This window comes from Bacteroidota bacterium (assembly GCA_016715425.1).
In the GTDB taxonomy this organism is placed as follows: domain Bacteria; phylum Bacteroidota; class Bacteroidia; order Chitinophagales; family BACL12; genus JADKAC01.
In genome coordinates, this window is record JADKAC010000003.1 from 173,015 (window position 1) to 230,685 (window position 57,671).

At 36.3% G+C, this 57,671-nt stretch carries 58 protein-coding genes and 10 pseudogenes (2 of these 68 running past the window's edge); 25 read left to right on the top strand and 43 right to left on the bottom strand.

All coding sequences use genetic code 11. From position 1 onward, the window contains the following. Positions 1 to 141: pseudogene (locus IPN31_05320) on the top strand (SPASM domain-containing protein) (it extends 882 nt beyond the left edge of the window). 17 nt (positions 142 to 158) lie between these two features. On the opposite strand, the gene IPN31_05325 reads toward IPN31_05320, so the two are convergent. Further along, positions 159 to 587, bottom strand: coding sequence for a hypothetical protein (locus IPN31_05325; protein MBK8681323.1), 429 nt, complete (start codon positions 585 to 587; stop codon positions 159 to 161). Positions 588 to 654: 67 nt separating this feature from the next. On the opposite strand from IPN31_05325, the gene IPN31_05330 reads away from it, so the two are divergent. Continuing rightward, positions 655 to 1,569, top strand: a complete 915-nt coding sequence (locus IPN31_05330) for a hypothetical protein (GenBank protein ID MBK8681324.1) — start codon at positions 655 to 657, stop codon at positions 1,567 to 1,569. A 179-nt stretch (positions 1,570 to 1,748) separates the two neighbouring features. Here the strand turns inward: IPN31_05330 and IPN31_05335 are convergent, their stop codons facing one another. Next, a complete protein-coding gene (locus IPN31_05335; GenBank protein ID MBK8681325.1) occupies positions 1,749 to 3,173 on the bottom strand; it encodes a hypothetical protein in 1,425 nt (474 codons plus the stop codon). A gap of 228 nt (positions 3,174 to 3,401) precedes the next feature. Between IPN31_05335 and IPN31_05340 the strand changes: the two genes are divergently transcribed. The 3 genes from IPN31_05340 to IPN31_05350 are packed head-to-tail and all read left to right on the top strand — an operon-like array spanning position 3,402 to position 8,335. Next, positions 3,402 to 4,787 carry a T9SS type A sorting domain-containing protein gene (locus tag IPN31_05340; protein MBK8681326.1) on the top strand — a complete coding sequence of 462 codons (1,386 nt, stop codon included), beginning with the start codon at positions 3,402 to 3,404 and terminating at the stop codon, positions 4,785 to 4,787. Between the two features lies 1 nt (position 4,788). After that, positions 4,789 to 6,057 carry a PKD domain-containing protein gene (locus IPN31_05345; GenBank protein ID MBK8681327.1) on the top strand — a complete coding sequence of 423 codons (1,269 nt, stop codon included), beginning with the start codon at positions 4,789 to 4,791 and terminating at the stop codon, positions 6,055 to 6,057. A gap of 10 nt (positions 6,058 to 6,067) precedes the next feature. Then, the gene (locus tag IPN31_05350; protein ID MBK8681328.1) at positions 6,068 to 8,335 is read left to right on the top strand and encodes a PKD domain-containing protein; all 2,268 of its coding nucleotides are present in this window, start codon (positions 6,068 to 6,070) and stop codon (positions 8,333 to 8,335) included. Between the two features lie 176 nt (positions 8,336 to 8,511). Here the strand turns inward: IPN31_05350 and IPN31_05355 are convergent, their stop codons facing one another. The 3 genes from IPN31_05355 to htpG form a co-directional block, all read right to left on the bottom strand. Beyond that, positions 8,512 to 9,489: a S1/P1 Nuclease gene (locus tag IPN31_05355; GenBank protein ID MBK8681329.1), complete on the bottom strand. Its 978-nt coding sequence runs from the start codon at positions 9,487 to 9,489 to the stop codon at positions 8,512 to 8,514. Continuing rightward, the gene (locus tag IPN31_05360) at positions 9,486 to 10,670 is read right to left on the bottom strand and encodes an aspartate aminotransferase family protein (protein MBK8681330.1); all 1,185 of its coding nucleotides are present in this window, start codon (positions 10,668 to 10,670) and stop codon (positions 9,486 to 9,488) included. Before IPN31_05360 ends, IPN31_05355 begins: the two co-directional genes overlap by 4 nt. Before the next feature lie 206 nt (positions 10,671 to 10,876). Further along, entirely contained in the window at positions 10,877 to 12,745 is a 1,869-nt protein-coding gene (htpG, locus tag IPN31_05365; protein ID MBK8681331.1) for a molecular chaperone HtpG, read from the bottom strand. A gap of 126 nt (positions 12,746 to 12,871) precedes the next feature. Here htpG and IPN31_05370 point away from each other — a divergent pair, with 126 nt between their 5' ends. Together IPN31_05370 and IPN31_05375 are read left to right on the top strand one after the other, a co-directional pair. Continuing rightward, positions 12,872 to 14,686: a hypothetical protein gene (locus IPN31_05370; protein MBK8681332.1), complete on the top strand. Its 1,815-nt coding sequence runs from the start codon at positions 12,872 to 12,874 to the stop codon at positions 14,684 to 14,686. A gap of 71 nt (positions 14,687 to 14,757) precedes the next feature. Further along, the gene (locus IPN31_05375) at positions 14,758 to 15,189 is read left to right on the top strand and encodes an LEA type 2 family protein (GenBank protein ID MBK8681333.1); all 432 of its coding nucleotides are present in this window, start codon (positions 14,758 to 14,760) and stop codon (positions 15,187 to 15,189) included. A 291-nt stretch (positions 15,190 to 15,480) separates the two neighbouring features. On the opposite strand, the gene IPN31_05380 is transcribed toward IPN31_05375, so the two are convergent. Continuing rightward, positions 15,481 to 16,038 (bottom strand): UpxY family transcription antiterminator, encoded by a 558-nt coding sequence (locus tag IPN31_05380; protein MBK8681334.1) that lies wholly within the window; start codon positions 16,036 to 16,038, stop codon positions 15,481 to 15,483. A gap of 7 nt (positions 16,039 to 16,045) precedes the next feature. Then, complete coding sequence (locus tag IPN31_05385; GenBank protein MBK8681335.1) at positions 16,046 to 16,627, bottom strand: N-acetyltransferase; 582 nt, start codon at positions 16,625 to 16,627, stop codon at positions 16,046 to 16,048. A 113-nt stretch (positions 16,628 to 16,740) separates the two neighbouring features. Between IPN31_05385 and IPN31_05390 the strand changes: the two genes are divergently transcribed. From IPN31_05390 to IPN31_05420, 7 genes and pseudogenes are all read left to right on the top strand, one after another. Further along, entirely contained in the window at positions 16,741 to 17,304 is a 564-nt protein-coding gene (locus tag IPN31_05390; protein ID MBK8681336.1) for a phosphoribosylglycinamide formyltransferase, read from the top strand. Between the two features lie 226 nt (positions 17,305 to 17,530). Beyond that, a pseudogene (moaA, locus tag IPN31_05395) lies at positions 17,531 to 18,510 on the top strand (GTP 3',8-cyclase MoaA). A gap of 15 nt (positions 18,511 to 18,525) precedes the next feature. Next, complete coding sequence (locus IPN31_05400; protein ID MBK8681337.1) at positions 18,526 to 19,134, top strand: hypothetical protein; 609 nt, start codon at positions 18,526 to 18,528, stop codon at positions 19,132 to 19,134. After that, positions 19,125 to 19,715, top strand: coding sequence for a hypothetical protein (locus IPN31_05405; GenBank protein ID MBK8681338.1), 591 nt, complete (start codon positions 19,125 to 19,127; stop codon positions 19,713 to 19,715). Before IPN31_05400 ends, IPN31_05405 begins: the two co-directional genes overlap by 10 nt. A gap of 1 nt (position 19,716) precedes the next feature. Beyond that, positions 19,717 to 20,448 (top strand): sulfite exporter TauE/SafE family protein, encoded by a 732-nt coding sequence (locus IPN31_05410; GenBank protein MBK8681339.1) that lies wholly within the window; start codon positions 19,717 to 19,719, stop codon positions 20,446 to 20,448. A 309-nt stretch (positions 20,449 to 20,757) separates the two neighbouring features. Continuing rightward, the gene (locus tag IPN31_05415) at positions 20,758 to 21,462 is read left to right on the top strand and encodes a sulfotransferase family protein (GenBank protein MBK8681340.1); all 705 of its coding nucleotides are present in this window, start codon (positions 20,758 to 20,760) and stop codon (positions 21,460 to 21,462) included. Between the two features lie 6 nt (positions 21,463 to 21,468). Beyond that, positions 21,469 to 22,359: an aminotransferase class IV gene (locus IPN31_05420; GenBank protein ID MBK8681341.1), complete on the top strand. Its 891-nt coding sequence runs from the start codon at positions 21,469 to 21,471 to the stop codon at positions 22,357 to 22,359. A 185-nt stretch (positions 22,360 to 22,544) separates the two neighbouring features. Here IPN31_05420 and truA read toward each other — a convergent pair. Beyond that, a pseudogene (gene truA, locus IPN31_05425) lies at positions 22,545 to 23,283 on the bottom strand (tRNA pseudouridine(38-40) synthase TruA). 78 nt (positions 23,284 to 23,361) lie between these two features. On the opposite strand from truA, the gene IPN31_05430 reads away from it, so the two are divergent. From IPN31_05430 to IPN31_05455, 6 genes are all read left to right on the top strand, one after another. Next, positions 23,362 to 23,757: a DUF4293 family protein gene (locus IPN31_05430; protein MBK8681342.1), complete on the top strand. Its 396-nt coding sequence runs from the start codon at positions 23,362 to 23,364 to the stop codon at positions 23,755 to 23,757. Between the two features lie 443 nt (positions 23,758 to 24,200). Next, positions 24,201 to 24,446, top strand: a complete 246-nt coding sequence (locus IPN31_05435) for a hypothetical protein (GenBank protein MBK8681343.1) — start codon at positions 24,201 to 24,203, stop codon at positions 24,444 to 24,446. Positions 24,447 to 24,475: 29 nt separating this feature from the next. Next, a complete protein-coding gene (locus tag IPN31_05440) occupies positions 24,476 to 26,914 on the top strand; it encodes a T9SS type A sorting domain-containing protein (protein MBK8681344.1) in 2,439 nt (812 codons plus the stop codon). A gap of 327 nt (positions 26,915 to 27,241) precedes the next feature. Further along, positions 27,242 to 27,757 carry a hypothetical protein gene (locus IPN31_05445; protein ID MBK8681345.1) on the top strand — a complete coding sequence of 172 codons (516 nt, stop codon included), beginning with the start codon at positions 27,242 to 27,244 and terminating at the stop codon, positions 27,755 to 27,757. Continuing rightward, positions 27,711 to 29,522, top strand: coding sequence for a T9SS type A sorting domain-containing protein (locus IPN31_05450; GenBank protein MBK8681346.1), 1,812 nt, complete (start codon positions 27,711 to 27,713; stop codon positions 29,520 to 29,522). Before IPN31_05445 ends, IPN31_05450 begins: the two co-directional genes overlap by 47 nt. A 465-nt stretch (positions 29,523 to 29,987) precedes the next feature. Then, entirely contained in the window at positions 29,988 to 30,389 is a 402-nt protein-coding gene (locus IPN31_05455; protein MBK8681347.1) for a T9SS type A sorting domain-containing protein, read from the top strand. Between the two features lie 289 nt (positions 30,390 to 30,678). On the opposite strand, the gene IPN31_05460 is transcribed toward IPN31_05455, so the two are convergent. Together IPN31_05460 and lysS are read right to left on the bottom strand one after the other, a co-directional pair. Further along, entirely contained in the window at positions 30,679 to 32,328 is a 1,650-nt protein-coding gene (locus IPN31_05460) for an IS1182 family transposase (GenBank protein MBK8681348.1), read from the bottom strand. A gap of 281 nt (positions 32,329 to 32,609) precedes the next feature. Further along, positions 32,610 to 34,115, bottom strand: a complete 1,506-nt coding sequence (gene lysS / locus IPN31_05465; protein MBK8681349.1) for a lysine--tRNA ligase — start codon at positions 34,113 to 34,115, stop codon at positions 32,610 to 32,612. A gap of 111 nt (positions 34,116 to 34,226) precedes the next feature. Here lysS and IPN31_05470 point away from each other — a divergent pair, with 111 nt between their 5' ends. The 4 genes from IPN31_05470 to IPN31_05485 all read left to right on the top strand — a co-directional run bounded on the left by IPN31_05470 (position 34,227) and on the right by IPN31_05485 (position 38,908). Continuing rightward, positions 34,227 to 34,457: a hypothetical protein gene (locus IPN31_05470; protein ID MBK8681350.1), complete on the top strand. Its 231-nt coding sequence runs from the start codon at positions 34,227 to 34,229 to the stop codon at positions 34,455 to 34,457. Between the two features lie 11 nt (positions 34,458 to 34,468). After that, the gene (locus IPN31_05475) at positions 34,469 to 37,015 is read left to right on the top strand and encodes an alkaline phosphatase family protein (protein MBK8681351.1); all 2,547 of its coding nucleotides are present in this window, start codon (positions 34,469 to 34,471) and stop codon (positions 37,013 to 37,015) included. A 39-nt stretch (positions 37,016 to 37,054) separates the two neighbouring features. Next, entirely contained in the window at positions 37,055 to 37,840 is a 786-nt protein-coding gene (locus IPN31_05480) for a hypothetical protein (protein ID MBK8681352.1), read from the top strand. Positions 37,841 to 38,023: 183 nt separating this feature from the next. Continuing rightward, complete coding sequence (locus IPN31_05485) at positions 38,024 to 38,908, top strand: T9SS type A sorting domain-containing protein (protein MBK8681353.1); 885 nt, start codon at positions 38,024 to 38,026, stop codon at positions 38,906 to 38,908. A 190-nt stretch (positions 38,909 to 39,098) separates the two neighbouring features. Here IPN31_05485 and rplQ read toward each other — a convergent pair. The 33 genes and pseudogenes from rplQ to IPN31_05650 all read right to left on the bottom strand — a co-directional run bounded on the left by rplQ (position 39,099) and on the right by IPN31_05650 (position 56,819). Continuing rightward, a pseudogene (rplQ, locus tag IPN31_05490) lies at positions 39,099 to 39,667 on the bottom strand (50S ribosomal protein L17). Between the two features lie 36 nt (positions 39,668 to 39,703). Next, a pseudogene (locus IPN31_05495) lies at positions 39,704 to 40,705 on the bottom strand (DNA-directed RNA polymerase subunit alpha). A 29-nt stretch (positions 40,706 to 40,734) separates the two neighbouring features. Further along, positions 40,735 to 41,336 (bottom strand): annotated as a pseudogene (gene rpsD, locus IPN31_05500) (30S ribosomal protein S4). Between the two features lie 23 nt (positions 41,337 to 41,359). After that, a pseudogene (rpsK, locus tag IPN31_05505) lies at positions 41,360 to 41,663 on the bottom strand (30S ribosomal protein S11). 137 nt (positions 41,664 to 41,800) lie between these two features. Next, the gene (rpsM, locus tag IPN31_05510; protein MBK8681354.1) at positions 41,801 to 42,181 is read right to left on the bottom strand and encodes a 30S ribosomal protein S13; all 381 of its coding nucleotides are present in this window, start codon (positions 42,179 to 42,181) and stop codon (positions 41,801 to 41,803) included. A 10-nt stretch (positions 42,182 to 42,191) separates the two neighbouring features. Next, complete coding sequence (rpmJ, locus tag IPN31_05515) at positions 42,192 to 42,308, bottom strand: 50S ribosomal protein L36 (protein MBK8681355.1); 117 nt, start codon at positions 42,306 to 42,308, stop codon at positions 42,192 to 42,194. A 7-nt stretch (positions 42,309 to 42,315) separates the two neighbouring features. Then, a complete protein-coding gene (gene infA, locus IPN31_05520) occupies positions 42,316 to 42,534 on the bottom strand; it encodes a translation initiation factor IF-1 (protein ID MBK8681356.1) in 219 nt (72 codons plus the stop codon). Then, positions 42,534 to 43,348, bottom strand: a pseudogene (map, locus tag IPN31_05525) (type I methionyl aminopeptidase). Before map ends, infA begins: the two are co-directional and overlap by 1 nt. A 2-nt stretch (positions 43,349 to 43,350) precedes the next feature. Beyond that, positions 43,351 to 44,702: pseudogene (secY, locus tag IPN31_05530) on the bottom strand (preprotein translocase subunit SecY). Between the two features lie 6 nt (positions 44,703 to 44,708). After that, positions 44,709 to 45,158, bottom strand: coding sequence for a 50S ribosomal protein L15 (gene rplO, locus IPN31_05535; protein ID MBK8681357.1), 450 nt, complete (start codon positions 45,156 to 45,158; stop codon positions 44,709 to 44,711). 1 nt (position 45,159) lies between these two features. Beyond that, positions 45,160 to 45,342 carry a 50S ribosomal protein L30 gene (rpmD, locus tag IPN31_05540; protein ID MBK8681358.1) on the bottom strand — a complete coding sequence of 61 codons (183 nt, stop codon included), beginning with the start codon at positions 45,340 to 45,342 and terminating at the stop codon, positions 45,160 to 45,162. Positions 45,343 to 45,351: 9 nt separating this feature from the next. Then, complete coding sequence (gene rpsE / locus IPN31_05545; protein MBK8681359.1) at positions 45,352 to 45,867, bottom strand: 30S ribosomal protein S5; 516 nt, start codon at positions 45,865 to 45,867, stop codon at positions 45,352 to 45,354. A gap of 13 nt (positions 45,868 to 45,880) precedes the next feature. After that, positions 45,881 to 46,231, bottom strand: coding sequence for a 50S ribosomal protein L18 (locus IPN31_05550; GenBank protein MBK8681360.1), 351 nt, complete (start codon positions 46,229 to 46,231; stop codon positions 45,881 to 45,883). An 11-nt stretch (positions 46,232 to 46,242) separates the two neighbouring features. Then, positions 46,243 to 46,797, bottom strand: a complete 555-nt coding sequence (rplF, locus tag IPN31_05555) for a 50S ribosomal protein L6 (GenBank protein MBK8681361.1) — start codon at positions 46,795 to 46,797, stop codon at positions 46,243 to 46,245. Between the two features lie 20 nt (positions 46,798 to 46,817). Beyond that, positions 46,818 to 47,219 carry a 30S ribosomal protein S8 gene (rpsH, locus tag IPN31_05560; protein MBK8681362.1) on the bottom strand — a complete coding sequence of 134 codons (402 nt, stop codon included), beginning with the start codon at positions 47,217 to 47,219 and terminating at the stop codon, positions 46,818 to 46,820. 18 nt (positions 47,220 to 47,237) lie between these two features. Next, positions 47,238 to 47,507, bottom strand: coding sequence for a 30S ribosomal protein S14 (gene rpsN / locus IPN31_05565; GenBank protein MBK8681363.1), 270 nt, complete (start codon positions 47,505 to 47,507; stop codon positions 47,238 to 47,240). 9 nt (positions 47,508 to 47,516) lie between these two features. Further along, positions 47,517 to 48,065, bottom strand: a complete 549-nt coding sequence (rplE, locus tag IPN31_05570) for a 50S ribosomal protein L5 (protein MBK8681364.1) — start codon at positions 48,063 to 48,065, stop codon at positions 47,517 to 47,519. After that, positions 48,065 to 48,405 (bottom strand): annotated as a pseudogene (gene rplX / locus IPN31_05575) (50S ribosomal protein L24). Before rplX ends, rplE begins: the two are co-directional and overlap by 1 nt. A gap of 1 nt (position 48,406) precedes the next feature. Beyond that, positions 48,407 to 48,775 (bottom strand): 50S ribosomal protein L14, encoded by a 369-nt coding sequence (gene rplN / locus IPN31_05580; GenBank protein MBK8681365.1) that lies wholly within the window; start codon positions 48,773 to 48,775, stop codon positions 48,407 to 48,409. Position 48,776: 1 nt separating this feature from the next. Beyond that, complete coding sequence (rpsQ, locus tag IPN31_05585) at positions 48,777 to 49,037, bottom strand: 30S ribosomal protein S17 (protein ID MBK8681366.1); 261 nt, start codon at positions 49,035 to 49,037, stop codon at positions 48,777 to 48,779. A 6-nt stretch (positions 49,038 to 49,043) separates the two neighbouring features. Then, the gene (gene rpmC, locus IPN31_05590; GenBank protein ID MBK8681367.1) at positions 49,044 to 49,250 is read right to left on the bottom strand and encodes a 50S ribosomal protein L29; all 207 of its coding nucleotides are present in this window, start codon (positions 49,248 to 49,250) and stop codon (positions 49,044 to 49,046) included. Between the two features lie 15 nt (positions 49,251 to 49,265). Further along, positions 49,266 to 49,685: a 50S ribosomal protein L16 gene (gene rplP / locus IPN31_05595; protein ID MBK8681368.1), complete on the bottom strand. Its 420-nt coding sequence runs from the start codon at positions 49,683 to 49,685 to the stop codon at positions 49,266 to 49,268. After that, positions 49,663 to 50,397 (bottom strand): 30S ribosomal protein S3, encoded by a 735-nt coding sequence (gene rpsC / locus IPN31_05600; protein ID MBK8681369.1) that lies wholly within the window; start codon positions 50,395 to 50,397, stop codon positions 49,663 to 49,665. The genes rplP and rpsC overlap by 23 nt, the downstream gene beginning before the upstream one ends. Before the next feature lie 12 nt (positions 50,398 to 50,409). Next, positions 50,410 to 50,799: a 50S ribosomal protein L22 gene (rplV, locus tag IPN31_05605; protein MBK8681370.1), complete on the bottom strand. Its 390-nt coding sequence runs from the start codon at positions 50,797 to 50,799 to the stop codon at positions 50,410 to 50,412. 11 nt (positions 50,800 to 50,810) lie between these two features. Then, entirely contained in the window at positions 50,811 to 51,074 is a 264-nt protein-coding gene (gene rpsS, locus IPN31_05610; GenBank protein MBK8681371.1) for a 30S ribosomal protein S19, read from the bottom strand. Between the two features lie 22 nt (positions 51,075 to 51,096). Further along, positions 51,097 to 51,921, bottom strand: a complete 825-nt coding sequence (gene rplB, locus IPN31_05615) for a 50S ribosomal protein L2 (protein MBK8681372.1) — start codon at positions 51,919 to 51,921, stop codon at positions 51,097 to 51,099. Between the two features lie 8 nt (positions 51,922 to 51,929). Then, positions 51,930 to 52,226 carry a 50S ribosomal protein L23 gene (gene rplW / locus IPN31_05620; protein MBK8681373.1) on the bottom strand — a complete coding sequence of 99 codons (297 nt, stop codon included), beginning with the start codon at positions 52,224 to 52,226 and terminating at the stop codon, positions 51,930 to 51,932. 11 nt (positions 52,227 to 52,237) lie between these two features. Further along, complete coding sequence (gene rplD / locus IPN31_05625) at positions 52,238 to 52,870, bottom strand: 50S ribosomal protein L4 (protein ID MBK8681374.1); 633 nt, start codon at positions 52,868 to 52,870, stop codon at positions 52,238 to 52,240. A 1-nt stretch (position 52,871) separates the two neighbouring features. Next, positions 52,872 to 53,489 (bottom strand): 50S ribosomal protein L3, encoded by a 618-nt coding sequence (gene rplC, locus IPN31_05630; GenBank protein MBK8681375.1) that lies wholly within the window; start codon positions 53,487 to 53,489, stop codon positions 52,872 to 52,874. 3 nt (positions 53,490 to 53,492) lie between these two features. Further along, the gene (gene rpsJ / locus IPN31_05635; GenBank protein ID MBK8681376.1) at positions 53,493 to 53,798 is read right to left on the bottom strand and encodes a 30S ribosomal protein S10; all 306 of its coding nucleotides are present in this window, start codon (positions 53,796 to 53,798) and stop codon (positions 53,493 to 53,495) included. Between the two features lie 20 nt (positions 53,799 to 53,818). Next, on the bottom strand, positions 53,819 to 55,927 hold the full coding sequence (gene fusA / locus IPN31_05640) for an elongation factor G (protein ID MBK8681377.1): 2,109 nt from the start codon (positions 55,925 to 55,927) through the stop codon (positions 53,819 to 53,821). 24 nt (positions 55,928 to 55,951) lie between these two features. After that, complete coding sequence (gene rpsG, locus IPN31_05645) at positions 55,952 to 56,419, bottom strand: 30S ribosomal protein S7 (GenBank protein MBK8681378.1); 468 nt, start codon at positions 56,417 to 56,419, stop codon at positions 55,952 to 55,954. Positions 56,420 to 56,435: 16 nt separating this feature from the next. Continuing rightward, on the bottom strand, positions 56,436 to 56,819 hold the full coding sequence (locus IPN31_05650; GenBank protein MBK8681379.1) for a 30S ribosomal protein S12: 384 nt from the start codon (positions 56,817 to 56,819) through the stop codon (positions 56,436 to 56,438). Positions 56,820 to 57,249: 430 nt separating this feature from the next. Here IPN31_05650 and IPN31_05655 point away from each other — a divergent pair, with 430 nt between their 5' ends. Beyond that, positions 57,250 to 57,671, top strand: the start of a protein-coding gene (locus tag IPN31_05655; GenBank protein MBK8681380.1) for a hypothetical protein. It continues 547 nt past the right edge of the window; the window shows 422 of its 969 coding nt (coding positions 1-422); the start codon lies at positions 57,250 to 57,252; the stop codon falls past the right edge of the window.

A 57,671-nucleotide genomic window follows, 5' to 3' on the forward strand; every position in this document is an offset into this window, starting at 1 on the left:
CTCGGCGATTTAAAACAAACATCTTTTAAAGAATTATGGACAGGACCTGCTTATCACAATTTCAGAAGTGCTGTTTTAAAAAGCAGAAGTGAAATTGATATCTGTAAAAATTGTACAGAAGGAACAAAGGTGTGGGCTTGATTAATTGAGATATTTTTTTATCCCACCGCACCCACCACTCCCCATTTATTTTTCTTTTTGGTAATATGTAATTGGCATTTTGCAGAACCAAGTTCTTTAGAATTTACAAGCCAACTCATTGTATAATCACTCTCAGAATTTTGAAATACTTCTTGCACAGATAGCGCATCAATGTCCGTTAATTTAAAATTTATAAATGCATCCGATTGGATTTCATATCCGCAAAATAATTCATCAATAAATTGTTTTGTATTTCCTTTTAGAAATGCATCGTGTTGCTCTGTTCTATAATCTGCATCTGTATGCTTTAATACCTTATTATAATTATGTGAAATAACCGCTTTCTCAAACTTTGAAATAAATTTTTCAAGCTCTACTGGTGTTTGACTTGTTGCTATGAATACATTGCAAACCGTCAACAAAATTAAGGCGCATTGTTTTGTCATATTTCCTGTATGTTTTATGTGATTGTTATTTGAAACACTTTAACTTTAGCTTACTAAAATTACGATAATGAAACAGTTTACTCTTCTCTCACTTATCTCCTTATTTATTATTACGGGTTGCAACAGAATAAATCCTGATACAATAATGCAGGAAACATTACCCATGCAATCAGATTATAAATTGATGACGCTTGCATATTATACTGATGCACCGGACAATGATGCGATATGGTTGCGCTTTTATGAAACTCCGAGAATTATTCCATTCAAAAAAAATGCAGAAGGATATGAAGCAATGAAAGCATTGTTGGATGTAAATTCAAAAAATAATATTCCATTACGTGTTACTTTAAATACAGATTTTCAAATGACTGCTGTACAAGCTGCAAGTGATGTAGAAAAAAAAGAATTTGAGAAACGCTATCAACCTGAAGGATCACCAAGAACAGATTTACAACCTGTGCTTCCCGATGTTGAAGACCTGCATATTATTTTCGATTATATGCGTGATCAAGGTTGTGCAACAGGTTTATCTGAATTAGATTATTGTATCCCTTTTCAATATGTGGTTGACGGATGTTATGCAAGAGCGCATAAGATGCGTCAGGTGTTAGCTGATAAATATGGATTTGATTGTCAAAAAGTGTTCAGCTATGAAGATCCATCTGCATTTTTAGCTGTGAATACCGGCGAGTGTTGTGTGTATTGGTGGTATCATGTAGCGCCATTGGTTACAGTTTGGAATGTACAAAAACAACGCATTGAAAAATATGTAATGGATCCAAGTATGTTTGATACATGGGTAACGATTGAGCAGTGGACAGGTGCACAGGAAGACCCCACTTGTTCTGATGCTGCAGAGTTTGGTTATTCTGAAATTACACCTTCTGCTATTTATAGCCCGGGTGGAGGAACTGACCCTTCTTATTATTATACAAACTGGACACTTTCCTATTATGCAGATTTAGAAACATGTGATTGACTTTTTAAATTGACAATTGACAGTTGAAAATTGACAATTGACAATGAAAAAACAAAGACCTGACTTTTGACTATTGACAAGAAAATGTTTTAAGTTTCGTGTTTCAAGTTTGGGGTTAAAAAAATTCATCATTCACCACTCACTTTTCACCACTCACCATTCACCATTCACAAAATCCCTCATCCCTTCATTTTATCTCCCACTTTTGTTTTCAGCCAGCGGATATCTGCAATTTGTTTTGTTTCATCAATTTTATCCATCAGCTTTTCCAGTTTTGCATTTTCACCTTTTTGCATGCGACCTAATTTGTCAATAAATTTTACAAGATTAGAATAAGTGGTTTTCATATTTTCACTCAGCGTTTTATTTCTTCTGAGATACACACGAAATGATTCCAATGCACTTTGCAGCGGCATCAGTTCGTTTAATTCGTAATATATTTTTATTTGTAAGCTTCGGCTATCCAATGCATAAAAAATATCTGTGAATTCTACTTTATTTAATAACTCTAATGCTTCGCCATGTTTCCCTTTATAAAATTGCAAGTAAGCGAGATTATAGTTATGTGCATTGTTTCTAAATTTTGGATTTATCGCATTATTATATTGTTTTATAAATTGTTCTGCATAGGCTGTATCGCCCGCCCGCAATGCCACTACCACAATATTTTTATACGACCATGGAGATAAAAATCCTTCTTCGTATAACACTTCTTTTTCAATTGCTTTTTTATATAAGTTCAATGATTCAGTAAGGAAATTCATATCACCAGCATTAATTTTCCGGATGCAATAATTCTGCGCATACATATACATATCTCTTGCTTCGGGTTGCGGAAATTTATCGGCATGTGCAACTAATAATGTTTTTAATTTTTTAAAATGTTCTGCATTATCAGACTCTAAAAAAGTCATTAAAATTTGATAGTAAATTGAAATGGAAGGATAGGATGTGTAACTATTTTCAGATAAGTGCGATGAAATTTCTTTCAGCAAACGCAACTCATATTCTGCTGCAACAAGTTTCTGCCGGTTAATCAGTTCGCAAGAATATTTTAATTTGATAGAGAGATAAAATAAATCTAAACGGTCTGCTGCTTTTTGTAAACTCTCATCATAGGCTCTTGTTTTCTGGCGATCAAAATACACATTCATTTCCGACTCCACTAAATATTCTTTATAAAAAAATGCAGCGTTGCGATAAGGATAATTTTGAAGTGCAACTTTGCTTTTGCGCATTGTTTGTTCATACAGTTTATCATCATCCCAACTATTATATACCGACATCAAATTACAATACCCTTCAATTTCCTGTTCATTAAATTTATTATAGCGGATAAATTGTTCGGTGAGTTTTACTATATCACTCATCATATAACTCAACTTCTTTTCATCCAGAACTAATCCTGATTTTTTGTTATTAAACAACTCCTTTCTATCGAGCTTAGAAGATGTAAACTCCGGACCGAATTTTTTAATATAATTGAAAAGCAAAATCAAATCTTCGTCTTTATTAAAAAAGGGGGAAGCAATAAATTCTCCGAGTTGAGTAAGTTCCTTTTGGCTGAAATGCCTCAGCAGGCTTATCATTTTACTGTTCTGCATAATTTTGTCAAATACCGATTGAAAATTAAGTTCTTTTTTGGAAAAGTTGTTTCCAAGTCTTAAAAATGCATACTTTTAATTTGCATCTAAGTATTGACTTTCAATTGTTTAGAATAAAACCGGACTAATAATTAGTAGATATCCGGGTAAACCAATTCTGGAAATGACGGAAACACAGCAAATATGTATTTTTTATTCCTTGATTAACCATTCAATTTTACATTGCCAATGAAACCTTTAAAACATATTCTCCTTTTACTGCTTATCACTACGGGACTTTTCCCACTAAATCAGATATATAGTCAAGCTCCCCAGGCAAATCCGGATACAACAGGTGTCTGTCTGGATGGTGTAGTTACAATAAATGTTTTGGCAAATGATGAGGATTCTTCCGGTTTAGGAATTGTGTTGGAAGACATAATTATTGAGCCCCTATATGGAGATGTAACTTATTCCTCTGACGGTACTGTTGAATACACTCCCGATGGTGTTTTTGTAGGAACAGATATTCTTATTTATGAAATTAAGGATGGTGCAGAATTATCGGATATTTCTACACTCACTATTTATGTGCAGGATGCAGCAGCATGTGTATGGCCGGGCGATGCAGATGATAATGGTATTGCAAACAATTTAGATTTATTGTATGTAGGTCTATTCTATGGAAATATAGGGCCTTCAAGATATACTTCTGAGATAGAATGGAACAGTAATTATTGTGATGCATGGGATGAAGAAGTAGGTGTAACTATTCCATTAAATCCAAAATTTGCAGATTGTAATGGAGATGGATTTGTGGATGCAAATGATACTGTTCCCATTTTAGAAAATTATGGTGAGCTGCATTTAAAAACTACAGAAATTTCAGGCGGCGGCGATACACTTCCACCTTTGAGTATTGCATTTTTTACAGATAGTATTGAAGTGGGTTCTACTGTTGTATTACCCATCATTTTAGGAAGTATTGATTATCCTGCCACCAATATTTTAGGAGTTGCTTTTACACTGGAATACAATCCGGATTTTATTGTTGATGGCAGTATTAGCATAAATTTTAATACAGGTTGGTTAAAGTCTGATAGTACTGATATAATTAGTTTAAACAGAGATGATACCACAGGAAATCTTGCTGCAAGTGTGGTGCGCATTAATCATACTTCTGCTACCGGATATGGGCCGATTGGTACAGTAAGTTTTGTGATGGAAGATAACATTGCAGGTAAGATTACCGATATGAATAGCAGTGTGTTTACTATGTGTCCCACCTTTCCCGAACTGATGAATGATGCAGGTGAAATTCGTGGTGCGGAAACAATGCATTTAACATGCGATTCGGTTATTGTGTATCAGATATTTAATGATATACCGGATTTTAATACAACCAATATTCATATTTATCCTAACCCTGTAAGCAACTATTTATTTATTGAACCGGATATGCAAATTGATAAATTAGAGTTGATGGATATGTATGGAAAAACACTTATTTCTTTCAACAATGTTTCAAATGTAATTGAAATAGATATCAGAGAATTTACTTCTGGAGTTTATCTTTTAAAAATTCAAAAAAACCATACGCTGTTAATTGAAAAAATAATTATACAACACAACTGATATGAAAAGTAAAATTTTATTTACCCTGTTTATTTTAATTGCGATATTCAATTTTCAAAATGTAATTGCATCTGATTGCGATGCAGATTTTGAAATTGCATCACAAGAATTAACCATAGATGGTTGGGCTGTAACTTTCGCTAATCTCTGTGAAGCAGATGCTGGAGTTGGTTCTGTTATTTGGGATTTTGGTGATGGTACTTCTTCTACAGAATTTGAGCCGACACATATTTATTCTGTTGCAGGCGAATATGATATTTGTGTTGTAATGCTTTCCTTAGATGCGTCATGTGTTGATGAAAGATGTGATTCATGGGATATTGGCGAAGCAGATGGAGATTGTCAAGCCGATTGGGATTGGGAGGATAGCGGTCTTACTGTTTCTTTTAATGATGACTCCGATGATGGCGGTTCTACAATTATAACTTATCTCTGGAATTTTGGTGATGGTACCACTTCTAGTGAAATAAATCCTGAACATATATATGCAAGTGCAGGTGAATATGAAGTTTGTCTTTCTATTATTACTGCTGATGGTTGTTATAGTACAGAGTGCGATGATGTGGATGTGGAAGGTGGTGGAAGTGGTGGTGCTTGTTCTCCATTTTTTGAAGTGAATGCAATTACCCCATTAGCTACAGGATTTAATGTAGAGTTTTCAAATATGTCAACCGGTGGCGATGCATCCACACCTTATGTATGGAGCTTTGGTGATGGCTCAGAATATTTTACCGGAGAAGATGCAGAACATTTATATACAATTCCCGGAAGTTATTTAGTATGTGTTACTATGGGCAGCAGTGGATCAGATTGCTTTGAACAGTTTTGCGATGAAATAATTTTAGGTGCCAACGATTGTATTGATACTGCATTAATAAATAATTCAGTTGATTGCGGAACTGTAATTGATCCGGTGTGTGGTTGTGATAATAACACTTATGATAATGCATGCATTGCTGAAAATTATTTCGGTGTAATGTTTTATGTGGATGGCGAATGCAGTGCAACAAGTATTGAAGAAGAGCTTATTAACGGATTAAAAGTGTATCCCAATCCTGCAAATAATACCATTGCAATTCACACAAATACTTTAGATAATTATAATGTAAGTCTGCGCAATATGTTGGGAAATATTGTAGCTCATTTATCAAATGTGAACTTACAAGAAACATATAATCTCGATGTGCAGCAAATTCCTGCCGGCACATATTTATTAATCATTGAAAATAACGGAACGATAGAAAATCGCACTGTTATTATTCAACATTAAAACAACAATTATGTATAAAATTTTCGCAACTCTCCTCGTATTATTTTCTTTTACCAATCTCTTTGCAATCTCAGATTGCGATGCAGATTTTGAATGGGAAATCAGTGGTTATAATATTACTGTTCTCGACGACAGTGATTCTGATCTCGGTGCAATTGTCAGTTGGTATTATACAATTGATGGAGAATTTGTTTCAGATGATCCTGATTTTGAATACACATTTTTAGAAGCCGGTTTGCATGTAATATGTTTAGTTATAGAAACTTCCGGTGGATGTGTGGACGACAGATGTAGAGATGTATTAATTGTGGAAGATGGAGTAGATTGTTTTGTTGATTTCGGTTTTGAAGTGGATGGAATGACAGTTGAATTTGGTGCCGAAACTGACCCTGAAGATTTTTTATCTATCTATTGGGATTTCGGTGATGGCACTGGTACTTATGATACAGAACCTGAACACACATATAGTAGTGACGGTACGTATGAAGCTTGCGCAACCGTAGTTTCCCTTGATAGTTGTATTGCAGTTGCTTGTCATGCGGTAGTTATTGAAGGTGTCGGAATTGAGTGTAATGCTTCTCTCGATATCTGGGCACTTGATGGATTAAGCGTACATTTTTATGGCTCTGTTGAACCTGATTTTGAAGAAGTAACATATACATTCGAATATGGTGATGGAACATCAGAAGAATTTTTAGGAAGTAGTGATGGAGAAGACCTATGGCATGAATATGCAGAAGATGGTTTTTATGAAGTGTGTTTAAGTATTGAAACCGGAAGCGGATGTACTGATGAAACTTGTATTGAAATATTTGTAGGTGATTCAATTGGTGTTGATTGTTTTGCTTCATTCGATTATGAAATAGATGGAACAACTGTATATTTTGAAGCCGAAACAGATCCCGGTCCTGGTGATGTAATTGCTTATGATTGGGATTTTGGTGATGGTACTTATACCGGTGGAATGGATACTATTCATGAGTATGAACCGGGTGAATATCTAGCTTGTGTTACAGTAAGTTTTGCTACAGGATGTGTTGCTGAATACTGTGAAGAAATTTTAGTTCTTGGTGCAGGTGATGCTTGCGAAGCATTTTTTAATATCACTTCTATTGTTCCTGATGGTGATGGTTGGGTAGTACATTTTAATAATGAATCTGATGTAATTGGTGGCGATATTGGTTCTGTATTTTGGGATTTTGGTGATGGTACTTATGCCGATAGTTATGATGCAGAACATTATTTTGAATTGGATAGTATGTACGAAGTTTGTGTAACAATTACTTCTTCCGATACTGCATGTACGGATACCTATTGCTTTGTATTAATACTTGGCGATGTGGGAACTGGTGGCGACTGCGAAGCAACTTTTGAATATGAATTATCCGGAGGTAATGGAAGCTTCTTTTCCACTTCGGATGCATCTTCAGATATAATTGCATGGGCTTGGGATTTCGGTGATGGCACTTACGGTTTTAGTGAAGACATAGAACATACTTTCGATGAAGGCGTGTATGAAGTTTGTCTTGCAATTGTAACTGCGGATAGTTGTGTTGATTCCTATTGCGAAACTATAGTTGTTGGAGATTCAACTATGCCTTGCGAAGCATATTTTATTGTAAGCAGTATTACAGAAACAGATGATGGTTGGGTTGCAGAATTTTCCAATATGTCAGGCGATGCATATGAAGGCAATGCATGGGATTTTGGTGATGGCGGAATTTCCGATGGCGAAAATCCCGATCATCTTTATACTACTGAAGGATATTATACTGTGTGTTTAACAATTGGCTCAGCAGGTACTGATTGTTTCGATCAATTTTGTAAAGATATTTTTATCGGTGATTGTTTTGATGCGAGTTTAGTGGATACACTGTTTTCTTGCACAGAAGAATATGATCCCGTTTGCGGATGCGATGGTGTTACCTACTCCAACGAATGTTTTGCTACATACTATGGTGGTGTATTAAGTTGGACTGAAGGCGCATGCGGAGCTACAAGTGTAGAAGAAGAAATGATTATGGGTGCAATTACCATCATGCCTAACCCTGCAAATGGAATTTTCAAAACCGAAATAAATCTTGCAACTACTCAATTCATGCAAATTGATTTAATGAATATAAATGGACAACAGTTGCAAAATATTTATACCGGACAATTACAAAAAGGAATACATACAATTACAACCAATGTGCATGCCCTTCCCTCAGGATTATATTTTCTGCAAATAAATGATGGTGAAAGTTTGCACACAGAAAAATTGATGCTGCTGCAATAAATTAATAATAGAATAGTTGATTTCGTTTTTCACTAAAAGTAACGTTGCGTTTTGTAGCGTTACTTTTTTTTTGGCCGAGTCACTTGAAAAGGACTCGGCGTAAGTCTAAGTTTTTTTAGTTTCCGCAGGGTTCTTGCCTCCATTTAAAAATAAATAATCTGCAAAACCCTGCGTAGTTATTCTTCCGCCCTACCCTTCATTTTCTCTCCAGTATTAAATGCGTTATTTACCGATTCCATTTCTTTTAATTCTGCATCCGTAAATGGCACTGCAACAATACCTGTAAGATCAGGTTTGCCCGCATTAATCCATGCTGTTAACAAAAAACTACCGAGGTCAATTATGGTCTCACGCATGCGACGTTCCACCATATTATTTAATACTCTATTATATTCCAAAGTATAAGAACGACTATAAACTCTCACAGTTGTATTTCCTCTTGCTTCGTAACTATATTTTTGATCGGATGGAAATGTTTTGCTCAATTCTTTTTCTAATAACAACACACTATCGCTCATCTGATGACTCTGCAAAACAATCTCCCAAATGCGTTCATTAACGTCGGGAATATATTCTGCTTTGCCTGCGAGATAATCAAAATTTTCACCTATCATTTCAGGAATTCTCGATTCCCAAAAACCATGAATGCCATGTTGATCTGTAAGCTGCCCGTTATAATTTTCTGTGCAATGCAATGGCACATGTGCATCTGCAATATAGTGTCCGATTTCTGCTGTATTGCGCAAAATATTTTTTACATCTTTCTTTTCAAACGATTCAGTAAGCCAATACATCATACGCTCTACATGCCAGGGAACTATGCCATACGCCTGCAAACTATCTTCTGTATATTTTTCTACCGCATCAAACCAATTGCGTGGTAAATTTTCAAATGGATACACACCGTAATGATCAATATCTAAATAATGTTTTGGTGCTTCATTCGCAACAGCATATCTTCTTTTATCCGGATCAACTGAATGTTCAGCTACATAATCAATATGTGGTTTATAAAATGCAAACAATTCTTCGGGCAAAGTAAATAGTGCCATTTCATTTATGCGTTGATGTCCCCAAAATCCCCAGGGTGGATTTGTACTTTGCACTTGTAACAGACAAGTGATTATAAACAGTGATGTAATAATTTTTTTCAAGATAAGCTGTTTATCGAATCTAAAATTATTGTGCAAGTAAATTTAATTTCTTCTTCACTAATAATAAGTGGCGGTGCAATGCGCATGCAATCATCTGCAAATAAAAACCAATCTGTCATTACACCATTTTCAATACACTTTTGCACCACTTTTAAATTCAATGTGGTGTTTTCAAAATCAATTGCTATCAGCAAACCACTATTGCGCACTTCCTTTATTTTCGGATGTATTAAAAACGATTTAAATAATTGCGCTTTACTTTCTGCTTGTTCAAATAATTTCTCTTCCACTATTACTTTTAAAGAAGCTAATGCAGCAGCACAAGAAACCGGATGTCCACCAAATGTATTGATATGACCTAACACCGGATTATGCGTAAACGTCTGCATCATTTCATGCGATGCGATAAATGCACCCAGCGGCATACCACCACCAAATGCTTTTGCCAAAACCAATACATCGGGAATTACATGCTGTTTTTCAAAAGCAAATAATTTTCCTGTGCGTCCACAACCTGTTTGTATTTCATCAAAAATTAATAGTGTGTTTGTTGCTTTACAACGTTTTCGAATTGCTTGCAAATAATTTTCATGAGGCAATATTACACCTGCTTCTGCCTGCACAGCTTCCATAATTACGCAAGCAGTTTTTTCGGTAATATTTTCAATTTGATCAAACACATTAAAATCTAAAATACGGTTGTCGGGGATTAAAGGACGAAATGTATTTTTTCTTTCTTCAGTATTTCCTAAACTCAATGCACCTGCAGTGGAACCGTGATACGAATTTTTAAAAGAAATAATCTCTGTGCGACCTGTAACTCTTTTTGCAAGTTTTAAAGCGCCTTCAATTGCTTCACTTCCTGAGTTGACATAATATACCGATGATAAATTTTCAGGCAATAGATCTGTTAAATATTTAGCCAACTCCACCTGAGGTGATTGTATTAATTCACCATATACTAATAAGTGTGTGTATTTATCTAATTGTTGAATGATTGCATTTTTAATTGCGGGATGATTATGCCCGAGATTAGAAACTGAAATCCCTGCAATGAGATCCAAATAAATTTTTCCGTCAACATCAAAAAGTTTACACCCTTCCGCTTTCACAATTTCCAATGCTAAAGGACTTGGACTTGTCTGTGCAACATGTTGCAAAAAAAGTGTTCGCAAATTCATTCTGTAAAACTGCAAAAGAAATTTTAAGCCATCTGTGATTTGTGAAAAATAAATAGCCACGAATGCACGAATAGTATTTGAATACATCTATTAAGTAGTAATACCATTCGTATTACTCTTAGTTATCCTCTTTTATGAAATAAAAAAAAGGCTTGCTGTATTAGCAAGCCCTGATATTTATTATAAATTATTACAGTTGATTTTTATTACTGCATAATTCCATAACTGCGTTTTACAAATGCAGTAAGATCATTTCCTTTCAACATACCTTGCGATAATAAAGCAAGATCATGTAATTGTTTTGCAGCAGCTTCCTGTGCATCACCTTCTAATTTTAAAAGTTTGCTTATCAACGGATGATTAGAATTCACAACCAAATTATATTGATCCGGCATTTGCGCTGCGAAATCCATTCCGTTATACATACTCATTTCTTTCATGCGGCGCATCCATTCACTCTTGGTAATTGAAATCGGATTATCTTCCGGTGATTGTGGAGTCATAACAACAGTTGCTGCATTTTGATCTGCAAATTTTCCAAACAAATCTTTCACTGTATTTTGTTCTTCATCCGAAAGTATAGATTCGGTTTTTTCATCCTTATCAATCAGCATATCGGGTGTGTCGGCATCCACACGTTTGAAATGCACATCCTTTAATTTCTCTTCAATGAAACTGATAAAATGATTATCAATAACTGAATCAATTTTCAACACATCATAACCTCTGTTTATCGCTGCATCTATATACACATGATGCTCTGATTCGTTGGCAGTATAAAGTGCAGTAATAGTATTATTCTTATCTGTTTGATTTGGTTTGATATGCTCTTTGTATTCTTCAAAAGTGAAATATTTATTTTCTGTATTTTGCAACAGACAGAATTTTTCAGCCTTCTCAAAAAACTTCTCATCTGTGAGCATTCCGTATTTTACAATCACACTAATATTTTCCCATTGTTTTTCAAATTCAGCTCTGTCTTTTTTAAACAGCGACTCTAATTTCTCCGCAACTTTTTTAGTGATATATGTATTTATCTTTTTTACATACGGATCACTTTGCAAATAACTACGGGAAACATTTAATGGAATATCCGGTGAATCAATTACACCGTGTAATAATGTGAGCCATTCAGGTACAATCTCTTTCACTTCATCAGTTACAAACACCTGATTGCTGTATAACTGTATTTTATTTTTCTGTGCTTCAAAATTCTTTTTAATTTTTGGGAAATATAAAATTCCGGTTAGGTGAAAAGGATAGTCCACATTCAGATGAATCCAGAACAATGGCTTTTCGCTATAGGGATATAATTCATTATAGAAATTTTTATAATCTTCATCATTCAATTCAGCAGGTTTACTTGTCCATGCAGGATGTGTGTTGTTGATGATCTTATCTTTTTTAATTTTTTTCTCCTCATCGCTTCCTTCTTCCTTCAACGTTTCTTCTTTAGTACCAAACTTTATTGGTATGGGAAGAAATTTGCAATATTTATTCAGTAATGTTTCAATACGAGCATCCTCCAAAAACTCTTTTGAATCGGAATTAATATGCAGAATCACATCTGTACCTCTTTCCTTCTTATCTGTTTCTTCTAAAGTAAATTCAGGATTGCCATCACACTCCCATTTTACAGCGGGTTCATCCTTAAATGATTTGGTAATCAATGTTACTTTATCAGCAACCATAAATGCGCTGTAAAACCCAAGACCAAAATGTCCGATTATAGATTTACCATCTTCTAATCCTTTAAATTTTTCTAAAAATTCATTGGCACTGGAGAATGCTACTTGATTGATATAACGCTTCACTTCATCGGCAGTCATCCCAATACCTTTGTCGGAAATGGTAATTGTTTTTTTCTTTTTATCCACTTTCACTTCAATCGTTAAATCTCCGAGTTCGCCATGTACATCACCTAATGATGAAAGTTTTACTAATTTTTGAGTGGCATCTGTTGCATTGGAAATCAGCTCTCTGAGAAATATTTCATGATCGCTGTAAAGAAATTTTTTAATAATAGGAAAAATATTTTCCGCCTGAACGGCTATAGAACCTTTTTCAACTGACATAATTATTTATTTTAAACATTCTGTTCACAAAGCCCTTGCCATGCGGTTTTGTGCTGACAAATTGTCGGCGATATAAGCTTTGACTTATTACCTTTGCAATAATTAATTTTTCTTATTTTTAAGAGCATGACATCTCCCAATACTATAAAAAATCAACCTGAACTCGACCGTATTCATTTACTGCTGAATCAGATAAAAAGTAATTATACCAATAATGTAATCAGCATTGATAAAGATGCAAAGGAAATAGTAAAGCTTGCCAAAGAAATAAAGGATAAAAATTATGAAGGTCTCGCCAGAATTGAGCAAGCATTTTATGTATGTACTTCAGTAAATAATTATCAAAAATCCATTAAGCTTTGTGAAGATGGATTTAAATTAATGCGCAGTGATTTTAAAAATTTTTATCGCCCGTATTATCATTTAAATATTGGTCGCAATTATCAGATGATGGGTAATCAGGTAAAAGCACAAAATGAATATCTGCGTGCAATTGGGTTATTGGATAATAAGGTAAATATTACCGGCGAAGAAAAACGATGGCTAGCTGCTTCATTATACAATGCATTCATTTTATTTAATCAAGGTGGTGTTGAATTTAATCAGGAAGAATTTTTAGAACGAGCTTATACCTTATATAAAGAGATAGATGAAAAATCGGGATTAGCAAATTGTTATAATTCATTTGCAGTAAAACATTTCAAGAATAATAATGTCGAAAAATCACTTGAATATCTTTTAAAATCTTATGCATTGGCAAAAGAAGGAAAAGCCAACACATATTTATGTATTTATAGTTCTAACATAGGATTATTATATGCACAACTTGGTAATAAAATAAAATCAGAAGAATATTTTCAAACCGCCAAAGAATTAAATGAACTATTAAAAAGCAAGTATCATATCGGGCACATGTATAGTCAAATGGGTGCTGCAAATTATTGCTTAAAACATTACTCTATCGCAATTGAATATTTATTAAAAGCTGAAGAAATTTTTATTGGATTGGGGGTTGAACAATCACTGGGAAGTGTGTATCAAAAACTTGCCGATACCTATTTCCTGATGAATAATTTCGAAAAAGCGTATCAATATGAAGTTAAGTATTGTGAAATGGTAAAACTCCATTTTAATGATGAAAAATTAGCTGCTATTGCAAAAGCACGCAACATGTTTGAGATGGAGAAAAAAGAAAGAGAAGCGGAATTGTTGAAACAAAAAAGTGAACAGATAGGAATTTATGCCAAGCAATTAGAAACATCAAATTACGAACTTCAACACTTTGCCTACGTAGTCTCTCACGATTTACGGGAGCCTTTACGCATGGTGGGTTCGTATGTAACTTTACTTGAGCGCAATTTACAAGGGAAACTGGGTGTGGATGAAAGAGAATTTATGGGATTTATTCTTGACGGCACCAAAACTATGAATCAACTTATAAGCGATGTACTCTCTTATTCTAAAATAAATTTTATCAGCGAAAAGAAAGAAGTGGATTTAAATGATGTATTTATTAAAGTAAAAAAATCGCTGCGCACTCAAGTGCATGAAATAAATTCTCTCATCCACTGCATGCGTTTACCTATTGTGCTTGCGGATGAAACACAAATGTTTCAACTGCTGATGAATCTGCTTGGTAATGCTATGAAATATAATAAAAACACGAAGCCTGAAATTTGGATAAGTCATTCATCGGATAAACAATTACATCACATTATTATTGCTGATAACGGCATTGGTATTCCTGCGGAATTTCGTGAGCGCATATTTTTAATATTCCAACGCTTGCATGCAAAAAACGAATATTCAGGAACTGGAATTGGTTTGGCGATTTGCAAAAAAATTATGGAGCAGTTAAATGGTGAAATTTGGGTGGAAGATGGCACGCATGGCGGATCAGATTTTCATTTAACCATTCCTGTTATGCATACTAAGGAATGATAATAGCGTTATTGCTTTTCAAATAATTTACTATGAAATTTTTTCGATTAATAATTTTTACAATTTTTATTATGCTTGTAATAACATCCTGTACAAGCATCAAACCTTTGGAATATCGTGGACATTCTGATTTTACAATTTCCAATTTATCAGGTACTCCAACCATTAAAACAGATATTCAATTATACAATCCCAACAAATCGGGAATTAAATTAAAATCTACAGAGATAACGGTGTTTGTCAATGCAAAAGAATTGGGAAATGTAATACTTACAGAACCGGTAAAAATAAAAGGACAAAGCACTTTTACATTGCCTTTTATATTTACTACCAGCTATCCAAAATTAGCGGCAGTTGCAATTTCTGATCTCGGTGGATTTTTAAAAGGCGATGATGTTCCTTATAGTGTGGATGGATATTTCATCGTTCAGAAATTTCTGTATAAAAAGAAAATTCCTTTTACGTTTGATGATAAAGTGAAGAAAACAAATTTGAAATTTTGAATGAACAATGTGAGAATGTGCAAATGTGCAAATGTGAGAATGGAATTAGCCGATGAGATGATTAGCCGATTAGCAGATGGGTTTAATGTGAAAATGTGAGCATGTGCAAATGGGAAAAAGCGAAGGCTAATGGCTAAGGCAAAAGCTTGTTTATATTAAAATTGAAAATCAATAGCCCTTGTAAAGAGCATACTCATTATTAATTACTCATCACTGATATTTAATTTACCATTTAACATTTATTATTTACAATTGCATTTTGCTTATTGCTAATTATTTATTCACCACTCACTACTCGCCATTCACTACTTTTACTTTTTGCAGATAATTTGCCGGCACCGACACTTTTAATATTTGATTAATTGCATCAATACGCACAATAAAATGTTTTTCATTTTGCACATCCAACAATTCACCTTCACAATCTTTTAATGGTCCAAAAGTGATTTTTACTTTTTCTCCCGGAGCAAAATCTCCGGCAACAGATTCCATGTGATAACCGGTTTCAATAAAAGTGCGAATAGTTTCAATCTGTTCATTGCGGATAGTTGCATATTTGCCTTCTACACTCACAAAATTTACCACACCTTCTATCATGCGAATACCTGTAAAATCATCAGGACTAATATGCGCAAACATATATCCATTAAAAAGAGGAACAAGCACTTGCTTTCGTCGGTCGCTCCATTGCCGCATCGTTTTTATAAGTGGTAAAAAAACTTCATATTGAAACTTCTCCATACGCTCCAATACTTTTTTTTCAGTACGTGATTTCACATAGAGCACATACCATTTTTTTTCTGAACTGTATTTTATCAGTGCGGGATTTACATTTGTTTTTGCAGCCATACTTGGTTCAGGAAATTCTGGTTACACGTCCGTTTTCTAACTTGTATTGTTGTTTGCTTTCTTCACATTCAGCAATATTATTTGCATCAAATTGCAAACGATGTCCGAACTCGCTCATCCATCCAATATGTTTTGCAGGATTACCTACTACTAATGCAAAAGGTAATACCTCTTTTGTAACCACAGCACCCGCACCAATAAATGCAAACGCACCAATATCATTACCACAAACAATAGTTGCGTTGGCACCAATACTTACACCCTGATGTACATGTGTTTTTGCATATTGCTCTCTGCGATTTACCGCACTGCGTGGGTTAATTACATTTGTAAAAACCATACTCGGCCCTAAAAAAACATCATCATCGCAAATTACTCCGGTATAAATAGATACATTGTTTTGCACCTTTACATTATTGCCCAAAACAACACCCGGAGATACCACTACATTCTGCCCGAGATTACAATTGTTTCCGATAATACAATCCTGCATTACATGACTGAAATGCCAGATTTTTGTGCCTGCACCTATTTTACAACCTGCATCAATTACTGCGGTGTCGTGTGCAAAATATTTTTCTTCTTCCATAATTACTATTAAAATGCAATGGCCAAAAATACATAATTGCAACAGGACACTTACCTTCGCAATGCATTATAAAAAAAATTTAAAATATTAAAGTGCAGCAATCAAGAAATAAAATACGGATAGCAATTTTCGCATCGGGCAGCGGAACAAATGCAGAGAATTGTATGCAGTATTTTGCTCAGCATTCCACAATTGAAATTGCATTAATTGTTACAAATAATTCAGAAGCAGGTGTAATTGAACGAGCTGAGAAATATAATGTGCCCATCTGTATTTTTGAGAAAGCAACATGGAAAAATCCTGAAATAATAATTACAGAATTACAATCACAAAACATTCATTGGATAGTATTAGCAGGTTATTTAAAATTAATCCCGGAGAAACTTATAGAAGAATTTCCTCAACGGATAATTAATATTCATCCTGCACTATTACCGAAATATGGAGGGAGAGGAATGTATGGACACAAAGTGCATGAAGCTGTATTTAACAACAAAGAAAAAGAATCGGGAATTACAATTCATTTTGTAGATGAACATTATGATAATGGCGATATTATTTTTCAAAAGTCATTTCCAATTTCCGAAACAGATACACCGGAATCCATAGAAAAAAAAGTGAGAGAATTGGAGTTTGCTTATTTACCGGAAGTTATTGAAAAAGCTGTTTTAAATTGACAGTTGACAGTTGACAATGAAAAAAAAGTTTCGGGTTTCGAGTTTCAACTTTCGTGTTTCAAAATTACTGTTAACCAGCCATCGCCATTAGCCTTAGCTATCGCTTTTTTTAAACAATTCTACAATTCTACAATTCTACAGTTCTACAATTCTCCATCCATCAGCTAATCGGCTAATCAACAAATCAGCTAATCATTTTTGTTTCGTAGCTTTGGAATAACACAAAATGCTTTTAGACAATTTCCATCGCAATCATAATTATTTGCGGATATCATTAACGGATAACTGCAATTTTCGCTGTACGTATTGTATGCCCGACGAAGACATGCAATTTCATCCGGAGGATAAGTTGATGCAGGCAGATGAAATATTTTCTTTTGCAAAAATTTTTACTGATTTAGGTGTAAATAAAATCAGATTAACAGGTGGCGAACCCTTGGTGAGAAAAGATGCAGAACAAATAATTACCCAGTTAGCTACTTTAAAAACTGATCTCTCCATTACCACAAATGCATTTCTAGTTGACAGATACATTAGCACATTTCAGAAAGCAGGAATGCGTTCACTCAATGTGAGTTTAGATACTTTGGATGCAGATAAATTTGCAATGATTACCCGCAGAAATAAATTCAATACCATTTGGAATAATATCGAATTATTATTAGCAGCAAATTTCCATGTGAAATTAAATTGTGTGGTGATGCGTGGCGTAAATGATGCTGAAATTAATGACTTTGTACAGCTCACCAAAAACTTGCCATTGCATATTCGCTTTATTGAATTTATGCCATTCACGGGTAATCATTGGCAACATGAAAAAGTATTTACTTACCATCAAATGCTGGAGACAATTGCCAATGAATTTGAGTTTATAAAATTGCAAGATGGAAAGCATGATACTGCAAAAAAATATAAAGTATTAAATCATGCCGGCACCTTTGCAGTAATCAGTACCATGAGTGCTCCTTTCTGTAGTTCTTGTAACCGCATGCGATTAACTGCAGATGGTAAAATGAAAAATTGTCTATTCTCCAAAACAGAAACCGATTTATTATCTGCATTGCGCAATGGAGAAGATATAGAAAGTTTAATCAGGAAAAATATTCTTGATAAAAAGAAATGTTAGGCGGACAGTTTACTCCGCAATTTCAAGAAATAGATGCAGAAGAAATTAAAAACCGCAGTATGATTTCCATCGGCGGATAAAGAAAATGTTGTAATATGATATCAGTTGAGGAAGCATTGCAGATTATTCGGAATAACACAAGTCCATCACTTATTGAAACTGTGCCTACACATAAAGCAATTTTGCATGTACTTGCCGAAGACATTTTTGCACCCATGGATATTCCACAATTTAATAATTCAGCAATGGATGGTTATGCATTTCGCTTTACTGATTTTTTTAATAATTATCTTATAGTAACGGGTGAAATTGCTGCGGGAGATGCTGCAGATATTGCCTTGCGGACAGGTGAAGCAAAACGTATTTTCACCGGAGCAAAAATGCCGCCGGGTGCAAACACAGTGGTGATGCAAGAGCATGTAAAAACTGATGGCAGTAAACTCACAATTGAAAATAGAGAATTACAACAAGGTAGTAATGTGCGCTTGCGTGGCTCGCAAATACAAATGGGTGAACTTGCAGTTTCAAAAGGATTTTATTTGAATGCAGCAGCAATTGGATTTATTGCTTCTATGGGTTATGATAAAATTTCTGTGTATCGCAAACCGAAAATTCATATCATAGTTACCGGAAATGAATTGATGGCGCCGGGTGAAAAATTAGTGGATGGAAAATTTATGAATCCAATTCCATTATGTTATTAGCAGCATTAAATGCGGTGCATTTTCATAATGTGCAATTGCATTATGTAAAAGATGAAACTGTTGCTCTTTCTCGTTTATTAGAAACACTGCATTCACATTGTGAACTGATATTAATTACTGGTGGAGTTTCTGTTGGCGATCATGATATAGTTACGAAATCAAAAGAAAATCCGCACTTTAATGTGCTATTTCATAGAGTAAAACAAAAGCCGGGCAAACCAATTTTATTCGGAAAATATTATAACACTGCACTATTCGGATTACCTGGTAATCCTGCATCTGTACTTACTTGTTTTTATATGTATGTAATTCCGTGGTTATATCAATTTTGTAATATGCCGCATACATCATTACAAACTGCACAATTGCCATTGAAAAATAATTATTCAAAAAAAGCAGGATTAACACATTTTTTAAAAGGAAAAATTTCTGATAATACTGTTGAAATTTTACAACGACAGGAATCTTATATTTTAAGATCGTTTGCAGATTCTGATTGCTTAATAATTGCAAATGAAGAAAACACGAATTACAACGCCGGCGATTTAATTACTGTGCAGTATTTACCTTTTACTATTTAGCATGGAAATCATTCTATTTTATGTGCTATTATTTGCCGTTGCATTTTTATATGCATCTGTCGGACATGGCGGCGCAAGTGGTTATCTGGCATTGATGGCATTATTTGCATTTGCACCTGAAGTAATGCGACCAACGGCATTGGTATTAAATATTTTTGTTGCATCTGTTGGCGCATATCAATATTATAAACACGGACACTTTAACTGGAAATTATTATGGCCTTTTGCTATTGCATCTGTGCCTGCTTCTTTTATCGGCGGACTGATAAATTTGGATGCAGATTTATATAAAAAAATTCTCGGTGTTTTTTTATTGATTGCAATTATCCGAATGATTTATTCTATTCAAAAAAAAGATGGGGAATTAAAAAAAATTCCAATATTACTTGCACTTATTATCGGTACAGTAATCGGAATATTATCAGGAATGATTGGTATTGGTGGTGGCATTATTTTATCACCAATTATTTTGTTGATGGGATGGGGAAATATGAAACAAACCGCTGCTGTTTCCGCTGTATTTATTTTAGTGAATTCTATCTCCGGACTTTCAGGTCAGTTAATCAGCGGCGTTACGTTTTCAAATAATATGTGGTGGATGGTTGCCATTGCTTTTGCAGGTGGTGCAACAGGCGCATACTTCGGCGCACGACATGCAAAACCGAAAATACTTTCTTATCTGCTTTCATTTGTATTGTTAATTGCAGCAGTGAAGTTGTTGTTTGGAGTTTGAGGAGGTGAATGGTGAAATTGTAGAACAGTGTAGAACTGTAGAACTGTTGAACTGTAGAACTGGAAAAGGCGAAAGCGAAGGCTAAAGCAAAATACAAAGGTAAATGAATGAGCAATGAGCAATGAGCAATAGGCAATAGGCAATAGGCAATAGGCAATTGTAAATTGTAAATTGTAAATTATAAATTGTAAATGAAAAATCCGTAATTATTTTTTTCATTGTCAATTGTCAACTGTCCATTGTCAATTTCCTAAGTCAATAGTCTAAGTTTTTTTTAGCCAATAGCTAACGGCCAAAAGCCAAAAAAATATGCAAATAAATCTTCTCTCCGGTCCTCGAAATATTTCTACTGCAATGATGTACAGTTTTGTCCAGCGCAAGGATACCATTGTGGTGGATGAACCCTTGTATGCGCACTATTTAAAAATCACAGGATTACATCATCCGGGTAGAGAGGAAGTGATGGCTACGCAAGAACAGAATGCAGAAAAAGTTATTCAAAATTTACAAGAACAGAATGCAGAAATTGTATTTGTAAAACACATGACCCACCATCTTGTGCAAACAGATTGGAATTTTTTATTAGCTGCAAAAAACATTATTCTCCTGCGTCATCCTGCTAAAGTATTTCAATCTTATCATAAAGTAATTGCGCATCCTTCAATTGATGATTTGGGAATAAAACAAAGCTTTGCGTTGTATCATTATCTATCTGTACACAATGCGCATTTTATAATTGTTGACTCTGATGATGTTTTAAAAAATCCTGAAATCTTATTGCGAAAAATTTGCAGCAGTTGTGAAATTCCATTTGATAATAATATGCTGGAATGGAAATCCGGACCAATAAAAGAAGATGGTATCTGGGCAAAATACTGGTATGAAAATGTGCATCAATCAACAGGATTTTCTGCTTACTCTCCTGCTATTATTTCTTCTGAAATAGAAAATGAACCGACAGTAATTGAATCAATGAAATATTACAATATACTTTTGCAACACGCAATTAAATAATTACAAATGCAACAACAATACAATCCAAAAAATGAACAGATATATGTTTGGATAGGAGATAAATTATTTCCAAGACATGAAGCTAAAGTTTCTGTATTCGATAGTGTAGTGCAAGGTGGTGATGCTGTTTGGGAAGGACTACGAGTTTACAACGGCAACATATTTTGTTTGAAAGAACATCTCAATCGTTTGCATGATTCTGCACATGCGATGCTATTTCAAAATATTCCTACAAAAGAGTTCATTCAACATGCTATTAATGAAACCTTATTGGCAAATGGAATGCGCAACGATGCACATATCCGATTGACATTAACTCGTGGAGAAAAGATTACTTCAGGAATGGATCCGAGATTAAATCAAAAAGGCTGTACTTTAATTGTGTTGGCAGAATGGAAACGCCCTGTTTATGGCGACAATGGAATTAAACTAATTACATCATCCGTGCGCAGAAATAGTCCGCAGAATTTAGATTCAAAAATCCATCATAATAATTTAATCAATAATATTCTTGCGAAAATAGAAGCCAATATTGCAGGTGCAGATGATGCATTGATGTTAGATAATTTTGGGTTTGTTGCCGAGACAAATGCATGTAATATTTTCATGATGCGCAATGGTAAAATATATACTCCACATGCAGATGCTTGCTTGCCGGGAATCACTAGAAAGATTGTAATTGAAATTGCTAAAGAAGAGAATCTGCATCTCACCGAAAAAAATATTTCACTTACAGAAATGTACACTGCGGATGAAGTATTCACTACCGGCACAATGGGTGAATTAGTTGCCGTAACAGAAATTGACGGCAGAAAAATTATCAATAAAAATGGAACACTGTTGTTGCAACATTTGCAGGAAGCGTATCGGAGAAAAATTAGCAGATTTGATGATTAGCCGAATAGCTGATGGATGGAGAATTGTAGAATTGTAGAATTGTAGAATTGTTTAAAAAAAGCGATAGCTAAGGCTAATGGCGATGGCTGGTTAACAGTAATTTTGAAACACGAAACTTGAAACTCGAAACCCGAAACATGAAACCCGAAACTTTTTTTTCATTGTCAATTGTCAACTGTCCATTGTCAATTGAAAAAAGGATATTCCACCTTCGTTAAAAACAACGCATGTGCGGGAGCTGATAATGCATATTTAAATCTTTTGCCTTCTTGAATTCCTTTTTCAAATTCTTGTAAGGTCATCCGCTCTTCTCCTATTTGTAACATAGCGCCAACAATTAATCGCACCATACCTCTTAAAAATCTATTGGCACTGATATAAAAAATCCAGTCGGTATCATTGGTAAAAATCCATTTTGCTTCAGTGATATTTACTATTGTAGTTTTCGAATCTGTTCTGCTTTTACAAAAACAGGGAAAGTCATTATACTTCACTAAAATTTCCGCAGCTTGTTTCATTAACTCCGGATTCAATTTATAAAATGGTTTGTAGTAATACAGTCCATAATCAAACACATCTTTTCTGCTGCTCAATCTGTATTCATAAATCCGTTGTGTGGCATCATATCTTGCATGTGCATTTTCCGCAACTTCAAAAATTTTCAGCACAGAAATATCCGGTGGAAGAAACGCATTTATCCGCAATAAAAAATTATCAGGGAATTCTGCTTTCGTATCAAAGTGTAAAAAAATTGTGAAGCATGCACTCCGGAATCTGTTCTGCCACAACCCAGACAATGAATAGCATCACGCAAAATAGTTTGCAGTGCATCATCTATTTTTGCTGAATGGTAATTCCGTTTGGTTGAATTTGCCAGCCGTTATAATTTGTTCCTCTGTATTGTATTTCTAAAAAATAGCGCAAGGCTTAAAGATAAAAACATACATGTTTTAAACTCTGATATATTTTTGCATTACATTCGTGAATCTATAATTACATAACATGATACAAAGAATTCAATCTGTTTATTTGCTTGTTACCACCTTGCTTTTAATAATATTTATTATGTCTGCATCGGCTGCAAACGACTTTATGCTGTATTACCCAAAAGAGAACATGCTGCTATTAATCATGACGTTCGTTATTGGCGGCATCACACTGCTGAATATATTTCAGTTTAACAATCGCATGCGTCAAATTACTATTTGCAGATTCTTAATTGTTGCAATACTTCTTCTACTTATAATCACATATCTGCGCATAGAAAAAACAGTCCCGGAATTCACCATACTTTGGGGATTCTATATGTTACCTGCCGCAATGGTATCTCTTTATCTGGCAATGCGATCTATTCAACGTGATGAGAAAGTGGTGCGTGATATGGATAGGTTGCGTTAATAATTACGCATTCAAAACATGTTGCCAATCCTTTTAAATGTTTTACAGAATGGAGTGATAAAAATCATTTCAAAAAATTCTGCTAAACAAGAAGATTTTCGATAGTCACATGATCTTATATTTAAGCCGTATTAAGGTTAATGAAATGTCAATTGGAAACACAAATTATCAATTATCCAATTTATTTACGCTGATTCCTGTTCTTTACTTTCTATTGTAGAAGATAGCCTTTTTCACAATTCTTTTTAGTTATTGATAATCAGCGATTAGCACTGATTCCAACCCCTGTTTTTATGATGTTTTAATGCAAAAGCCAATTAATTTTGGTTTAACAATTTTTGATCTATACCCCTTATTTAATTCGCCGAATCATGTTGATGAATTCTTTACCGGGTGAAATTAAAAATTAGCTATCCTAACACACACACAAAACAGTACCCGTAATGAAAACTCTTTTTTCAACTTTGCTTATTGCATTATTTGTTGCGAACTCCTTTGTTTCTTATAGTCAAGCTGTGGGAGATTATAGAAGTGTAGGATTTCTCTTTGCAATTCAATGGAATAATTTAGCTACTTGGGAACGATATAATGGCACCAATTGGGTTGTTCCTACAGCCGCACAAGGTTATCCCGGGGAAAAGACAGGAACCGGAGTTGTTAGTACACAAGCATTTTCTAATTTAGTCTAAATGTAACCCCTGCCAATCCAATCGGCAGTTTGGTTATTATTGCCCTTAGTAGATTTACGTTTGGTAACGATGCAACAAGCCGAACTTTAACTGTTACCGGAGGAATTACAAATACTGGAGCAGGGGCGGGTGGTATTTATGTTGGAAATTATACTGCTACTCATCAATTAAACGTTGGCGGCAATTTGATTAATAATGGGGATTTTGATTTATACAATATAACTTTCTTTTATACTGCTAAATGCAATATCACTTTTAACGGAAGCAGTAATCAAACAATTTCAGGTATCGGCGGCACAAACGATTTCAATCTTATTACAGTAAATAATACCGGCGCTGCAAACAACAATATTGTAGAAGTTACCTCAACAAATTTCACAGTACCCGCAGGTTTTCTAACTCTTACTGATGGAATATTTAAAGTATCAGGAGCCTTTACTTTAACCAATACATTTTTTAATACAACCAATTATACAATACCTGCCGGAACTGGCTTATGGTTGAATAATGGAAATATAACCGTGAGTGCTCAGGCAAATTCAATTACCATGAATGGTTTAATCCGTGTTACTGCCGGAAAATATAATGTGGGCACTTTAGCAAATCATGATTTGACTTATGGCAATAATTCAGAATTAACAATGGAAGGCGGACTATTAAATATTCAGGGATTTTTTCATGGTGCTGCAACAGGTAATAATAATATTTTCACCATGAGTGGCGGCACAATGACAGTTGGTATTACCTCATCATCCAATGCCACTTATTCCGCATTCGATTTGCGCACAACAGGTTCTACTTTTAATACAAGTGGTGGAACAATTATTTTGCAAAACGCAAATACAAATACAGGTTTAGCTTATAGAAATGCAGCAAGCACTTATACAATTACAGGCGGAACTGTGCAGTTTGGTCTTGCTACTACAGGAACTGGCGCAAGCGATGATTTTGATGTGGTGGATGGTACTCGTTTCCCAAGTATAACTATAGTAAAAAACACCAGTACCCCAACGGTTAAACTACTTAATACCGCCAATGTGTATGGTAATATTTTAATTAATACAGGCACTTCATTATTGGCAAACAATCAAACAATTAACCTCGCAGGAAATTCATCAGCTATTGGCAACTGGACGAACAACGGCACCTTCACTCCCGGAACACAATCCGTGAATTTCATCAGTTCACATGGTGTGCAAACTGTTGGTGGAACATCATCAACTACTTTTTACGATGCACAAATAAATGGCTCAGGTATTTCACTTGCAGTAGCTACTACGGTTTCGCATGCACTTACACTTACTCTCGGTAATGCAACACTTAATACATACAATTTAAGTTTAACCCAAAGTGCAACTACCGCAGTAAGTGGAGGAAGTGCCACTTCGTATGTTATTACAAATAATTCCGGTCGTTTTATCCGCAATATTAATTCCGCTGCAAGTGGCACTTATGATTTTCCGATTGGCAGTGTTGGATATTTCAATCCCGCAAAAATGTACTGGGCTGCTGCTCCCGGTGTTACACAAATCAGTAGTCATTTCAGCATTACTGTTCTTACTAATCCTTCAAGTCTTACTGCCAAATTATATGGTGGTTCAGAAGATACTCCTGTTACTTCTTTTCTGAATAATGGCTATTGGGATTTTACTGCAACCGGCAGTACTTCCAATTATGATCTCACACTTACCAGTGGAGGTGTAACCAATATGGGTACATGGGCAGAAATGCATGCTATCTTCCATAATACATCCACTGCTTCTACCGGCTGGGGATTAGATGGAACACCCGGCACACCAGTGGATGTTTGGGCAGGAGACCCAACTTCAACCACAGGTTATGGTGGTATCATTTCTCCAAAAACAACAAGTCTAAATACGTTTGGATATTTTGGTATTGGTCGTTCTGATAGTGCCTATGTGTTGCCAATTGTTTTGACAGAATTTGATGCGGTAAATATCGGTTTGGCAAACTTGCTTACTTGGACTACCGCCACCGAATTAAACAATGATTATTTTTCAATAGACCGCAGCAACGATGCCCGCACTTTCGAAAGTATTGGTATCGTTAGTGGTGCAGGTAATAGTTCTGCATTATTGCATTATCAGTTTACGGATGAAGCTCCTCTTTCAGGTATAAATTATTACCGGTTGAAACAAGTAGATTTTAATGGCGACATATCTAACAGCATAATTAGAAGTGTGCTCAATACATCCACTATTGCTATAAATATTTATCCCAACCCGGCAACGGATTTTATAACCATTCAATTTGTAGGACAAGAACAAACCAATGTGTCTATTGCATTACTGGATCAAACAGGCCGACAAATACAACTGCATTACATTGGCGATATCGCAGAAAATCAGCTTGTACAATTGCCTGTTTCAGATTTGCCGGCAGGTGTATATTTTATAAAATTGATGCAAAACAATGCGCCTGACATCTACAGATTTATAAAACAATAAAAAAAAATATGGTCTTCCCCGCATCACGATAAATACAATTTGATGCTATAAATTCCGGCTTTTTTACACCCTAAAAAATTCACTTGTCAGGGAAATTGCAGGCTTTTCATCTTGCTATGTACAGCATAATATTTTTGTGCTTTTAAAAAGCAGCTCCCATTCCAGTTACAATACGCTGATTTACAGTGAAAATTTACAATTGTTTTTAGGCAGCTTCCATAAATTCCTGTTAACTTTACACTTGTCACACAACTATGCACTAAAACATCATAGTATATAGTGTTTGAAAATTATATTTGTATCCTTACTCATAAAACTATTTTGAATATGAAACTCTCTACTTCCTTCTTCGCATTTTTAGCTGTTTGTTTATTCGTGCCTTTATTGGGTTTTGGGCAGGTGGCAGGAGATTATCAATCTACAGGCGGTGTAGGAAATTGGAATGATCCCACAAAATGGCAGGTATTTACAACAAGTTGGGTTTCAGCTACAGAATATCCTGGCCAAAGTGCAGGAACAGGTGATGTTACAATTTTAAATACCTCTACAATAACTATTAATATTTCACCTAATTATGCAATTGGAAGTATAACAGTAAAAGGCAGCTTAAGCTTTGATGGCAATGCAAGCAATAATTTGGTTGTTACGGGTTTAGTAAAAGTAACTAGTGGTAAATCTTTTATTGTTGCCTCAGGAACGGGAAGTATTAATACGCTCACTATAGGTGGAAATTTAAGTAATAATGGTACAATGGATATGTATTTATCCCCTACAAATTATTGCGATATTATATGTAATGGATCAAGCAATCAAAATTCAAAACACTGCATCAGACTTACATGATGTAACAATAGCAACTACAAGTGGCGCAACTGTTACATTTACAACAGTACCCACAATTAATGGTGATCTAAGTGTTACTACCGGAACATTAATTACAGGCGACATCACTTTAGCGTCAGGTAAAAACTTAAGTGTTTCTGATAATGCGACTTTAAGTCTGACCGGGACTTCAATGGTTACAGTTTCGGGTACTGGTACTAAAACTTTTGGGACAACAAGTACTGTAGATTATTCCGGTGGTGGTGCACAAGCAGTTACTGCAGAAGATTACGGCAATCTAAATTTTAGTGGGAGTGGTTCAAAAACATTACCTGCGGTTACAATAAATGTGGCGGGTAATTTCACAACTTCAGGAAGTGGCGGTACATCCGCAGCGACAAATCCTATTAATATAACAGGTGATGTTTCCTTGAGTGGGGGTCCTGCTGCATTTAATGCCGGCTCTGCAACTATTACTGTGGGTGGTAGCTGGAATAAGGCTGGAGCAAATTCTTTTACACAAGGTACTAGTACAGTTATATTCAAAGATTCACCTGATATTGAAGTAATCAGTGGCGCTTCTACTACATTTTATAATCTTACAATAGATGGCTCCACTATCAGTCTTGATAAGAAGATAGAAGTGCAGAATACATTCAGTCTATTAAATGAAAATCTAATACTAAATAATTTCAGCTTAACATTAAGTAATGCCACCGGCTTATCCGGAGGAAGTAGTTCATCGTATGTTGTTACCAATGGAACAGGGCGGTTTATAAGGACTATTGGTGGTTCAGGTAATTATCTCTTTCCAATAGGTTCTGATGCTGGCTATAATCCCGCTGCTATGACTTGGAGTAGCTCTCCGGGTGCAACGCAAATTAGCAGCAATTTTAATAGTACTCCATTAATAAATCCAACAGGATTAACTTCCACTATTTATGGAGGAAGCGAACCCACTCCAATAACACAATTTTTGGATAACGGTTATTGGGATTTTACGGCAGATGTCACTCCAAATGTTTTTGATTTAACTCTGGTAGCAGATGCAGTAAATAATATGGGAGCTAATGATAGTTTTCATTCTATTTTCCGTAGCCCTAACACTGGAGCATCGGGTTGGACAGATGCAGGTACTTCACCTGTTCCATCCGCATTTTCTACTTCAACCATAACATTACAAATGTCAGGTGTAACTTTTATGAGATTTTACGGTATCGGCAGATCAGAAGAATATATTTTACCAATCGTATTAGTAGATTTTGATGGCTCAAACGTTGGTAATGCAAATGTGCTGAACTGGACTACTGCTACCGAATTAAACAATGATTATTTTACTATCGAGCGCAGTCTGGATGGCAAGAGTTATGAAGAGATTGGAACAGTGGCAGGTGCAGGACAAAGCAGTACTTTATTGAATTATGAATATACTGATGCGCAACCGTATTTAGGAACAAACTACTATCGCTTAAAGCAAACCGATTACAATGGTGCTTTCGATTACAGCAATGTAATCAGCATTAAAGTAAATGGCAATTTCGAAATGGGTTATCCTTATCCCAACCCGGTTGTGAATAATGTCAGCATGAATATATTAAGTGCTAACAGCGGCATTACTTATCTCCGCATATTTGATATGACAGGTCGTGAAATGTATGCAGAAAAAATTGCTGTCAACGAAGGCTTGCAAACCTTCGCTATCGACATGACCAACTTCGCAAGTGGAATGTATATTTCTGAAATTGAAATTGATGGAGTTTCTTATCGGAATACGATTTTGAAATAGTAAATGGCTTTTGGCCGTTGGCTGTTGGCAATTGACACATGGACAGTTGACAGTTGACAGTGAAAAAGAGTTTCGGGTTTCAGGTTCAAAGTTTCGAGTTTCAAATTTCGAGTTTCGAGTTTCAAAATTACTGTAAACCAGCCATCGCCATCTGCCTTAGCTATCGCTTTTTCCGATTCGGTTCTACGATTCTACAGTTCTACAGTTCTACTGTTCTACAGTTCTACGATTCTACAGTTCTACAATTTTTCAATTATCTGAATCACGCCTGCCTGCCCGGCAGTCCGTCTAAAAACCTCCGTTAAATTTTAAAAATACTAATTCCGGTTTTCTATAACTTATTAAATTTGATGGCTCAAACGTTGGTAATGAAATGTTTTGAACTGACTAATTTCTGAATTAAACAATGATTATTTTACTATCGAGCGCAGTCTGGATGGAAAGAGTTATGAGGAGATTGGAACAGTGGCAGGTGCAGGACAAAGCAGTACTTTATTGAATTATGAATATACAGATGCGCAACCGTATTTAGGAACAAACTACTATCGCTTAAAGCAAACCGATTACAATGGTGCTTTCGATTACAGCAATGTAATCAGCATTAAAGTAAATGGCAATTTCGAAATGGGTTATCCTTATCCCAACCCGGTTGTGAATAATGTCAGCATGAATATATTAAGTGCTAACAGCGGCATTACTTATCTCCGCATATTTGATATGACAGGTCGTGAAATGTATGCAGAAAAAATTGCTGTCAACGAAGGCATGCAAACCTTAGCAATCGACATGACCAACTTCGCAAGTGGAATGTATATTTCTGAAATTGAAATTGATGGAGTTTCTTATCGGAATACGATTTTGAAATAGTAAATGGCTTTTGGCCGTTGGCTGTTGGCAATTGACAATGGACAGTTGACAGTTGACAGTGAAAAGAGTTTCGGGTTTCAGGTTCAAAGTTTCGAGTTTCAAATTTCGAGTTTCGAGTTTCAAAATTACTGTAAACCAGCCATCGCCATCTGCCTTAGCTATCGCTTTTTTCCGATTCGACAGTTCTACGATTCTACAGTTCTACAGTTCTACTGTTCTACAGTTCTACGATTCTACAGTTCTACAATTTTTCAATTATCTGAATCACGCCTGCCTGCCGGCAGTCCGTCTAAAAACCTCCGTTAAATTTTAAAAATACTAATTCCGGTTTTCTATAACTTATTAAATGTGATTTAATCAGTTTATTGAAATGATTTTTTATAAAAATAATTTCTGTGCTGAAAAAAATAATTCGGTATATCGAAGCTAAATTCGTTTGCAGAGGTGCAAATAATAAAATGAGTTTCTTCATTAAGTATCTAAACAATTCTTTCTTATCAATTATATTAAATAACCTGCGTAAATTAAATGCGATGAGCATAAGTCCTACATCAGCACTTGCCCGTTTAATTCCCCGCTTAGTAGTGATGTAATAGAAGCCCCATTGCCTTTTTATTATGCCATATGGGTGCTCTACTATTTCTTGCCGTTTGCGATATAAACCTGCATTGTTCTGGATATTAATTTTATTTTGATCAACATAATTTTGATATTCACTTCTTTCTATTACACGACCTCTACTTCCTGTATTTTTTGTGCAGTTATTTAATGCAGGACATTCATTGCATGCCGTAGTTTTAAAGCGCTGCATAAGTATAGGTTCGGTGTGCTTTCTGCCCCGTGCATTTCTGTCTTTTTTATACCAGTTGCCGTTTGTTTTTAGTACTTGATTTTGCGGACAAGTGTAAGTATGTTGTACTGCGTCGTAGATAAATTCTGAAACATTGTATGCAGGTTCTGGAATCATAGATGCGGAAGATTTATCAGGTATAGCCACGAGTGTTTCAATACCCATTTCACAAGCTGTTTTTAATTCGCTACCGGCGTGATATCCTTTATCATACAGTGCTGTAATATCATTTGTTTTTAAAATTGTTTTCGCCCTGCGCAGCATACCACCCATCGCTTTATTGTCATTAGTGTTGGTGACTTTATAATCAATAATTAATTTGTTTTTAGCATCCACTGTTGTCTGCACATTGTAAGCAACTTCTATGATGTCATTACGGGTAATCATCTGCCGGCTGTCGGGGTCGCTCAGCGATATTTGTAGCTCGCCAGTTTGTTTTAATTGATCGGTAAGTGCATGATAAAATTCTTTTCTGTTTTCGTGTTTTGAAATTTGTTGTTCTATTATTTTTTGATTCTCTTGTTGTACATCATCTTTATCATCATCAGCCTGACGAAGCGCATCTGTATATTCAGCAAGTTTGTTATCTATGTATTGCAGATGGCGTTCAATTTTCTTTTGGTTGAAATTGTTTTTCTTACTGTTTTGAGCACGCAGTTTTGTGCTGTCGCCGGCAATTAATTTACCGCCGATTAAATCAAATTCTTTTGCAATGCTTACGGTGTATCTGAAAACTTTGCGAATAGCTTTTTCATTATCTCTGCGGAAGTTTGAAATTGTATTATGATCTGGCACAAGTTGTTTCATAAGCCACATTACTTCGATGTTGCGTCTGCACTCTTTTTCCAACACTCTTGATGAGCGCATGCTGTTGAGATAACCGTAAATAAAAAGTTTAAGCAAATCCTTTGGATTGTATGCAGGGCGACCTTCAGTATTTAGTTTCTGCACGAAACCAAAATCTTCTATTATAATGCTCTCTGCAAATAAATCAATTAAACGAACTTCATTATCAAAGCTGATAATTTGATCTAAACTTTCATTAAACAATACGGCCTGATTCCTATTTGTTCCTTGTATGTATTGCATATATAAAATTGCAAATCATAACTTATAAATTGAAGTTACTATTCAACAAAAATGTGTGGGTAGTTTTTAGACAGTTTGACGGCTGGCAGGGATTACACGGATTAATGGATTTCACGGATTTTTAAAATGCTCGAATTGCCATCGCTATTTGCCATCGCTATCGCCTTTTCCGATTACACAATTACACAGTTACACGATTCGACAGTTCTACAATTCTACAGTTCTACATCCCTCTGTTAATCATTTCCATTTGCACATTCTCACATTCTCACATTCTCACATCAGTTCTCCGGGCGCATTTGCGGGAACAACAATACTTCCTGAATGGATTTGCTGTTGGTCATAATCATTGTCAAACGATCAATACCAATTCCCAAACCGGCTGTTGGTGGGAGACCATATTCTAATGATCTTAAAAAATCTTCGTCCAACACCATTGCTTCTTCATCACCACGCTTACCTAATTCCAATTGTTCTTCAAAGCGAAAGCGTTGATCCATCGGATCATTTAATTCGGTGAATGCATTACACAATTCTTTACCGTTTACTATTGCTTCAAACCGTTCAACCAATCCCTCTTTGCTGCGATGTTTTTTTGCCAAGGGACTCATCTCAATCGGATAGTCGGTTATGAATGTAGGTTGAATTAAAAACGGCTCGCATTTCTCGCCAAATATTTCATCAATTAATTTTCCTTTCCCCATTGTTGCATCAATAGGCACATGCATTTTTCTGGCAGCTTCATAAATTTCTTTTTCATTCATCGCCGAAATATCTACACCTGTAAATTCATGAATTGCTTCAAACATAGTATAGCGTTTCCATGGTCGTTTGAAATCAATTACATTTTCTCCCACCGTAACTTTTGTATCACCTGTTGCGGCAATCGCCACTTGCTCAATCATCTCTTCCACCAAGTTCATCATCCACTCATAATCTTTGTAGGCCACATATAATTCTACCTGCGTAAATTCAGGATTATGAAACCGGTCCATGCCCTCGTTGCGAAAATCTTTTGCAAACTCAAACACACCATCAAAGCCGCCGACAATTAATCGCTTCAGATATAATTCGTTTGCAATGCGCAAATACAAAGTCATGTCCAATGTATTGTGATGCGTCTTAAACGGACGAGCTGCAGCACCACCATAAATGGGTTGCAGAATTGGTGTTTCCACTTCCAGATATTCTTTATCCATTAAAAATTTGCGAATGGTATTTACAATTTTTGCACGGGTGATAAATATTTCACGCACATGCGGATTCACAATTAAATCCACATAACGCATTCTATACCGTTGCTCCGGATCCGTAAATGCATCAAACACATTTCCATCCGCATCTGTCTTCACAATCGGCAATGGCTTTAATGATTTGCACAACAATTTTAATTCAGTTACATGAATAGTTGTCTCACCGGTTTTAGTGGTAAATGCATATCCTTTCACACCAATAATATCACCGATATCCAAATGCTTTTTAAACACTTCATCATACAATGTTTTATCCTCTTCTTTACAAATATCATTTCTGCTGATATACAATTGAATGCGTCCTGCCTGATCCTGAATCACGGCAAAAGAAGCTTTACCCATAATGCGCTTACTCATTAATCTGCCGGCAATGGATACATTTTTAAAATCCGATGAATCGGTTTTATAATTCTCTAAAATTTCTTTGCTGGAAACATTCACATCATAACCTTCTGCAGGGTAAGGATCAATTCCCATTAATCGCAATTGGTGTAAACTTTCTCTTCTTATTAATTCTAATTCGTTCAACGACATTACATTTTTATTTAGGTGGGTAAAATTACACAATCAACCCTATGATACTGATGAACAATTGACAGAAAAGCCCCACAAAAGCAATACCTTTACCGCCTTGCAAAAAAAATTATGATTTCGAAAGAACAAAAAATAACAATCACCACTAAAGAGGGTGCACCGATAGATGTACCACCCGAAGGTTCACTGGGTTTACTTGCATTAGGATATAAAGGTTTAATAGCATGGCGGGAAGCGAGAGCCAAATTCGCAAAGACGATGAAAGAAAAAAATGCGAATGAAAAAGCCGAAGAAAAAGCGAAAGCAAAACCGATAGAAGGAAAGAAAAAAACTAAAAAATAAGCGGAAGTGCAATGGGAAAAAGATTAGCAAAAAAAGTATTATTAATTGGATGGGATGCGGCAGACTGGAAAGTAATTAATCCATTGATGGATGCAGGCCACATGCCCACCTTAGAAAAATTAGTAAACGGTGGAGTAATGGGAAATCTGGCAACTTTAGATCCGCCTTTATCACCCATGTTATGGACATCTATTGGCACAGGAAAAAGACCATATAAGCACGGCATCCATGGATTTACAGAACCCGATCCTTCGGGAAAAGGAATTCGCCCGGCATTTATTACATCAAGAAAAGTAAAAGCGGTTTGGAATATTTTAAATCAACATGGATTAAAAAGTCATGTAGTGGGATGGTGGCCAAGTCATCCGGCAGAGCCAATTAATGGCACTATGATTTCCAATTTATACCAAAGAGCTACCAAGCCTATTAATGAAAAATGGCCGATGGCTGAAGGCACCGTACATCCTGCGGAGAAGGCAGAAATTTATGCGAAAATGCGTATTCATCCGGCCGAGTTAACGCCCGCACATATTTTACCTTTTGTACCTACAGCAGCGAAAGTGGATCAGGAAAAAGATAAACGATTGGGTATGCTGGCAAAGGTGATTGCTGATTGCAGCACTATTCAGGCAGCAGCTACTTATATTTTAGAAAATGAAGAATGGGATTTTGTAGGTGTTTACTTCGATGCTATTGATCACTTCTGCCATGGCTTTATGAAATTTCATCCACCTCAGTTACCCGGTATGCCGGACGATTTATTTGAAACCTATAAAGATGTGGTGATAAGCGGATATAAATTTCATGATATGATGTTGGAACGTCTGCTGCAATTAGCAGGTGATGATGTTACAGTGATGCTAATTTCTGATCATGGATTTCATCCCGATCATTTGCGTCCGATTGCGTTGCCAAAAGAACCTGCGGCTCCGGCTTATGAGCATAGTCCTTATGGTGTGGTTGTATTAAATGGTCCGCATATAAAAAAAGATGAAAGAGTGTATGGTGCAAGTATTTTAGATGTAACTCCTACACTACTTACATTATTTGGATTACCTGTGGGAGCGGATATGGATGGCAATGTAATAGTGAATGCCTTTGATGAAAATATTACCGTAGAACAAATTCCAAGTTGGGATGATATTAAAGGCGATAGTGGTGAACATCCTGCCGATAAACAAGAAGATCCGTATGCTGCTCAAGAAGCATTGGAGCAATTAATAGAGTTGGGCTATGTAGATAAACCGGATGAGAATATTGAGAAGGCAATTCAGAAAACGGTGAATGAAAATAACTACTACTTAGCGAGGTCTTATATCAATGGAAGACAACATAAACCTGCGATTGAAATACTCACAAAACTGTTTGAAGAAAATCCGGATGTTACCCGCTATGGAATGCGTCTGGCTACCTGTTATCAAACATTAAATATGATAACTGAATGCAGAGAAGTATTATCAAAAATAAAAGCAGAAACAGGTAAGGATTCTTTGAGTATGTTGGTGATGGAAGGCAATCTGCTGATGATAGAAAATAAACCGAAAGAAGCATTAGCCATTTTTGAAAAAATAGAAAAAGAAGCACCTGCATCAAGAATTAATATGCAGCTCGGCAGATCATATATGTTGCTGAAGCGTTGGGCAAAAGCAGAAAAAGCGTTCCGTAAAGAATTGGAATATGACCCCCGAAGTGCATCGGCATTTCATGGACTCGGCATTACATTATTGCGCAGAGGAAAATACGAAGATGCATTAGAACAGTTTTTGAATTGTGTGGGATTAATGTATCATTATCCGGTGGCGCATTATCATATTGGCGAATCATTGTATTATATGAAAATGTATCAGGAATCTGCCGAAGCTTTTGAAGTGTGTTTGAAAATGGCACCGGGAATAAATAAAGCAAGAGCCTGGTTAAATAAAATATATACCGAGCATTTAAAAAATCCGGAACAAGCAAAAGCACATACAAAAGAATTGCAGGATAATTTAAAAGGTACTATCACAATTGTAAGTGGCTTGCCAAGATCAGGAACAAGTTTGATGATGCAAATGCTGGAGAAAGGTGGTCAGGAAATATTTACCGATAAGTTGCGTACTGCGGATGAAAATAATCCTAAAGGTTATTACGAACATGAAATGGTAAAATCCTTAGGAAAAAATAAAACTTGGTTAGGTGAGGCAAATGGTAAAGTGGTGAAAGTGATTTCACATTTATTATTCGAACTTCCCACGCAATATGAATATAGAATTCTATTTATGGAGCGTAACATGGATGAGGTGTTGATGAGTCAGGCAAAAATGTTGGTGCGTTCCGGAAAAATGAAAGAGCCTACAGTTAATTTAAAATTGATGCAGGCATTTAAACTAAATCTCACAAGGGTAAAAGCATGGGCACCTATGCAAAGCAATGTGAAAATATTATATGTATCACATAATAATCTTATTCAAAATCCTAAAGCAGAATTAGAAAAGATAAATGCATTTATGGGTGGTAAGCTGGATATAAATGCAATGGCAAGTGTAGTAGATAAAAATCTGTATCGGGAAAAAGTATAAACTAATGTCAGAGAGAAAAGTAAAATATTATTGAAACGATTGGCTGCATATTCAGTGGCTTCTATCGCATTTGTTGCAATACATGAAGATGCTCAGGCATTTGTTGTTTATAATGATTTGGATCCGGATTCACTGGTATTGGGAAATGATACAATCTTACTCGATATAGATGGAGATGGAATAAATGATATCAGGTTTTGGATAGAAAGTAAAATCAGTTCTATTGAAAGTTCAGGTGGATTAATGGTGCCTTATCAATATAGGTTTGCCTATGGGCAAGGTATCAGCGTCAATGCGATTTTGGGAAAACAAAATACTTTAAGTAGTTATGTAATTAACTCCGCTTATATTTTTGAATCCGGAGATTTAATTGCGGATACAATTCCAAAATTTACTGCCAAAGCAAGATTAGCAGGATTTATATCTGTGGATGGTTCTGTAGTTTATGAAGGCGGTCCATGGTCAGGCACAGATAACAGTTATCTGGGAATTCGATTTAAAATTTCTGGTGCGACACATTTTGCATGGATAAGATTAAGCGTTGCGGAAGGAGGAAGTAGTATTCAATTAAATGCACTCGCCTGGGATAATCAGGTGGATGCTGGTATAGTGGCAGGAACAACAGTTGGCATAGCAGAAAATTCGGAATTAACTGCAATTAATATTTTTAGCAATCAAACTTCAATCATAATTCAATCAGAAGAGTTTTTAGAAAATGCCACTTGTAAAGTAGTTGATATAAGTGGTAGGGAAATTTATACTGCAAGTATTTCCGGCTATAAAATGAGATACCTGCCCAAACATTTCCGAGCGGAATTTATATAGTTGTTATCGAATCCAAGAATCACTTTATTACAAAAAAATATGGCTGAGCAAATAATTTATTGTGTAATATGTAAGTCAATTAAAAATCTAAATAAAAAAATAATTAGCATACTTATATGCTTGCAAAAAATTTCATTATTTTAGCCCTCGAAATTTCATTCATTAATTAATCATTAGATATCTATGAGAAAAAATTACGCTAAATCAGAAAAAACAAATTTAAAATTAGCTGCATATTCAGCTATGGCCGGCGCATTCGCCTTAACCGGAGCAGCTGCCAGCGCTCAAACGGAAATTATTTATACTGACATTGATGATGTTACATTAAATTTTGGGGAATTTTCAGTGTTGGATATTGATGACAACGGAGCATTAGATTTTTATTTTGAAGCTTACGGTAACACAGCAACCACAGCACCAGAATGGTCATGGGTTAAATTGTTTGGCTACTTACCTACAGCCAGTTATGGAAATGCGAATAACCAATTCGTTGGTTATGTAGGACCGGCGCTGCCTTACGGTAGTGCCCTGAACGAAGGATCAGCTATTGATTCTGGTGCTTCTTTTATTGGAACTAATGCTTATGGTAATGTAGGTTTTCTTGGTTCTATATATAGCGGCGCTACATATGGACCATTTGCAAATCAAACAGATAAATATCTTGGAATCCGTTTCGACATAGATGGTGAATTACATTATGGCTGGATAAGAATGGATGTATCTGTTGGCCCTGTTTCAGTAACTATTAAGGATTATGCTTACCGTTTAGGTGCTGACGAAGGAATTGATGCTGGTCAGACAGAAGTTGAAGTTGGAATTCCAACAATTGATGCAGCTAAATTAAATGTTTACAGCTTTGGCAATACAGTGAACATTGCAGTAAATAATTTAAATGCAACAAGTGCAACAGTTAAAGTAGTAAATGCAGTTGGCCAAACAGTTTATAGCAACGACTTGAATCAATCAGGAATGCGCATTAATCTGGAAGGTGCTGCTGATGGGGTTTACTTAGTAAATATTGTTGCTGATGGCGCAATACTTAACAAGCAAATTTTTATTAATAATTAATTACAATTTTTTAATACAAATAAAAAGCGTCCTGAAAAGGGCGCTTTTTTTATGCCTTCAATTTTAAAAATTCATTTCATTAAAACAGATTTAATTTCTTAATTCAAGATTTACCTTTGCAAAATATAAATAGCATAAAAAAAAGAGGATCGTTAAATCCTCTTCCTTAAAACTTGTATAAAGAATAATTTTATTTTACTTCTTCGCTTGTTGTATCTGTACTTTCTTCAGAAGGCTTTTCTTCAATAACTTCCGGAGCTTCCTCTGCTTTATCTTCTTCTTTCTCAGCAACTATTTCTTCTTTCTTTTCAACAGCTTTTGGAGCAGAGGTTTTTGAGGTAGCAGCACCACGACGAGTTCTTTTCTTCGTAGCAGTTTTGCTATCCTTCAACATACCTTCATTGTAATCGACCAATTCGATGATACACATTTCAGCATTATCTCCCGCTCTGTTATCACCTAATTTTAATATACGAGTATAACCTCCATTTCGAGTTGCAATTTTTACTGAAATATTGTTGAATAATTCAGTAACTGCTCTTTACTCCTCAACGAAGCAAAGACAGTACGGCGATTGTGCGTAGTATCTTCTTTTGCCTTAGTCATTAATGGCTCAATATACACCCTCAATTCCTTTGCCTTAGCCAATGTTGTTTGAATGCGTTTGTGCATCAACAAAGAGGTGCCCATATTCATCAGCATTGCCTTACGGTGACTGTAAGTTCTGCCCAGGTGATTTATTTTATTACCGTGTCTCATCTCAAATTATTTAATAGTGATGTTTCCCAACATCTGTTAATATTCTTCTTCTAATTTAAATTTTGAAAGGTCCATTCCAAATTGCAACCCTTTATCTAAAACCATTGCTTCAATTTCTACTAAGCTCTTCTTACCAAAATTTCTGAATTTCAATAATTCGTTAGTATCATACTTTACTAATTCAGCCAGACCATTAATTTTTGCGGCTTTCAAACAATTGTATGCACGCACTGAAAGATCTAAATCTTCCAAAGGTGTTTTCAATAATTTACGAATATGCAATGTATGCTCATCTACAGTTTCCGTTTCTTTTTCATGTACGGTATTGAAAGAAATATTTTCATCAGTAATCAACATCAGGTGCTGAATCATAATTCTTGCAGCTTCCTTAATTGCATCTTCCGGATGAATAGTACCATCGGTTTTTATTTCAATCAACAGTTTTTCAAAGTCTGTTTTTTGTTCTACCCTCGTATTCTCTATAGTGTAGCGTACATTTTTAATTGGAGTATAAATCGCATCAATAGGAATAACACCAATTGCTTCTTCAATTAGTTTATTTTCTTCTGCGGGCATATATCCTCTACCTTTTTGAATGGTAAGTTCCACATCCAATTTTACAAAAGGCTCCATGCGACAAATAAGCAAATCGGGATTCATTACCCGGAAATTATTTGTGTGCTTTTCTATATCCCCTGCTTTGAACTCTTCCTTGTCTTTAAGTGAGATAAATATTTTTTCAATTTGATTATCATCCCCACCTAATTCTTTTTCAATCGCACTTGTTTCAAATTCAACACTATCTCAGTGATATCTTCCATCACACCATTTATAGTAGAAAATTCATGATCTACTCCACTTATTTTTATTGCAGAAATTGCATATCCTTCTAAAGAAGAAAGCAAAATGCGTCTTAATGCGTTGCCGACAGTAACACCAAATCCGGGTTCCTAAAGGTTTGAATTCGAATGTACCTTCAAAGTCTGTTGCTTTTTGAAGAGTAATCTTATCGGGGCGCTGAAATGCTAAAATTGACATATCGTATTTTTAATTTTTATAAGATTAAATTACTTGGAGTATAATTCCACGATCAATAATTCCTTAATATTTTCAGGAATTTGATCACGTTCCGGTACATATTGAACACACCTTTTTGTTGATCAGAATTCCATTCCAACCAAGGATATCTTGTACCTCCGGGTTGTGCATTTCTTATCACTTCCATATCTTTTGATTTCTCCCTTACTGTAACTACATCACCCGGCCTTAAGCTATGTGATGGAGTATTTGCAATAGATCCATTTACTTCAATATGTTTATGATTCACTAATTGGCGTGCAGCCCGACGTGTTGGCGCAATACCTAAACGAAATACGGTATTATCCAATCTTGCTTCTAATAATTGAAGCAATACTTCACCGGTTGCGGCCTGGCGTCTTGCTGCATCAGAATATGTTTTAGCAAACTGACGCTCCAAAACACCATAAGTGTATTTTGCTTTTTGTTTTTCCTTTAACTGAAGGCCAAATTCAGATAATGATTTTTTCTTTTTGGACAAACCATGCTGTCCCGGTGGATACTTACGTTTATCAAACGACTTATCATATCCGAAAATCGGTTCAGCAAATGTTCTTGCTTTTTTGGTTCTTGGTCCTGTATAACGTGCCATGTAATATTGATATGATTAATTAATTATACTCTTCTTTTCTTAGGTGGTCTGCATCCGTTATGTGGCATTGGAGTGATATCCCGAATTACGGAAATATCCATTCCTGAAATAGCCACCTGACGAATAGCTGCTTCACGACCTGAGCCCGGACCTTTTACAAAAAACTTCTACTCTGCGCAAACCGGCGTCGTAGGCAGTTTTTGCAGCATCACTTACAGAAATCTGTGCTGCATAAGGTGTATTCTTCTTTGATCCTCTGAATCCTGATTTTCCGGAAGAAGACCATGAAATTGTTTGACCACTGTTGTTTGTAAAAGTTACAATCATGTTATTAAAAGTAGCATTGATGTGTACCTGTCCATCGGCATCTACCTTTACTACTCTTTTTTAGTAACCTTTTTTGATGATGTTGTTTTAGCCATTGCTATAGAATAATAGTTTTAAAATATTAAAGTTGTTATGGATTATCCTTTAGGTGCTTTCTTCTTTCCGGCAACTGTCTTTTTCCTACCCTTTCTGGTTCTTGCATTACTCTTGGTTTTTTGTCCACGAACTGGTAATCCTTTACGATGACGAACGCCCCGGTAGCATCCAATATCCATTAATCGTTTAATAGATAATTGCACTTCAGAACGCAAAGCACCTTCCACCTTAATTTCATTGCTGATAATATTACGGATTGCATTAATCTCATCATCATTCCAGTCTTTCACTTTCTTGCTTTCTTCTACATTAGCTTTCGCCAAAATATATTTAGCTCTGGTGTTGCCAATTCCGAAGATATAGGTAAGGCCAATTATGCCTTGTTTATTTTTTGGTAAATCAATACCGGCTATCCTTGCCATAATTTATTTTTTAACCTTGACGTTGTTTAAATTTTGGATTCTTTTTATTGATTACATACAGCACACCTTTTCTGCGCACTATCTTGCAGTCAACACTTCTTTTCTTAATTGATGGTCTAACTTTCATTACGTTATTATTTATATCTGTAAATAATTCTTCCTCTTGTTAAATCATAAGGCGACATTTCTATTGTTACCTTATCGCCGGGTAGAATGCGAATATAATGCATACGCATTTTTCCCGAAATATGAGCTACTATCTCATGTTCATTTTCCAATTTCACTCGGAACATTGCATTTGATAACGCTTCGGTTATTACACCGTCTTGTTTTATAAGTCCTTGTTTTGACATTAATGCGTTACCTTTTCTTTACTCTTGTATAAATTACTGTTTTTCAATTCTGCTTGTTCAATTGGATCAAAACTGGAAAGCAAATCTGCCTTGCCCTTTTTAACCGCTATTGTATGTTCAAAGTGCATACTCACTTTTTGTCTTTGGTGCGAATGGTCCAGCCATCATTTTCCTGCACTACTCTGGAGGTACCCATATTCACCATTGGTTCAATCGCTATCACTAATCCTTCCTGCAATCTTATTCCTTTACCTCTGGCTCCAAAGTTCGGTACTTCAGGTTCTTCATGTAAATCTTTGCCTATTCCATGACCTACTAATTCACGCACAATTCCATAACCATTAAACCTTTCTGCAAATTCCTGAATTGCATAACCGATATCTCCTATTCTATTTCCTATTTCTGCTGCTTCAATTCCTTTATAAAGAGATTGTTTTGTTACTTCTGCCAGCTTCACCACTTCATCGCTAACTTCACCTAAGAGAAAACTATAAGCAGAATCTCCGTGAAATCCGTTCATATAAACTCCGCAATCAAGCGAAACAACATCACCATATTTAATAATCTGGCCGGAAGGAATACCATGCACAACCACATCATTTACACTGGTACACAATGTACCGGTAAACCCATTATATCCTTTAAAGGTTGGGATTGCACCATTATCTCTAATAAACTCCTCCGCAATTGCATCTAACTGCAAAGTGGTCATCCCGGGTTTTATGATACTTGCTAAATGTGCCAATGTATCCGATACTAACAAAGAACTTTTTCTGATGAGTTCAATCTCATCTGTTGTTTTATAAATTATCATTCTTAAATACTCACAGGTGAACTAGATCGTCCCTTTATACGACCAGATTTCATCAGGCCATCATAATGCCTCATTAACAAATGACTTTCTACTTGTTGTAATGTATCCAATATTACTCCCACCATAATTAGTAGTGAAGTGCCTCCAAAGAATTGAGCAAATTGAGGCCCTACTCCAAAGGCAGTTGAAAATACCGGCATAATGGCAACTAAAGCCAGAAAAATTGAGCCTGGTAATGTAATTCTGGATAACACATTATCAATAAATTCCGATGTTTTTCTTCCTGGTTTCACACCGGGAATAAACCCACCATTCTTTTTTAAATCGTCTGCAATTTGTGTTGGATTGATAGTAATCGCTGTATAGAAATAAGTAAATATCACAACCAATAGTCCATAAATAATATTATAGGTAACTGATGTAAAGTCGTTTAGCTGCAAAATAAAACTACTTTGTGAATCAGGAAAAAACGTTTGCACCGTTCCAGGAATAAACATTAAAGCCTGAGCAAAAATGATGGGCATAACACCGGCAGCATTTATTTTCAAAGGAATAAACTGACGGTTTCCACCATATTGTTTTGCTCCAACAATTCTTTTAGCATATTGTACCGGGATTCTACGTGTTCCTTGAACCAACAGAATACTTGCCATAACAACTACAACAAGGAAAGCAAGTTCTAATACAAATGGTACAAGTCCTCCTGTATTTTCATTCACACGAGTAATAAATTCATTACCCAATGCAGCGGGTAACCCTGCAATAATTCCAACCATAATGATAAAAGAGATTCCATTTCCGATACCCCGGTCAGTAATTTTTCTCCCAGCCACATAGTGAACAATGTTCCTGTTGTTAACATAATTACACAAATGAACCAGAACAGAGGATAGGAAGTCATAATGAAATTAGCCCCTCCTGAAGATTCTGCCATTGACTTTAAATAAATAAAATATCCTGAGGCCTGGAATGCTGTTACAATTACAGTAAGTACTCGGGTATATTGGTTTATTTTTCTTCTTCCACTTTCACCTTCACGTTGCATTCTTGCGAAAAAAGGAACAGCTATTCCTAACAATTGCATTGCAATTGATGCGGATATATAGGGCATAATTCCTAAAGCAAGAATAGATGCCCGGCTAAAGCCCCTCCTGCAAATAAATTAATCAACCCTAACAAACCGCCGGAGCCGGATCCTTGAACTGCAGTTTTATAAAGGTCTGCATCAATACCAGGCAATATTACATAAGATCCAAGGCGATAAATAAAAAATCAACCCTACGGTGAAGATAATTCGCTTGCGCAGATCTTCGATATGCCAAATATTCCTTATGGTTTCTATGAAGTTTTTCATTCTTACTTATTCAATCACGTTTGCGGTTCCACCAATTGCTTCAATAGCTGCTTTTGCAGCTTTACTATAAGCATGTGCACTTACTTCCACTTTTGTGGTCAACTGGCCATTGCCCAAAACTTTTAATCTTTGGCCTGCCTTAATTATCCTATTGGCAAATAGCATTTCCGTATCTAATTTGGTAATGCTAAATTTATCCGATAATTCCTGAATCTGTTTAAGGTTCAACTCCACATAATCCACTCGGTTCAGATTTTTAAATCCACGTTTAGGAACTCTGCGTTGCAATGGCATCTGCCCACCTTCAAAATGGTGTTTCTTTTTATTACCTGAACGTGAGTTTGCACCTTTATGACCACGTGTGGAGGTACCACCTGTTCCTGATCCTTGTCCACGACCCACACGTTTACGTGTTTTGATGGATCCTTTTGCCGGTTTTAAATTTGATAAATCCATATTAGGCTTTTTCCACTTTTAATAAATGTTGTACACTTCTTATCATCCCCATCACCTGTGGTGTTTCTTCAAGTTCAACTGAGTGGTTTAATTTTCTTAAACCCAATGCTTTCTCAGTTGCCTTTTGATTTTTAGGTCTGTCAATAGTGCTTTTAACGATTGTAATTTTTACTTTTCCCATAATACTTATCCGTTAAATACTTTTTTTTAAAGGCACGTTTCTTTGTTCTGCAATACGCATTGGTGTGCGCAATAGAGATAAAGCATTTATTGTTGCTTTAACCACATTATGCGGATTAGAAGAGCCGAGTGATTTTGCTAAAACATCAGTAACGCCTGCACTTTCTAATACAGCACGCATTGATCCTCCTGCAATAACTCCCGTTCCATGTGCCGCTGGTTTCAACATTACTTTACCTGCACCGTATTTTCCTTTTTGCTCATGTGGAATTGTTCCTTTGTAAAGAGGCACTTTAACTAAATTCTTCTTAGCATCATCGATGCCTTTCTGAATTGCCTCTGTTACTTCACGAGCTTTTCCTAATCCCTGACCAACAGTACCTTGTCCATCACCAACGATAACTAATGCTGAGAAACTAAATGTGCGACCACCTTTAGTAACCTTTGCTACCCGCTGAATGCCCACAACCTTTTCCTTAAGATCCAGTTCGGAGGCACGTACTCTTTGTATTTCTTTATTTACTGCCATAATTAGCTTTCATTTAAAATTTAAGACCTCCTTCACGTGCACCTTCAGCAATTGCTTTAATGCGTCCATGGTATAAATATCCACTGCGGTCGAAGCGCACCTCAGAGATTCCCTTTTCAACAGCAATCTTTGCCATTTCAACACCTATTTGTTTTGCAATTTCCACTTTAGTTCCTTTCACTTCTTTAAGAGAACGACTGGAAACCGAAGCCAAAGTATGCCCTGCAACATCATCAATAATCTGTGCATAGATTTCCTTATTACTTCTGAAAACAGATAATCTTGGGCGTGCAGCTGTACCGGAAATTTTATTCCGGATTCCATATCTGATTCGTGATCTGCGGTTTGTTTTTTTGCTTTGCATTTCAATACAATTTATTTACCTGCTGTTTTACCAGCTTTTCTGCGTAATATTTCTGTTTTGTATTTGATACCTTTTCCTTTGTATGGTTCAGGCTTTCTCAATGATCTGATTTTAGCAGCTACCTGCCCGATCAATTGCTTATCAAATGATTCTAAAATAATGGTTGGATTTTTACCTTTTTCTGATAGGGTACTTAACTTCACTTCTTTAGGAAGCACTATCATAATCGGGTGAGAATATCCTATTGAAAGATCCAATAGCTGACCCTGATTAGATGCACGATAACCTACACCTACCAATTCTAATTCTATCTTATAACCTTCCGAAACACCTTTCACCATATTCGCAATTAGTGCCCGATATAATCCATGCATTGCTTTATGGCGTTTTTGTTCAGTAGGTCTGGACACAGATAATACATTGTTATCAATACCTATGCTGATATCCGTATCCACTTTTTGTTTTAGTTCTCCCAATTTGCCTTTAACTGTAATAACGTTTTTATCACTTACGTTTACAGTAACTCCGTTTGGCAATTGAATGGGTGCATTTCCTATTCTAGACATTTCCGTTCAGTTTTCCTTTTTTAATAAATATAGCAGAGTACTTCTCCACCAACGTTTTGACGTTTTGCTTCCTTCTCAGTCATTATACCTTTTGAAGTAGATATGATGGCAACACCCAATCCACTTAATACTCGGGGCAATTCATCGGTGTTTTTATAAGTTCTCAAACCCGGACGGCTCACACGTTCAATTCCTTTAATTGCGGGCATTTTAGAAACAGCATCATATTTCAATGCAATTTTTATTGTCCCTTGTGGGCCTTCAGAGTCAAACTTGTAGCGGAAAATAAATCCGTTATCATACAAGATTTCTGTGAGCCGCTTCTTTACATTAGAAGCAGGAATTTCCACTATTTTATGATGGGCCATCTGCGCATTTCTAATGCGTGTCAGGTAATCTGCTATTGGATCCGTAATCTTCATTCTATTATTAATATTTTATTACCAACTTGCTTTTTTAATTCCCGGTATTTTACCATAAAGGGCCATATCTCTGAATTGATTACGGCATAAACCGAAATCACGGATATAACCTCTTGGGCGACCTGTTAACATACAACGATTGCGCAATCTCACTTTAGAAGAATTGCGGGGAAGGGCATCCAGCTCGTCCCATTTACCTTCTTTCTTTAATTGATCACGACGCTCGGCATATAATATTACCATGCGTTCTCTTTTTGCATTGCGTGCTATAATTGACTTTTTGGCCATACTTTTATTTTATTTTCTAAACGGCATTCCCAGCCTTTTTAATAATTCAAATGCTTCAGCATCAGTAGGTGCTGATGTAACAAAGGTGATATCCATACCGGTAACCTTATTGATTTTATCAATATCAATTTCCGGAAAAATAATTTGCTCGGTAACACCCATTGTGAAATTGCCACGTCCGTCGAAACTCTTATTGTTTATACCACGGAAGTCACGTACACGAGGTAGTGCAACAGCTACGAGACGATCAAGAAATTCGTACATCAAAGTTCCTCTAAGGGTAACTCTGGCTCCAATCGGCATATTTGCACGCAATTTGAAATTGGAGATATCCTTTTTCGATTTTGTACCTACTGCTTTTTGACCCGTAATTTTTGTCATTTCATCAATAGCGTTATCCACTAATTTTTTATCCTGTGTTGCAGCGCCTACTCCTTGGCTAACATTAATTTTTAGCAGTTTAGGAATTTGCATCACGTTTTTATATCCGAAGTGCTCTTTTAATGCAGGAGCTACTTCCTCGGTATATTTAGTTTTAAGTCTTGGTTCCACTTTCATTACTTACTCCTCTTAGTTGCTTTAAAAATTCTTTCCTTTTTGTCGTTGGTAATTTTAATACTGGTTCGAGCGCCCAAGCCATTAGCCGGGTTAACAAGCAATACATTACTGATATGCACGGGTGCTTCTTTTTAATAATTCCACCGTTGGGATATTGTGCATTTGGACGGGTATGTTTAGAGATAATATTTATCCCCTCTATCAAAACCCGGCTTTTATTGTAATCCACTTCTATCACCTTGCCCTTTTTTCCTTTATCGTCTCCGGTAATTACTTCCACCATGTCGTTTTTCTTAACACGGAATTTAGGTTTAAACCTGTTTGTTTGTTGAACTTTCATTTTACAATACTTCTGGTGCTAATGAAACAATTTTCATATACTGCTTATCACGCAGTTCACGGGCTACGGGCCCGAAAATCCGTGTACCACGGGGCTCATCTGCTTGGTTTAACAAAACACAAGCATTATCGTCGAAACGAATATAAGAACCATCTTTGCGCCGTACTTCTTTACTAGTACGCACTACCACAGCGGTAGAAACGGTACCTTTTTTCACGCCACCACCAGGCATTGCATCCTTAACGGTTACAATTATTTTATCCCCCAATGAAGCGTAACGGCGACTTGTACTTCCGAGTACCTTGATGCAAAGTACTTCCCTTGCACCGCTATTATCGGCTACTTTTAGCCTGGTTTCCTGCTGAATCATATTATTTAGCTCTTTCTACTATTTCCAATAATCTCCATCTTTTGAGTTTACTCAAAGGACGGGTTTCCATAATTTTTACAATATCACCTGCCTTCGCATCATTTTTTTCATCATGAGCGTGATATCTTTTTGATTTAGTAAGAAACTTTCCGTATTTCTCATGCTTAATCTTACGAGTTACAGTAACGGTAATAGATTTCTCCATTTTGCTACTGCTTACCACACCGGTAATTGTTCTTCTTAAATTTCTTGCTTCTTCCATATAACCTTATTTGGCGGTTAATTCTCTTTTTCTTAATTCTGTTTTCAATCTTGCAACTTCTTTACGTAAATAGCGGAGTTGCAACGGATTTTCAAGCGGATTTACCGCATGATTAAACCTTAACTTCTGCAAACGATCTGCATCGTCATGAAGCCTCTGCTTCAAGTCCTCAGTAGTTAGGCTATTTAAATCTTCTTTTTTTATCTGTGCCATAATGCTCTTAAACTTTTATGCAGAATAATCTCTGCGCACTACAAACTTTGTTTTTACTGGTAATTTTTGAGCTGCCAACCGCATAGCTTCTTGTGCCACTTCTAATGGAACACCATCTGCTTCAAACATTATTCTACCTGGCTTAACTACTGCTGCCCAATATTCCGGAGCACCTTTACCTTTACCCATCCGCACTTCGGCAGGCTTTTTAGTGATTGGCTTATCCGGAAAAATATTTATCCAAACCTGACCTTCACGTTTCATATGGCGTGTTAAAGCTACCCTGGCAGCTTCAATTTGTCTGTCTGTAATCCAAGCCTCGTCCAACGTTTTTAAACCAAATGAACCCTGGGTTACCTGACTTCCACGATTAGCGTTTCCTTTTATTTTTCCTTTAAAGGTTCTACGGTGTTTAACTCTCTTTGGCTGTAACATCTTTTAATATTTTAGCTGCGTTTACCTGTTCTTTTTTCTTCTGGCGATCCTGTTGTGTCATTCCAATATTTGGTGACAAGTCTCGCTTTCCTAATACTTCTCCTTTACAAATCCACACTTTAACTCCTAACTTTCCATATACTGTTTGTGCTTCTTTCCATGCGTAATCAATATCTGCTCTGAAGGTATGCAAAGGAACTCGTCCTTGTTTGTACTCTTCAGATCTTGCCATTTCCGCTCCATTCAAACGACCCGAAACACGAATCTTAACTCCTTCAGCACCCATCCTCATCGTGGAGGCGATAGCCATTTTAATAGCTCTTCGGAAATTAATTCTGGCCTCCAACTGCTTGGCAATTGTTTCACCAACAATATTGGCATCTAATTCCGGACGACGAATTTCTACTATATTAATCTGCACCTCTTTATTCGTTATCTTCTTCAGTTCCTCTTTCAACTTATCAACTTCGCCACCACCTTTACCGATAATAATTCCCGGTCTTGATGTGTGAATGGTAACAGTAATTCTATTTAGTGTTCTTTCGATTACTATTCGAGAGATGCCACCTTTAGAAATACGGGCATTTAAATAATTTCTAATTCTTTCGTCCTCTATCAGTTTTTCAGCAGTGTTTTTGCCTCCAAACCAGTTGGAGTCCCATCCCCTAATGATTCCTAACCTGTTACCTATCGGATTGGCTTTTTGTCCCATGCAATTTTTTAATTAAGCGTTATTTTCTTTTACTTTATTATCTACTTTTTTGGCCGCAACCACAATCGTAATATGATTTGTTCTTTTGCGAATGCGATATGCACGACCATGCGGTGCAGGCTGAAACCTGCGTAATGTGGTTCCACCATTTACAAAACATTCTTTCACATACAATGCATTATCTGCTGCATCCAAACTATGTTTTTGTTCCCAGTTCTTTATTGCACTTCTCAGCAATTGCTCTATTGATTTAGCAGAGCCTTTGTTGGTAAATCGCAACGCATTTAATGCTTTATCAATTGGCAATCCTCTTATCATGTCTATCACATAACGAGTTTTGCGTGGTGAACCGGCGTTATTATTGGTTCTTGGATTATTTCTTAATGTTGCTACCGCTTCCATTGTTATTTCTTTTATCTGTTACCAGAGTGCGATTTAAAGTTTCTTGTTGGAGAAAATTCACCGAGTTTATGTCCTACCATATTTTCAGTAACATATACCGGAATGAATTTATTCCCATTATGCACCGCAAACGTATGTCCTACAAATTCAGGAATTATCGTTGAGCGGCGAGACCAGGTTTTAATTACATTCTTCTTACCCTGATCATTCAGTTTATCTACTTTTCCCATCAGGTTGTGGTCAATGTAAGGTCCTTTTTTTATCGAACGTGCCATAGTGAATCGGTTCCTTTAATTGTTATTTTTTACGTTTGCTGATTATGAATTTACTAGTGATTTTCTTCGGGCTACGTGTCTTCTTGCCTTTAGCATAGAGTCCCTTTCTTGAACGAGGCTGTCCTCCAGATGCACGACCTTCGCCACCACCCATTGGGTGATCAACTGGATTCATCACAACACCACGATTTCTTGGTCGGGTTCCACGCCAGCGATTTCTACCTGCTTTACCTAATACTTCTAAACTATGATCAGGATTTGATACCGTTCCCACTGTTGCAAAGCAAGTAAGCAATATTTTTCTCAATTCTCCTGATGGCATGCGAATTACGGCATACTTGTCTTCCTTACTCGCTAACTGTGCCCATGTACCGGCACTGCGGGCAATCATACCGCCACGGCCTGGAGACATTTCAATGTTATGAATAATAGTACCCAATGGCATATTTTTCAACATTAATGCATTGCCTAATTCGGGCGCTGCAGAATCACCAGCTTCAATTTTCTGCCCAACCTTAAGGCCGTTTGGACATAGAATATAGCGCTTTTCGCCATCACTATAAACCACCAGAGCAATAAAAGCACTGCGGTTTGGATCATACTCAATGGTTTTCACAGTTCCTAAAACTCCATGTTTATTACGTTTGAAATCAATCAAACGATATTGCTTTTTATGGCCACCGCCGATATAGCGCATGGTCATCCGGCCCGAACTATTACGTCCACCATTTTTCTTTATAGGAACCAGTAAGCTTTTTTCCGGAGTATCACTAGTGATCTCGGCATAAGCATTCCCAATCCTGAATCTTGTACCCGGTGTAACCGGATTATATTTCTTTAATGCCATTGTTATAATTACACGTTACTGAAGAAATCAATTGTTTCGCCTTTTTTCAGGGTAATATAGGCTTTTTTAATTTTGCCTTTTGTTCCCTTACTAATTCCAAATGCAGTGCGTTGCCAACCGTATTTGCCTATTTCGTTGATGGTACGCACAGCATCTACCTGTACACCATACATTTTTTCCACTTCTGATTTTATTTCAATTTTGTTTGCATCTTTGGCTACAACGAAGCCATAGGTGCCTCTTTGCTCAGTAAGCTGAGTAAGTTTTTCTGAAATCAGTGGTTTTATTAATACATTTCTTGCCATTGCTTAATTTTTTAATTCTTTGGCACCATTTGGTTAATCTTTTCTACAGAACTTTCTGATAAAATCAAGGTGTTAGCCTTCATGATTTCATAAGTATGCAGATTATCTGCCATTGAAATTTCTGTATTTGGAATATTTCGTCCGGAAATACGCACATTAGTATCGTTACTACCAATTACAACTAAAGATTTTGTTTTATCTACACCCAATGCTTTCAATACCCCTGCAAAATCTTTTGTTTTAGGTTGATCCATTTTCAGATCTTCGATAATAATTATCTTGTTTTCTTTGGCTTTGTAAGAGAAGGCACTTTTTCTTGCCAGGTCTTTTACTTTTCCATTCAACTTAAAACCATAATCTCTTGGTTTAGGTCCGAATATAGTACCGCCTCCATAGTACAATGGATTTTTGATATCACCTTTACGTGATCCACCTGTTCCTTTTTGGCGGTGTAATTTTCGAGTAGATCCAGCAACTTCATTGCGCTCTTTTGATTTATGAGTTCCTTGACGCTGATTTGCCAAAAAGAGCTTCACTGTTAAATAGATGGCGTGATCATTTGGCTCAATACCAAATATCTCGTCATTCAATTCTACATTGCGACCTGTTTTACTTCCTGTTGAATTTAATATTTCGATTTTCATACTATTTCTCAATTATTACATAAGAACCTTTACCTCCTGGAACGGCACCGTTCAACAGAATCAAGTTTCTATCTGATAAAATCTTTGCTACTTTGATATTACGGGTTTTAATTGTGTCGCTACCCATGTGACCGGCCATTCTTAAGCCTTTAAATACTCTGGAAGGGAAAGAAGAACCACCAATGGAACCTGGTGCACGATGTCTGTCATGCTGACCATGTGACCGCATACCAACTCCACTAAAATTATGGCGCTTCACTACACCTTGAAATCCCTTTCCTTTGGATGTGCCTACCACATGCACTTTTTCCCCTTCTGTGAAAATATCCACTGTTACGTTTTCACCTACATTCAGATTTGAATCAAAATTCCTGAATTCTTTGATATGTTTTGTTGGATCAGCACCTGACTTTTTGAAATGGCCTTTCATTGCTGCAGAAGTATTCTTTTCCTTCTTCGCATCGAAACCTAATTGAACTGCATTATAACCATCATTCTCATCAGTTTTTCGCTGAAGTACCACACACGGCCCAGCTTCAACCACAGTACATGTTACCATTTTCCCTTCGGCATCGAAGTAATGGGTCATACCTATTTTTTTACCAATAATTCCTTTCATCGTTTAGATTTTAATCTCTACTTCAACACCACTGGGTAATTCCAGTTTTTGCAATGCATCCACTGTTTTGTTGGTTGCACTATATATATCAAGTAATCTTTTATAAGTGGATAGCTCAAACTGCTCTCTTGCTTTTTTATTTACATGCGGCGAACGCAAAACTGTATAGATCTTTTTCCTAGTTGGAAGTGGAATTGGGCCTGTAACTACAGCTCCTGTTCCTCTCACGGTTTTTACGATCCGTTCAGCAGTCTTGTCAACCAACATGTGGTCGAAAGATTTAAGCTTCATTCTGATTTTATAACTCATATTACTTTTTCTAACTTTTCTTATTCAACACTTACTTTTCCTTTCACCTTTGCAATTACTGCTTCTGCTACTGACGTAGGAGCAGGAGCAAAATGCGAGAATTCCAATATAGAAGTAGCACGTCCGGAAGTGATGGTACGCAACTGAGTTACATAACCAAACATTTCTGATAATGGCACTTTTGCTTTAATTACTGTTGCATTATTTTTAGAATCAAATCCTTCCATCATACCACGACGGCGGTTCAAATCTCCAATAACATCTCCCATGTGTTCTTCCGGAGTAATTACTTCCAATTTCATAATTGGCTCCAGCAATTGTGGACCGGCATGTTTGGCCGCATCACGGAAGGCTGTTCGAGCAGCAATCTCAAAAGAGAATGCATCAGAGTCAACGGCATGAAATGAACCATCGAATAAGCGTATTTTCATACTGTCGAGTGTATAGCCTGCTAACACACCTGTTGACATCGCTTCTTTAAATCCTTTTTCTACAGAAGGAATATATTCACGAGGAATTGATCCTCCGAAAATATCATTTACAAACTGAAGGCCTGTAGTTTCCGCATTATCAACCGGTCCGATTTCGAACTGGATATCAGCGAATTTACCACGACCACCTGATTGCTTTTTATAAACTTCACGGTGTTTAATGGTCTTCGTGAGTGCCTCTTTATAAGAAACTTCAGGTGCTCCCTGATTCACGTCCATTTTAAATTCACGTCTTAAACGATCTACAATAATTTCAAGGTGTAATTCACCCATACCACGAATTACAGTTTGACCAGTTTCATCATCAAAAGATACTTTAAAAGTAGGATCTTCTTCAGCGAGTTTAGATAATGCCATTCCCAGCTTATCTACGTCCGCCTGAACTTTAGGTTCAATAGCTAATCCAATTACAGGCTCAGGGAAAGTCATACTCTCCAGAGCAATTGGTTTTTTTTCATCGCAAAGAGTGTCGCCTGTGCGAATATCTTTAAATCCAACAGCTGCACCAATATCTCCGGCTTCAATAAAATCTAAAGGGTTCTGTTTGTTTGCATGCATTTGCAGGATACGGGAAATACGTTCTTTTTTACCTGTCCTGGTATTCAGCACATATGAACCGGCATCGAGATGACCTGAATACACTCTAAAGAATGCAAGACGACCCACGAATGGGTCAGTCATAATTTTAAATGCAAGTGCAGCAAATGGTTCTTTCGGATCCGGTCTGCGCAATTCTTCTTTTTCTGTATCAGGATTAATACCGGTAACGGCATCAATATCCATCGGAGAAGGTAAGAAGCGACAAACTGCATCCAACATAAATTGTACGCCTTTATTTTTAAAGGAAGAGCCACAAAGCATAGGTATGATAGCAATATCAATAGTTGCTTTGCGAATTGCGGCAATCAATTCATCCTCAGTAATTGTATTTGGATCGGTGAAATATTTTTCAAGTAAAGCATCATCATATTCAGCAACAGCCTCCACCATTTTCTCACGGTATTCCTTCACTAACTCTACCATATCCTCAGGAATTGGAATTTCCGTATAAGTCATTCCTTGAGTTTCATCATCCCAAATAATTGCCTTATTTTGAATTAAATCAACTACACCTCTAAAATGCTCTTCTTCACCAATTGGCAATACTAAAGGCACAGGATTAGCACCTAACACAGTTCTCACTTGATTTACAACTTCTAAAAAATCTGACCCTGAACGATCCATTTTATTTACGAAACCGATACGAGGAACACGGTACCGATTTGCCTGACGCCATACCGTTTCACTTTGAGGTTCTACTCCACCTACAGCACAAAACAATGCAACCACACCATCCAATACACGAAGAGAACGCTCCACTTCCACTGTGAAATCCACGTGGCCGGGAGTATCTATTATATTTACTTTATATTCCTGATTGCGGTATTTCCATGAAGTAGTTGTAGCAGCAGATGTAATAGTAATACCACGTTCTTTCTCTTGCTCCATCCAGTCCATTGTTGCAGCACCATCATGTACTTCCCCAATTTTATGAGTAATACCTGTATAGAATAAAATCCGCTCGGTAGTTGTTGTTTTACCGGCATCAATGTGGGCTGCAATCCCAATGTTTCTTGTATATCTTAAGTCTCTTGACATATAAATCTTTCCTTGTACTTCTTTTTATGTTCTAAAATGCGCAAATGCTTTATTCGCATCCGCCATTTTATGTACATCTTCTTTTTTCTTAATTGTTGCACCTTCATTTTTAGAAGCTGCTATTAATTCACCGGCTAATTTTTCTGCCATTGTGCGTCCGCTTCTTTTTCTGGAATAGCCAATCAACCATTTCATAGAAAGAGAAATTTTTCTGTCGGCTCTGATTTCTGTAGGAATCTGGAAGTTAGCTCCTCCAATTCTTCTTGATTTCACTTCTACACCCGGGGTAGCATTTGATAATGCAGATTTCCAAATCTCATAACCATTCTCACCAGTTTCTTTTTCAATTAAAGCCAATGCATCATAAAAAATGGTGAATGCAGTTGACTTTTTCCCTTGCCACATCATTTGATTTACAAAGGAAGTAACCAATATATCATTGTACTTGGTGTCTGGCTGAACGTATCTCTTTTTCGGTTTACTCTTTCTCATGTAATAATTCCTTTAATTATTTAGCAGCAGCTTTAGGCCTCTTGGTTCCATATTTTGATCTTCCTTGCTTGCGGTTGTTTACACCGGCTGTATCTAATGCACCACGTACAATATGGTAACGAACGCCCGGAAGGTCTTTTACTCTTCCACCACGGATTAACACGATACTGTGTTCCTGCAGATTATGCCCTTCACCGGGTATATATGCAATTACTTCAAGTTGATTTGTTAAACGCACCTTAGCCACCTTACGCAATGCTGAGTTTGGCTTTTTAGGAGTGGTAGTATATACACGAGTACATACACCACGCTTCTGTGGGCATGAATCTAAAGCTCTGGATTTACTTGGTGCCTTTATTATGCGGCGACCTTTTCTTACCAATTGTTGTATTGTAGGCATTTTTTCCTTTTCAAAAATTTTGAGGCTGCAAAATCAGAAGGAAGAGAGAGATAATCACAAACGGAGCGCACGAACCTCTTTCGAGTTAAGTGCAGGATAGCCATTTGTGAACATTATCGGGGTTCACTCCCTTAATTCTACCTGCGGCCGATTTAAAAACGGATTGCAAAGGTAATGAGGCAAATTCAGATTTCACAATAATGACTGAAAGTTTTTTTAGGCGATGGATGAATAGAGCCAATTATTTTTAATTGGCTGTACTCCCGATATCGTAATGATTTGGTTCGCAGGTTCTCAAAGGCTAAAGCGCAAGGCCATATTTTGAGGAATCTGCTGACACGACTGGGGGAACATAGCGGTAATGAATACTTTAATTTGATGTTTAAATCAATACATTTGTCAACTTAAACTAACCTATAAAATTGAAACTATGGCAGACTCCAGAACCCAACAACCCTCATCTTATGCGCTTCAGTATAATAATGGCACTCCTATTCGTTTAAAAGATTTTTCCGGACTGCTAACATCCTCTCAGATTTTAGTTAATGATACTGAAAACTTTATTAAGCGTAACCGCATCCAGTCACTGGAATATAATGAAGTAGTCCTTACTCTTCCTTTTCCATTAGCGGAACCGGCAAAGAAGCTTTTTGAAGGTGCAATGAATGGAACCCTTACCTCTGTTTTTACAACAATATCCAGATTGGATCAACAAAGTAATCAAATTCAATCTTACGAATTAGGAAATTGCGAGATACTTGAAATTGCATTCCCTACTTTGAATGCATCATCTAAAGATGCCGGTTTTGCAAGTATCCGGCTAAAGCCGGAGCATATTGATTTGACTTTAGG

Bases quoted from the DNA above. Each gene is read 5' to 3' on its own strand.
- IPN31_05325 (MBK8681323.1), bottom strand. From the start codon at position 587: ATGACAAAACAATGCGCCTTAATTTTGTTGACGGTTTGCAATGTATTC.
- IPN31_05330 (MBK8681324.1), top strand. From the start codon at position 655: ATGAAACAGTTTACTCTTCTCTCACTTATCTCCTTATTTATTATTACG.
- IPN31_05335 (MBK8681325.1), bottom strand. From the start codon at position 3,173: ATGCAGAACAGTAAAATGATAAGCCTGCTGAGGCATTTCAGCCAAAAG.
- IPN31_05340 (MBK8681326.1), top strand. From the start codon at position 3,402: ATGAAACCTTTAAAACATATTCTCCTTTTACTGCTTATCACTACGGGA.
- IPN31_05345 (MBK8681327.1), top strand. From the start codon at position 4,789: ATGAAAAGTAAAATTTTATTTACCCTGTTTATTTTAATTGCGATATTC.
- IPN31_05350 (MBK8681328.1), top strand. From the start codon at position 6,068: ATGTATAAAATTTTCGCAACTCTCCTCGTATTATTTTCTTTTACCAAT.
- IPN31_05360 (MBK8681330.1), bottom strand. From the start codon at position 10,670: ATGAATTTGCGAACACTTTTTTTGCAACATGTTGCACAGACAAGTCCA.
- htpG (MBK8681331.1), bottom strand. From the start codon at position 12,745: ATGTCAGTTGAAAAAGGTTCTATAGCCGTTCAGGCGGAAAATATTTTT.
- IPN31_05370 (MBK8681332.1), top strand. From the start codon at position 12,872: ATGACATCTCCCAATACTATAAAAAATCAACCTGAACTCGACCGTATT.
- IPN31_05375 (MBK8681333.1), top strand. From the start codon at position 14,758: ATGCTTGTAATAACATCCTGTACAAGCATCAAACCTTTGGAATATCGT.
- IPN31_05380 (MBK8681334.1), bottom strand. From the start codon at position 16,038: ATGGCTGCAAAAACAAATGTAAATCCCGCACTGATAAAATACAGTTCA.
- IPN31_05385 (MBK8681335.1), bottom strand. From the start codon at position 16,627: ATGGAAGAAGAAAAATATTTTGCACACGACACCGCAGTAATTGATGCA.
- IPN31_05400 (MBK8681337.1), top strand. From the start codon at position 18,526: ATGATATCAGTTGAGGAAGCATTGCAGATTATTCGGAATAACACAAGT.
- IPN31_05405 (MBK8681338.1), top strand. From the start codon at position 19,125: ATGTTATTAGCAGCATTAAATGCGGTGCATTTTCATAATGTGCAATTG.
- IPN31_05410 (MBK8681339.1), top strand. From the start codon at position 19,717: ATGGAAATCATTCTATTTTATGTGCTATTATTTGCCGTTGCATTTTTA.
- IPN31_05415 (MBK8681340.1), top strand. From the start codon at position 20,758: ATGCAAATAAATCTTCTCTCCGGTCCTCGAAATATTTCTACTGCAATG.
- IPN31_05420 (MBK8681341.1), top strand. From the start codon at position 21,469: ATGCAACAACAATACAATCCAAAAAATGAACAGATATATGTTTGGATA.
- IPN31_05430 (MBK8681342.1), top strand. From the start codon at position 23,362: ATGATACAAAGAATTCAATCTGTTTATTTGCTTGTTACCACCTTGCTT.
- IPN31_05435 (MBK8681343.1), top strand. From the start codon at position 24,201: ATGAAAACTCTTTTTTCAACTTTGCTTATTGCATTATTTGTTGCGAAC.
- IPN31_05445 (MBK8681345.1), top strand. From the start codon at position 27,242: ATGAAACTCTCTACTTCCTTCTTCGCATTTTTAGCTGTTTGTTTATTC.
- IPN31_05450 (MBK8681346.1), top strand. From the start codon at position 27,711: ATGGATCAAGCAATCAAAATTCAAAACACTGCATCAGACTTACATGAT.
- IPN31_05460 (MBK8681348.1), bottom strand. From the start codon at position 32,328: ATGCAATACATACAAGGAACAAATAGGAATCAGGCCGTATTGTTTAAT.
- lysS (MBK8681349.1), bottom strand. From the start codon at position 34,115: ATGTCGTTGAACGAATTAGAATTAATAAGAAGAGAAAGTTTACACCAA.
- IPN31_05470 (MBK8681350.1), top strand. From the start codon at position 34,227: ATGATTTCGAAAGAACAAAAAATAACAATCACCACTAAAGAGGGTGCA.
- IPN31_05475 (MBK8681351.1), top strand. From the start codon at position 34,469: ATGGGAAAAAGATTAGCAAAAAAAGTATTATTAATTGGATGGGATGCG.
- IPN31_05485 (MBK8681353.1), top strand. From the start codon at position 38,024: ATGAGAAAAAATTACGCTAAATCAGAAAAAACAAATTTAAAATTAGCT.
- rpsM (MBK8681354.1), bottom strand. From the start codon at position 42,181: ATGGCAAGGATAGCCGGTATTGATTTACCAAAAAATAAACAAGGCATA.
- rpmJ (MBK8681355.1), bottom strand. From the start codon at position 42,308: ATGAAAGTTAGACCATCAATTAAGAAAAGAAGTGTTGACTGCAAGATA.
- infA (MBK8681356.1), bottom strand. From the start codon at position 42,534: ATGTCAAAACAAGGACTTATAAAACAAGACGGTGTAATAACCGAAGCG.
- rplO (MBK8681357.1), bottom strand. From the start codon at position 45,158: ATGGATTTATCAAATTTAAAACCGGCAAAAGGATCCATCAAAACACGT.
- rpsE (MBK8681359.1), bottom strand. From the start codon at position 45,867: ATGGCAGTAAATAAAGAAATACAAAGAGTACGTGCCTCCGAACTGGAT.
- IPN31_05550 (MBK8681360.1), bottom strand. From the start codon at position 46,231: ATGCAAAGCAAAAAAACAAACCGCAGATCACGAATCAGATATGGAATC.
- rplF (MBK8681361.1), bottom strand. From the start codon at position 46,797: ATGTCTAGAATAGGAAATGCACCCATTCAATTGCCAAACGGAGTTACT.
- rpsH (MBK8681362.1), bottom strand. From the start codon at position 47,219: ATGAAGATTACGGATCCAATAGCAGATTACCTGACACGCATTAGAAAT.
- rpsN (MBK8681363.1), bottom strand. From the start codon at position 47,507: ATGGCCAAAAAGTCAATTATAGCACGCAATGCAAAAAGAGAACGCATG.
- rplE (MBK8681364.1), bottom strand. From the start codon at position 48,065: ATGAAAGTGGAACCAAGACTTAAAACTAAATATACCGAGGAAGTAGCT.
- rplN (MBK8681365.1), bottom strand. From the start codon at position 48,775: ATGATTCAGCAGGAAACCAGGCTAAAAGTAGCCGATAATAGCGGTGCA.
- rpsQ (MBK8681366.1), bottom strand. From the start codon at position 49,037: ATGGAAGAAGCAAGAAATTTAAGAAGAACAATTACCGGTGTGGTAAGC.
- rpmC (MBK8681367.1), bottom strand. From the start codon at position 49,250: ATGGCACAGATAAAAAAAGAAGATTTAAATAGCCTAACTACTGAGGAC.
- rplP (MBK8681368.1), bottom strand. From the start codon at position 49,685: ATGTTACAGCCAAAGAGAGTTAAACACCGTAGAACCTTTAAAGGAAAA.
- rpsC (MBK8681369.1), bottom strand. From the start codon at position 50,397: ATGGGACAAAAAGCCAATCCGATAGGTAACAGGTTAGGAATCATTAGG.
- rplV (MBK8681370.1), bottom strand. From the start codon at position 50,799: ATGGAAGCGGTAGCAACATTAAGAAATAATCCAAGAACCAATAATAAC.
- rpsS (MBK8681371.1), bottom strand. From the start codon at position 51,074: ATGGCACGTTCGATAAAAAAAGGACCTTACATTGACCACAACCTGATG.
- rplB (MBK8681372.1), bottom strand. From the start codon at position 51,921: ATGGCATTAAAGAAATATAATCCGGTTACACCGGGTACAAGATTCAGG.
- rplW (MBK8681373.1), bottom strand. From the start codon at position 52,226: ATGGCAAGAAATGTATTAATAAAACCACTGATTTCAGAAAAACTTACT.
- rplD (MBK8681374.1), bottom strand. From the start codon at position 52,870: ATGAAAATCGAAATATTAAATTCAACAGGAAGTAAAACAGGTCGCAAT.
- rplC (MBK8681375.1), bottom strand. From the start codon at position 53,489: ATGAAAGGAATTATTGGTAAAAAAATAGGTATGACCCATTACTTCGAT.
- rpsJ (MBK8681376.1), bottom strand. From the start codon at position 53,798: ATGAGTTATAAAATCAGAATGAAGCTTAAATCTTTCGACCACATGTTG.
- fusA (MBK8681377.1), bottom strand. From the start codon at position 55,927: ATGTCAAGAGACTTAAGATATACAAGAAACATTGGGATTGCAGCCCAC.
- rpsG (MBK8681378.1), bottom strand. From the start codon at position 56,419: ATGAGAAAGAGTAAACCGAAAAAGAGATACGTTCAGCCAGACACCAAG.
- IPN31_05650 (MBK8681379.1), bottom strand. From the start codon at position 56,819: ATGCCTACAATACAACAATTGGTAAGAAAAGGTCGCCGCATAATAAAG.